Annotated in this window: 42 protein-coding genes and 1 pseudogene (1 of these 43 only partly in view); 27 read left to right on the top strand and 16 right to left on the bottom strand. The window is 71.5% G+C overall.

Annotated elements, in window-relative coordinates; all coding sequences use genetic code 11:
- Nucleotides 1–1,927, top strand: the 3' portion of a protein-coding gene (locus AB0G47_RS37230; protein ID WP_360779340.1) for an NADP-dependent isocitrate dehydrogenase. The gene continues 293 nt to the left of window position 1, outside the view; only the last 1,927 of its 2,220 coding nucleotides appear in the window; the start codon falls outside the window, past its left edge; the stop codon is at nt 1,925–1,927.
- Nucleotides 1,928–2,119: 192 nt separating this feature from the next.
- Nucleotides 2,120–3,319: an acyl-CoA dehydrogenase family protein gene (locus AB0G47_RS37225; protein ID WP_360779337.1), complete on the top strand. Its 1,200-nt coding sequence runs from the start codon at nt 2,120–2,122 to the stop codon at nt 3,317–3,319.
- 27 nt (nt 3,320–3,346) lie between these two features.
- On the opposite strand, the gene AB0G47_RS37220 is transcribed toward AB0G47_RS37225, so the two are convergent.
- The gene (locus tag AB0G47_RS37220; protein ID WP_360779334.1) at nt 3,347–4,132 is read right to left on the bottom strand and encodes a DeoR/GlpR family DNA-binding transcription regulator; all 786 of its coding nucleotides are present in this window, start codon (nt 4,130–4,132) and stop codon (nt 3,347–3,349) included.
- Nucleotides 4,133–4,385: 253 nt separating this feature from the next.
- Here AB0G47_RS37220 and AB0G47_RS37215 point away from each other — a divergent pair, with 253 nt between their 5' ends.
- The 9 genes from AB0G47_RS37215 (at nt 4,386) to AB0G47_RS37175 (ending at nt 15,963) form a co-directional block, all read left to right on the top strand.
- Nucleotides 4,386–5,699 carry an MFS transporter gene (locus tag AB0G47_RS37215; RefSeq protein WP_360779332.1) on the top strand — a complete coding sequence of 438 codons (1,314 nt, stop codon included), beginning with the start codon at nt 4,386–4,388 and terminating at the stop codon, nt 5,697–5,699.
- Between the two features lie 13 nt (nt 5,700–5,712).
- On the top strand, nt 5,713–7,275 hold the full coding sequence (locus AB0G47_RS37210) for an FGGY-family carbohydrate kinase (RefSeq protein ID WP_360779329.1): 1,563 nt from the start codon (nt 5,713–5,715) through the stop codon (nt 7,273–7,275).
- The gene (locus AB0G47_RS37205; RefSeq protein ID WP_360779327.1) at nt 7,268–8,776 is read left to right on the top strand and encodes an FGGY family carbohydrate kinase; all 1,509 of its coding nucleotides are present in this window, start codon (nt 7,268–7,270) and stop codon (nt 8,774–8,776) included. Before AB0G47_RS37210 ends, AB0G47_RS37205 begins: the two co-directional genes overlap by 8 nt.
- Nucleotides 8,773–9,399: a histidine phosphatase family protein gene (locus tag AB0G47_RS37200; protein WP_360779325.1), complete on the top strand. Its 627-nt coding sequence runs from the start codon at nt 8,773–8,775 to the stop codon at nt 9,397–9,399. The genes AB0G47_RS37205 and AB0G47_RS37200 overlap by 4 nt, the downstream gene beginning before the upstream one ends.
- A gap of 49 nt (nt 9,400–9,448) precedes the next feature.
- Nucleotides 9,449–10,489 carry a 2-hydroxyacid dehydrogenase gene (locus AB0G47_RS37195; RefSeq protein ID WP_360779322.1) on the top strand — a complete coding sequence of 347 codons (1,041 nt, stop codon included), beginning with the start codon at nt 9,449–9,451 and terminating at the stop codon, nt 10,487–10,489.
- A 42-nt stretch (nt 10,490–10,531) separates the two neighbouring features.
- Entirely contained in the window at nt 10,532–11,485 is a 954-nt protein-coding gene (locus AB0G47_RS37190) for an oxygenase MpaB family protein (RefSeq protein WP_360779320.1), read from the top strand.
- Complete coding sequence (locus tag AB0G47_RS37185) at nt 11,467–13,704, top strand: serine/threonine-protein kinase (protein WP_360779317.1); 2,238 nt, start codon at nt 11,467–11,469, stop codon at nt 13,702–13,704. The genes AB0G47_RS37190 and AB0G47_RS37185 overlap by 19 nt, the downstream gene beginning before the upstream one ends.
- Nucleotides 13,705–13,836: 132 nt before the next feature.
- Complete coding sequence (locus AB0G47_RS37180; RefSeq protein ID WP_360779314.1) at nt 13,837–15,387, top strand: NAD(P)/FAD-dependent oxidoreductase; 1,551 nt, start codon at nt 13,837–13,839, stop codon at nt 15,385–15,387.
- Between the two features lie 6 nt (nt 15,388–15,393).
- A complete protein-coding gene (locus tag AB0G47_RS37175) occupies nt 15,394–15,963 on the top strand; it encodes a hypothetical protein (RefSeq protein WP_360779311.1) in 570 nt (189 codons plus the stop codon).
- An 82-nt stretch (nt 15,964–16,045) separates the two neighbouring features.
- Here AB0G47_RS37175 and AB0G47_RS37170 read toward each other — a convergent pair whose 3' ends face one another.
- Nucleotides 16,046–17,827, bottom strand: a complete 1,782-nt coding sequence (locus AB0G47_RS37170) for a serine hydrolase (RefSeq protein WP_360779308.1) — start codon at nt 17,825–17,827, stop codon at nt 16,046–16,048.
- A gap of 159 nt (nt 17,828–17,986) precedes the next feature.
- On the opposite strand from AB0G47_RS37170, the gene AB0G47_RS37165 reads away from it, so the two are divergent.
- Together AB0G47_RS37165 and AB0G47_RS37160 are read left to right on the top strand one after the other, a co-directional pair.
- Nucleotides 17,987–19,090, top strand: a complete 1,104-nt coding sequence (locus AB0G47_RS37165; protein WP_360779305.1) for a nitronate monooxygenase family protein — start codon at nt 17,987–17,989, stop codon at nt 19,088–19,090.
- 200 nt (nt 19,091–19,290) lie between these two features.
- On the top strand, nt 19,291–20,844 hold the full coding sequence (locus tag AB0G47_RS37160; protein ID WP_360779302.1) for an acyl-CoA synthetase: 1,554 nt from the start codon (nt 19,291–19,293) through the stop codon (nt 20,842–20,844).
- Nucleotides 20,845–21,023: 179 nt separating this feature from the next.
- Here the strand turns inward: AB0G47_RS37160 and AB0G47_RS37155 are convergent, their stop codons facing one another.
- Nucleotides 21,024–23,474 carry a penicillin acylase family protein gene (locus AB0G47_RS37155; protein WP_360779299.1) on the bottom strand — a complete coding sequence of 817 codons (2,451 nt, stop codon included), beginning with the start codon at nt 23,472–23,474 and terminating at the stop codon, nt 21,024–21,026.
- A gap of 166 nt (nt 23,475–23,640) precedes the next feature.
- Between AB0G47_RS37155 and AB0G47_RS37150 the strand changes: the two genes are divergently transcribed.
- Complete coding sequence (locus AB0G47_RS37150; RefSeq protein WP_360779297.1) at nt 23,641–25,143, top strand: acyl-CoA synthetase; 1,503 nt, start codon at nt 23,641–23,643, stop codon at nt 25,141–25,143.
- A gap of 190 nt (nt 25,144–25,333) precedes the next feature.
- On the opposite strand, the gene paaK is transcribed toward AB0G47_RS37150, so the two are convergent.
- Nucleotides 25,334–26,620, bottom strand: coding sequence for a phenylacetate--CoA ligase PaaK (paaK, locus tag AB0G47_RS37145; RefSeq protein WP_360779294.1), 1,287 nt, complete (start codon nt 26,618–26,620; stop codon nt 25,334–25,336).
- Nucleotides 26,621–26,895: 275 nt separating this feature from the next.
- Here paaK and AB0G47_RS37140 point away from each other — a divergent pair, with 275 nt between their 5' ends.
- Complete coding sequence (locus tag AB0G47_RS37140) at nt 26,896–27,525, top strand: chorismate mutase (RefSeq protein ID WP_360779291.1); 630 nt, start codon at nt 26,896–26,898, stop codon at nt 27,523–27,525.
- Here AB0G47_RS37140 and AB0G47_RS37135 read toward each other — a convergent pair.
- The 5 genes from AB0G47_RS37135 to AB0G47_RS37115 all read right to left on the bottom strand — a co-directional run bounded on the left by AB0G47_RS37135 (nt 27,522) and on the right by AB0G47_RS37115 (nt 33,321).
- Nucleotides 27,522–28,898 carry a cytochrome P450 gene (locus tag AB0G47_RS37135; RefSeq protein ID WP_360779288.1) on the bottom strand — a complete coding sequence of 459 codons (1,377 nt, stop codon included), beginning with the start codon at nt 28,896–28,898 and terminating at the stop codon, nt 27,522–27,524. The two genes, AB0G47_RS37140 and AB0G47_RS37135, sit on opposite strands and share 4 nt — an antisense overlap.
- Before the next feature lie 14 nt (nt 28,899–28,912).
- On the bottom strand, nt 28,913–29,656 hold the full coding sequence (locus AB0G47_RS37130) for a terpene synthase family protein (protein ID WP_360779285.1): 744 nt from the start codon (nt 29,654–29,656) through the stop codon (nt 28,913–28,915).
- A gap of 391 nt (nt 29,657–30,047) precedes the next feature.
- The gene (gene uppS / locus AB0G47_RS37125) at nt 30,048–30,788 is read right to left on the bottom strand and encodes a polyprenyl diphosphate synthase (protein ID WP_360779282.1); all 741 of its coding nucleotides are present in this window, start codon (nt 30,786–30,788) and stop codon (nt 30,048–30,050) included.
- A 316-nt stretch (nt 30,789–31,104) separates the two neighbouring features.
- Complete coding sequence (locus tag AB0G47_RS37120; protein WP_360779280.1) at nt 31,105–31,488, bottom strand: hypothetical protein; 384 nt, start codon at nt 31,486–31,488, stop codon at nt 31,105–31,107.
- Between the two features lie 216 nt (nt 31,489–31,704).
- The gene (locus tag AB0G47_RS37115) at nt 31,705–33,321 is read right to left on the bottom strand and encodes an acyl-CoA synthetase (RefSeq protein WP_360779277.1); all 1,617 of its coding nucleotides are present in this window, start codon (nt 33,319–33,321) and stop codon (nt 31,705–31,707) included.
- 216 nt (nt 33,322–33,537) lie between these two features.
- Here AB0G47_RS37115 and AB0G47_RS37110 point away from each other — a divergent pair, with 216 nt between their 5' ends.
- The 6 genes from AB0G47_RS37110 to AB0G47_RS37085 all read left to right on the top strand — a co-directional run bounded on the left by AB0G47_RS37110 (nt 33,538) and on the right by AB0G47_RS37085 (nt 39,114).
- On the top strand, nt 33,538–34,338 hold the full coding sequence (locus tag AB0G47_RS37110) for a crotonase/enoyl-CoA hydratase family protein (protein ID WP_360779275.1): 801 nt from the start codon (nt 33,538–33,540) through the stop codon (nt 34,336–34,338).
- 154 nt (nt 34,339–34,492) lie between these two features.
- Nucleotides 34,493–35,455 (top strand): OB-fold domain-containing protein, encoded by a 963-nt coding sequence (locus AB0G47_RS37105; protein ID WP_360779272.1) that lies wholly within the window; start codon nt 34,493–34,495, stop codon nt 35,453–35,455.
- The gene (locus AB0G47_RS37100) at nt 35,456–36,523 is read left to right on the top strand and encodes a thiolase domain-containing protein (RefSeq protein WP_360779269.1); all 1,068 of its coding nucleotides are present in this window, start codon (nt 35,456–35,458) and stop codon (nt 36,521–36,523) included.
- A complete protein-coding gene (locus AB0G47_RS37095) occupies nt 36,520–37,686 on the top strand; it encodes a thiolase domain-containing protein (RefSeq protein ID WP_360779267.1) in 1,167 nt (388 codons plus the stop codon). The genes AB0G47_RS37100 and AB0G47_RS37095 overlap by 4 nt, the downstream gene beginning before the upstream one ends.
- A gap of 108 nt (nt 37,687–37,794) precedes the next feature.
- Nucleotides 37,795–38,037, top strand: a complete 243-nt coding sequence (locus AB0G47_RS37090; protein WP_135330564.1) for a DUF397 domain-containing protein — start codon at nt 37,795–37,797, stop codon at nt 38,035–38,037.
- Between the two features lie 168 nt (nt 38,038–38,205).
- On the top strand, nt 38,206–39,114 hold the full coding sequence (locus tag AB0G47_RS37085; RefSeq protein ID WP_360779263.1) for a universal stress protein: 909 nt from the start codon (nt 38,206–38,208) through the stop codon (nt 39,112–39,114).
- 34 nt (nt 39,115–39,148) lie between these two features.
- On the opposite strand, the gene AB0G47_RS37080 is transcribed toward AB0G47_RS37085, so the two are convergent.
- Nucleotides 39,149–39,880: a leucine-rich repeat domain-containing protein gene (locus AB0G47_RS37080; protein ID WP_360779261.1), complete on the bottom strand. Its 732-nt coding sequence runs from the start codon at nt 39,878–39,880 to the stop codon at nt 39,149–39,151.
- A gap of 165 nt (nt 39,881–40,045) precedes the next feature.
- Here AB0G47_RS37080 and AB0G47_RS37075 point away from each other — a divergent pair, with 165 nt between their 5' ends.
- From AB0G47_RS37075 to AB0G47_RS37065, 3 genes are all read left to right on the top strand, one after another.
- Nucleotides 40,046–42,940, top strand: a complete 2,895-nt coding sequence (locus AB0G47_RS37075) for an AAA family ATPase (protein WP_360779258.1) — start codon at nt 40,046–40,048, stop codon at nt 42,938–42,940.
- Nucleotides 42,941–43,066: 126 nt separating this feature from the next.
- The gene (locus AB0G47_RS37070) at nt 43,067–43,567 is read left to right on the top strand and encodes a hypothetical protein (protein ID WP_360779255.1); all 501 of its coding nucleotides are present in this window, start codon (nt 43,067–43,069) and stop codon (nt 43,565–43,567) included.
- Nucleotides 43,568–43,723: 156 nt separating this feature from the next.
- Nucleotides 43,724–46,057, top strand: coding sequence for a glycoside hydrolase family 95 protein (locus tag AB0G47_RS37065; protein WP_360779441.1), 2,334 nt, complete (start codon nt 43,724–43,726; stop codon nt 46,055–46,057).
- Nucleotides 46,058–46,156: 99 nt separating this feature from the next.
- Here AB0G47_RS37065 and AB0G47_RS37060 read toward each other — a convergent pair whose 3' ends face one another.
- The 4 genes from AB0G47_RS37060 to AB0G47_RS37045 form a co-directional block, all read right to left on the bottom strand.
- Nucleotides 46,157–48,196: an N-acetylmuramoyl-L-alanine amidase gene (locus AB0G47_RS37060; RefSeq protein ID WP_360779252.1), complete on the bottom strand. Its 2,040-nt coding sequence runs from the start codon at nt 48,194–48,196 to the stop codon at nt 46,157–46,159.
- Between the two features lie 312 nt (nt 48,197–48,508).
- Complete coding sequence (locus AB0G47_RS37055; RefSeq protein WP_360779250.1) at nt 48,509–48,823, bottom strand: hypothetical protein; 315 nt, start codon at nt 48,821–48,823, stop codon at nt 48,509–48,511.
- A gap of 70 nt (nt 48,824–48,893) precedes the next feature.
- The gene (locus AB0G47_RS37050; protein WP_360779247.1) at nt 48,894–49,157 is read right to left on the bottom strand and encodes a hypothetical protein; all 264 of its coding nucleotides are present in this window, start codon (nt 49,155–49,157) and stop codon (nt 48,894–48,896) included.
- Between the two features lie 71 nt (nt 49,158–49,228).
- Nucleotides 49,229–49,639: a hypothetical protein gene (locus AB0G47_RS37045; RefSeq protein ID WP_360779244.1), complete on the bottom strand. Its 411-nt coding sequence runs from the start codon at nt 49,637–49,639 to the stop codon at nt 49,229–49,231.
- 265 nt (nt 49,640–49,904) lie between these two features.
- Between AB0G47_RS37045 and AB0G47_RS37040 the strand changes: the two genes are divergently transcribed.
- Together AB0G47_RS37040 and AB0G47_RS37035 are read left to right on the top strand one after the other, a co-directional pair.
- Nucleotides 49,905–51,320, top strand: coding sequence for a PepSY domain-containing protein (locus tag AB0G47_RS37040; RefSeq protein ID WP_360779241.1), 1,416 nt, complete (start codon nt 49,905–49,907; stop codon nt 51,318–51,320).
- Nucleotides 51,321–51,401: 81 nt separating this feature from the next.
- Complete coding sequence (locus tag AB0G47_RS37035) at nt 51,402–52,277, top strand: DNA-binding protein (RefSeq protein WP_360779238.1); 876 nt, start codon at nt 51,402–51,404, stop codon at nt 52,275–52,277.
- A 126-nt stretch (nt 52,278–52,403) separates the two neighbouring features.
- Here AB0G47_RS37035 and AB0G47_RS37030 read toward each other — a convergent pair whose 3' ends face one another.
- The gene (locus tag AB0G47_RS37030; protein ID WP_360779235.1) at nt 52,404–54,272 is read right to left on the bottom strand and encodes a cytochrome P450; all 1,869 of its coding nucleotides are present in this window, start codon (nt 54,270–54,272) and stop codon (nt 52,404–52,406) included.
- A 141-nt stretch (nt 54,273–54,413) separates the two neighbouring features.
- On the opposite strand from AB0G47_RS37030, the gene AB0G47_RS37025 reads away from it, so the two are divergent.
- Nucleotides 54,414–55,061, top strand: coding sequence for a TetR/AcrR family transcriptional regulator (locus AB0G47_RS37025; protein WP_360779232.1), 648 nt, complete (start codon nt 54,414–54,416; stop codon nt 55,059–55,061).
- Here AB0G47_RS37025 and AB0G47_RS37020 read toward each other — a convergent pair.
- A pseudogene (locus AB0G47_RS37020) lies at nt 55,045–57,528 on the bottom strand (AfsR/SARP family transcriptional regulator); the annotation flags it as partial. The gene AB0G47_RS37025 and the pseudogene AB0G47_RS37020 overlap by 17 nt on opposite strands.
- Nucleotides 57,529–57,671 lie beyond the last annotated feature (143 nt).

Raw genomic sequence — 57,671 nt, 5'->3', positions numbered from 1 at the left:
CGAGCTGCAGTCGCAGGGCTACGCGCTGCCGAACTACCCGGACGACCCGAAGACCGACGCGGAGAAGGACATCCGCGCCCGGTACGACAAGGTCAAGGGCAGCGCCGTGAACCCGGTCCTGCGCGAGGGCAACTCCGACCGCCGCGCCCCCGCGTCGGTCAAGAACTACGCCAAGGCGCACCCGCACCGCATGGGCGCCTGGACGGCCGACTCGAAGACGAACGTCGCCACCATGGGCGCCGACGACTTCCGCTCCACCGAGAAGTCCGTGACGATCACCGACGCCGGTTCACTGCGCATCGAGTTCGCGGGTGACGACGGTGCGACCACCGTCCTGCGCGAGTCCGTACCGGTCCTCGCGGGCGAGGTCGTCGACGCGTCCGTGCTGCGCGTGGCCGCGCTGCGCGAGTTCCTCACCGCGCAGATCGCCAAGGCCAAGGCCGACGGCGTGCTGTTCTCCGTGCACCTCAAGGCCACGATGATGAAGGTCTCCGACCCGATCATCTTCGGTCACGTCGTGCGCGCCTTCTTCCCGAAGACCTTCGCCGCGTACGGCGAGAAGCTGGCCGCGGCCGGCCTGAGCCCGAACGACGGCCTCGGCGGCATCCTCAACGGCCTGGCCGCGCTGCCCGAGGGCGCGGAGATCAAGGCTTCCTTCGAGGCCGAGATCGCCGAGGGCCCCGAGCTCGCGATGGTCGACTCCGACAAGGGCATCACCAACCTGCACGTGCCGTCCGACGTCATCGTCGACGCCTCGATGCCCGCGATGATCCGTACGTCCGGCCACATGTGGGGCCCGGACGGCGGCGAGGCCGACACCCTGGCCGTGCTGCCGGACAGCAGCTACTCGGGCGTGTACCAGGTCGTCATCGACGACTGCCGCGCCAACGGCGCCTTCGACCCGGCCACCATGGGCTCGGTGCCCAACGTCGGCCTGATGGCGCAGAAGGCCGAGGAGTACGGCAGCCACGACAAGACCTTCGAGATCGCCGCCGCCGGTACGGTGCGCGCGCTCGACGAGGCCGGCAACGTCGTCCTGGAGCAGACCGTCGCCCCCGGTGACATCTTCCGGATGTGCCAGGCCAAGGACGCGCCGATCCGCGACTGGGTCAAGCTCGCCGTCTCCCGCGCCCGCGCGACCGGTGACCCGGCCGTCTTCTGGCTCGACGAGAACCGCGCGCACGACGCGCAGCTCATCGAGAAGGTCAAGGCGTACCTCCCGGAGCACGACACCGAGGGCCTGCAGATCGAGATCATGTCGCCGGTCGATGCGACCAAGTTCTCCCTGGAGCGCATCCGCCGCGGCGAGAACACCATCTCGGTCACCGGCAACGTACTGCGCGACTACCTGACGGACCTGTTCCCGATCCTCGAGCTCGGCACCAGCGCCAAGATGCTCTCGATCGTCCCGCTGATGAACGGCGGCGGCCTCTTCGAGACGGGCGCCGGCGGCTCCGCTCCGAAGCACGTCCAGCAGCTGGTCAAGGAGAACTACCTGCGCTGGGACAGCCTCGGCGAGTTCCTCGCGCTCGCGTCCAGCTTCGAGCACCTGGCGCAGACCACGGACAACGCGCGCGCCCAGATCCTGGCCGACACGCTCGACCGCGCGACCGCCTCGTTCCTGGAGAACGACAAGTCGCCGAGCCGTCGCCTCGGTGGCATCGACAACCGCGGCAGCCACTTCTACCTGGCCCTGTACTGGGCCCAGGAGCTGGCCAAGCAGACCGCCGACGCGCAGCTCGCCGAGGCGTTCGGCCCGCTGGCCAAGACGCTGGCCGAGCAGGAGCAGACGATCGTCGACGAGCTGATCGCGGTCCAGGGCTCGCCGGCCGACATCGGCGGCTACTACCAGCCCGACCCGGCCAAGGCGGCGTCCGTGATGCGCCCGTCCGCCACGCTGAACAAGGCCCTCGCCATCCTCGGCTGAGCGCCTTCCGCCTGAACCGACGCCGCCCCGGCCGCACTTGTGCGCGGCCGGGGCGGCGTCGTGTGTCACGGCTGCGAGTGCGCCCCGAAGCGGTACCGCTGCCATTCCCTATTTCTGAAACGAGTTCTACTGTGTGCGCCGTCAGCCCGAGGCCGTCCGAGGCCACCGGAGCAAGCGAACGCAGGAGGGGCCGTGCACCTCGAATACACGCCTGAACAGCGGCAGTTGCGCACCGAACTGCGCGCCTACTTCGCCGAGCTTGTGCCCGACAACGCTTACGCCAGGTATGCCGACCCCGCGTCGCAGAAGCGGTTCTACCGGGAGACCGTCCGCCGTCTCGGCGCCGACGGCTGGCTCGGCGTCGGCTGGCCCAAGGAGTACGGCGGGCGCGGGCTCTCGCCCATGGAGCAGTTCATCTTCTTCGACGAGGCCGCCCAGGCCGGGGTCCCGCTGCCGCTGATGGCCCTGAACACCGTCGGGCCGACGATCATGCAGTTCGGCACGGAGGAGCAGAAGACGTACTTCCTGCCGAGGATCCTCTCCGGGGAACTGGACTTCGCGATCGGCTACAGCGAGCCCGACGCGGGCACCGACCTGGCAGCCCTGAAGACCAGGGCGGTCAGGGAGGGCGACGAGGCCACCGGCCACTACACGGTGAACGGCCAGAAGATCTGGACCACCAACGGCGACACCGCCGACTGGGTCTGGCTCGCCGTCCGCACTGCCTTCGAGGACCCAGCCGCCCCGCCGCACAAGGGCATCACCATGCTCCTCGTACCGACGTCCGACCCCGGCTACTCCTGCACCATCATCAACACCCTTGCCTCGCACGACACCACGGCCAGCTATTACGAGAACATCCGCGTCCCGGTCTCGCGCCGCGTCGGCGACGAGAACAAGGGCTGGCGGCTCATCACCAACCAGCTCAACCACGAACGCGTCACCCTCGCCGCCCACGGCACCATGGCCATCCGCGCCTTCCACAACGTGCAGCGCTGGGCCGCCGACACCAAGCTCGCCGACGGCCGCCGCGTCATCGATCTGGGCTGGGTCCGCCAGCGCCTGGCCAGGACCCACACCAAGCTGGACGCGATGAAACTCCTCAACTGGCAGATGGTGAACGCCGTCCAGGAAGGCACCCTCACCCCCCAGGACGCCTCCGCCGTCAAGGTGTACGGCTCCGAGGCCCGCCGCGACGCGTACGCCTGGCTCATGGAGATCGTCGGCGCGGCCGGCGCCCTGAAGGAGGGCTCCGCGGGCGCGGTGCTCCACGGCGAACTGGAGCGCGGCTACCGCAGCGCGGTCATCTTCACCTTCGGCGGCGGCAACAACGAGATCCAGCGGGAGATCATCTCCTGGATCGGCCTCGGGATGCCGCGGGTGCGCCGCTGACACTGACGCTGCCCGGGCCCCCACCCTTCACTGATCGCGGCCCGGCACCACCATCACCTCGGTGCCGGCCGCGCGGATCGCGCGCACCTGCTCCGCCGCCAGGCCGTCGTCCACGATCAGCAGATCGAAGTCGGTCAGTGGCGCAAGGGCGTACAGCCCGTCCTTGCAGAACTTGGTGTGGTCCGCGACCAGCACCCGACGCGCGGCGCACTCCAGCATCGCCCGCTTGACCTGCACCGTTTCCGGCGAGGTGTGATAGCAGCGGCCGTTGGTGACGGCCGTCGTGGACATGAACAGGACGTCGGCGCGAAAGGCGCGGACCGCGTCCGCGGTGTGCAGGCCCATGAACGCGTCGTACGCCGGGAAGTACGCGCCGCCCAGCGTGATCAGCGAGATGCCGGGCTCCTTCGCGAGCGTGGTGACGGCGGGCAGCGAGTTGGTGATCACGGTCAGCGGGGTGTGCTCGGTGGCCTGGTGCGCAAGGAGCAGACAGGTCGTGCTGTCGTCGAGCAGTACCGTCTGGCCCGGCACGAGCAGTGTCGCGGCGGCCCGCGCGAGCAGCTGCTTGGTCTGCGCCATGGTGGCCATCCGCTCCGCGACGCTGCCGTGGAACTGCGCCGAAGGCAGCCCGGTCGCACCGCCGCGCACCTTGCGCAGCCAGCCCTGCGCCTGAAGGGCGTCCAGATCGCGGTGCGCGGTCATCAGGCTGATGCCGAACTCCTCGGCGAGGTCCGCGGTCCGCACGAAGCCACGCCCGATGACGGCCTCCCGCATCTGCCGTCGCCGGTCCTCCTGGGCCTCGACCCGGTCCATCGCAGCGCTCCCTCCGGCGTCCGTGCCGTGCGCCCTGCGCGGCACGCGTGTGAACTCGCCGCGTTATGTTCGCACGGATCTAACGTGCCCCGCCTGAGGAGAGCGGCGTCCGCGAGCGGATCCGGTGCGACGCAACATGGCAGGTCGCCGCCCTGATGGGAAGATTCCGGCCGCCATTGACTCGCGTTTCCGGCCAGCTGTTCCATCAGCTCGTCCCTCCCTCCTGCCCCCGCCGCAGAAAGGGGAAGAGTCGATGACGACATCTTCGCCCCCTCCTCCGCGTTCGCTGATCACACGCCTGGGCATTCCACCGACCCTCGCCTGGGGCTACCTCGGGCTGCTCCTCTTCATGATCGGAGACGGGGTCGAGTCCGGCTATCTCTCGCCGTACCTGATCGACGAGGGCATCTCGCAGCCCCGGGTCGCGCTCCTGTTCACCGTCTACGGCGCCGCCGCTGCCATCGCCGCCTGGCTCTCCGGAGTGCTGTCCGACCTGTGGGGCCCGCGCCGCGTCATGTGGACCGGTCTGGGCATCTGGGGCGTCTTCCAGCTCCTCTTCCTCGTCCTCGCCATCCCCATGACCAGCTATCCGCTGATGATGCTCGGGTACGGCCTGCGGGGCCTGGGCTACCCGCTGTTCGCCTACGGATTCCTGGTCTGGATCGCCTCGGTGGCGCCGCGCGCCCGGCTCGGCACGGCCATGGGCTGGTACTGGTTCGCCTTCACCGGCGGTCTGCCCACCCTCGGCTCGCTGGTCGCCAGTGGACTCATCCCGCAGATCGGCGCGTACGCCACGCTGTGGTCCGCGCTGGCTCTGGTGGCCGCGGGCGGTCTCATCGCCCTGCTGCTCGTCCGTGACGACCGGGGCGGGAAGCAGTCGCGCGGCGATGGCGAGGGGCCGCTCGCCACGCTCATCGGCAGCGTCACGGTCCTGTGGCGCAACCCCCGGGTCGGCGCGGGATCGCTCGCCCGGGTCATCAACACGGCCTCGCAGTTCGGCTTCTTCGTGATCATGCCGATCCACTTCACGAAGACGGTCGGCTTCAGCCTCACCGAGTGGCTGCATCTGCTCAGCGCGATGTTCGCGACCAACATCTTCGCCAACCTGCTCTTCGGCGTGGTCGGCGACCGGTTCGGCTGGCGCCGGACCATCGCCTGGTTCGGCGGAGCCGGCTGCGCCGTCAGCACGCTGCTGCTCTTCTACGTCCCGAACGCGGCGGGCGACAACTTCCCGCTGGCGCTGCTGGCCGCCGCCTTCTACGGAGCTACGCTGGCCGGATATGTACCGCTTTCGGCGCTTGTGCCCTCGCTGGAGCCGCGGCACAAGGGGCAGGCGCTCGCCGCGCTCAACCTGGGCGCGGGAGCCAGCACCTTCGTCGGCCCCGCGATCGTCACGGTCTTCGTCGGGCCGCTCGGTGTCACAGGGGTGGTCTGGATATTCGCGGGGATGCATGCGGTGAGCACCGTGCTCGCACACTTCCTGAAGCTGCCGGACGAGGCGGGTGCGGCAAAGACGGCCGGTGCCTCGCCGGACGCCGAGCCCGCCGCCGCACCGACCCCGGCGTGAAAGGTCCCAACTGATGTCCGTACTGACCATTGACGTCGGCACCACGATGATCAAGTCGGTCGTCTTCGACGACCAGGGCAAGGAGATCGCGGTCTCCCGGCTCGCCACCGAAGTGCTTCGGCCCCACCCCGGCTGGGCGGAACAGGACATGGACGCCGTCTGGAACGCCGTCGTCCACACCGTCCGCGGTGTGCTGTCAGGTCTCGCCGACCCCGTCTGGCTGGTGTCCTTCACCGCCCAGGGCGACGGCGCCTGGCTCGTCGACGAGCACGGCCGCCCCACCGGACCCGCCATCCTGTGGTCCGACGGCCGGGCCGGGGACCAGCTCACCGCCTGGCAGCGCGAGGGTGTCCTCGAAGCGGCCTTCCGCCGCAACGGCTCGCTGACCTGCGCCGGCATGCCCAACGCCCTCTTCAGTTGGCTCGCCGCCCACGACCCGGACCGCCTCGCGCGCTCAAGCACCTCGCTCACCGCCGCGGGCTGGCTCTTCCTGCGCCTCACCGGTGTCAGCGCCTGCGACGAATCCGACGCGTCCGCCCCGTTCCTCGACCACGCCACCGGCCAGTACGACCCGCGGATCCTCGACCTGTTCGGCCTTGGCGCGTACCACCGCCTCCTGCCGACCGTCCTCGGGGAGTCGGAGCGGATCGCCGAGATCACCGGCGAGGCGGCAGGTCAACTGGGGCTGCCCGCCGGTCTTCCGGTCGTGATGTCCCCGTACGACATCGCCGCCACCGCCCGCGGCGTCGGCGTGGTCAACCCCGGCCAGGCGTGCAGCATCCTCGGCACCACCCTGTGCACGGAGATCGTCCGCACGGACGTGGACACCAGCGGCGAACCGTCCGGCATCAACATCGCCTACCGCGGCCGCGAGCGGGTACTGCGCGCATTCCCGACCCTCAACGGCGCCGAGGTGCTCGGCTGGGCGGCGCAGATGCTGGGTCTTGCCGGACCGCCGGAACTGGCACGGCTCGCCTTCGCATCGCAGCCCGGCGCCCGCGGACTGCTGTTCCTGCCCTACCTCTCCCCGGCCGGCGAACGCGCGCCGTTCCTCGACCCGCGGGCCCGCGGCTCCTTCTGGGGCCTGTCCCTTGAGCACGCACGCGCCGACATGGCCCGCGCCGTGTTCGACGGGCTCTCGCTGGTCCTGCGCGACTCGCTTGCCGCGGCCCGCACGGACGTGAGCGAGCTGCGGCTGTGCGGCGGCGGCGCCAACAGCGACGCGTGGTGCGCGCTGATCGCCGACGCGACGGGTGTGCCGACCGCCCGCTCCGGCGACACCGAACTGGGCGCCAAGGGCGCCTTCCTCACCGGCCTCGTCCGCACCGGCGCCGAGAGCAGCATGCACACCGCCGCCGCCAAGTACGTCCGGATGCAGAGCAGTTGGGAACCCGACCCGGAACGTGCGCAGTTCTACGCAGCCCTGTACGAAGACTTCCTCGGCCGGCGGACGATCGCCCGCGAGGCCGGCTGGCGTGGCGGTGCGGTATGGCGGGGGAGCGGTGCCGCGGGACCGGGCGGGACCACCCATGACGGCGACAGCATCCCCACCGACCCGGGAGACATCCGTGCCTGACACCCATCGCGCCGACCACGCACCCCTTGATGGGATTTGGCTGGGCCTCGACCTCGGCACCCAGAGTGCCCGCTGTGTGGCCGTCGACGGCACCGGCCGGCTCCTCGCCGCCGCATCGCGGCCGCTGGCCGGCCACCGCGACGGCGTACGCCACGAGCAGGACCCCGAGCAGTGGTGGACCGCACTGTCCGCCGCCTGCCGCGAAGTCCTGGGCGGACTCGACGCCCGACGGATCCGCGGGCTCGCGATCGACGGCACCTCCGGGACGATCCTGCTCGCCGACGCCACGGGCAGCCCGCTCACCCCCGGCCTGATGTACGACGACGGGCGCGCCGCCGACCAGGCGGCGACCGTCAACGAGGCAGGCGCAGCGGTCTGGCGGGAGCTCGGCTACCGCAGCATGCAGCCGTCCTGGGCGCTGCCGAAGCTGCGCTGGCTCCTGGACCATGACGCCGCGGCGTCCGGCGCGGGCGTCCGGCTCCTTCACCAGGTCGATCTGATCACCTGGCGTCTTGCCGGACATCAGGTCGCCTCCGACGCCAGTCATGCCCTCAAGACCGGCTACCAGCTGGTCGAGGAGGGCTGGCCGCACAAGGTCATGGCCGAACTGGGCGTCCCTGACGGCCTGTTGCCCGACGTCGTACGCCCCGGCAGCGTCCTGGGAACCGTGTGCGCCGCGGCCGCGGCAGCCACCGGCATCCCCGAGGGCACCGCACTCGTCGCCGGAATGACCGACGGCTGCGCCGCCCAGATCGGCGCCGGAGCCCTGGAGCCCGGCTCCTGGAACTCGGTCCTCGGCACCACCCTCGTCCTCAAGGGCAGCAGCCCGCACCTGATCCGCGACCCGGCGGGCGTGGTGTACTGCCACCGCGGACCGGGCGAGAACTGGCTTCCGGGCGGCGCGTCCAGCAGCGGCGCCGGTGTCCTCTCCCAGCACTTCCCCGGTGAGGACCTGGAGCGGCTCACCGAGCAGGCCGCCGCGCTCGACCCGGACGCGGTCGCCTACCCCCTGGTCTCCACCGGCGGTGAACGCTTCCCCTTCCGCGCCCCCGAAGCCGGACCCTTCGTCCTCGGGCAAGTCCCCACCCGCGCGGCCGAGTTCCACGCCTATCTGCTCGGAGTGGCCTGCCTGGAACGGCTCTGCCTCGACTACCTCGACCACCTCGGCGCGCCCGTCGACGGACCGCTCACCCTCACCGGCGGCGGCGCCCGCAACCGCTACTGGTGCCGCCTGCGCGCCGAAGTCCTCGGACGTCCCGTGCGCCTGCCGGAACAGGCCGAGGGCGCCATCGGCATGGCGGTGCTCGCCGCCACCTCCTCCGGAGCCGGCCTCCAGGAGGCGGCCGCCGCCATGGTCAGGATCGGCGCGGAGATCCGCCCATCGCCGGACCGCACCGCCCGCTACCTCCCCGTCTACCTCCGCTTCATCGACGAACTCACCCGCCGTGGCTGGCTCGACCGGACCGTGGCCGACCACGCCCGCAGGAGGGCAGCGCAGTGACCGACTTCATCCTCGTACGCCATGGCGAAACCGTCTGGCACGCGGAGAACCGCTACGCGGGACGCACCGATGTGCCCCTCACCCCGCACGGCCGCGAGCAGGCCGCCGCGCTCGCCGAGTGGGCCCCCGCCGCAGGGCTCACGGCCGTCTGGAGCTCCCCGCTCTCCCGCGCCCGGCTCACCGCGGCCCCCGCCGCCGCGGCCTGCGGCCTCACCCCGCGCGTGGACGAGCGTCTCTACGAACTCGACTTCGGCCAAGGCGACGGTCTGACCAGGGAAGAGATGCGACAGCGCTTCCCGGAGCAGCTGGCGGCCTTCCTCGACGACCCGGTCGGCAACCATCTGCCCGGCGGCGAGGACCCGCGCAAGGCCGCCGCACGTGCCGCCGACTGCCTGGCCGGCATCGCCCGCGAACAGCCGAACGGCAGGGTCCTCGTCGTCGCCCACTCCACCCTCGTCCGAGTCATGCTCTGCCACCTCCTCGGCATCCCGCTCGCCGACTACCGCAGGGTCTTCCCCCAATTGCTCAACGGCGCGCTCACGGAGATCCGCGTCGAGGACGGGCAGACCGCACTGCTGTGTCTCAACGCCCCCGCGACGGACCAGACCCCCGACTTCCACTGATCCACGGACCGGCCACCCACCCGCACCGCCCTTCAGGAGACACCCGCCCATGAGCACCACCGTCCTCGCCGCAGGCAACCACTTCATCCGCCCGAGCCTGTTCACCCAGGCCGTGCGGGACGCCGCCGGGGAGCTGCCGCTGGACGTCCGCGAGCTGCAATTCCCCTGGCCGCACACCCCATTCGGCCCGGTCGGTGAGGTCATCGAGGCATCCGGTAGCGAGGACGAGATGATCGAGGCGCTCCAGGGCGTACAGATCTGCGTCACCGAGCACGGCCCGCTCACCGAGCGCATCCTCGCCGACTGCCCCGACCTGAAGCTGTTCTGCACCAGCCGGGGCGGCCCGGTCAACGCCAACCTCGACGCCGCGACCCGGCATGGCGTGGCGGTCTGCTACGCCCCCGGCCGCAACGCCACCGCCACCGCGGAACACACCCTCACCCTGCTGCTCGCCGCGGCCCGCGGTGTCGGCGACACCCACACCGACCTGCGCAAGGGCACCTGGCGCGGCGACTACTACGACTACGACAACTGCGGCATCGAGATCGAGGGCGCCACCGTCGGCCTGATCGGCTACGGCGCCATCGGCAGCCGGGTCGCCAAGGTCCTGCGCGCCATGGGCGCCGAGCTCCTGGTGCACGACCCCTATGTACGGCCCGATGCGCTGGCCGGTGTCGCGGAACAGGTCTCCCTGGACGAGCTGCTCCGCCGCTCGCGCATGGTCTCGCTGCACGCCCGCGTCACCGACGAGACCAAGGGCATGATCGGCCGCGCGCAGATCGCCGCGATGCCCCGCGGGTCGGTCCTGGTCAACTGCGCCCGCGGCGCGCTGCTCGACTACGACGCCGTCTGCGACGCGCTGGACTCGGGCCACCTCGCCGGAGCGGGCTTCGATGTCTTCCCCGAGGAGCCGCTGCCCGCCGACTCCCGTCTCCTCACCGCCCCCGGTGTCGTCCTCACCCCGCACATCGCGGGCGGCAGCCGGCAGGTCGCGCACAAGGCCGCCAACATCGTGGCCGCGGAGGTCGGCCGCTTCCTGCGCGGCGAGCCCTTGGAGCACTGCGCCAACCCCGAGGCGTTCAAGGGTTGAGGCCGGTCCGGGCGGCGTAGCCTGCCGTCAGGAGGTGGTCGTATGCGCGAGGCATCCTCATCGCAGGGCCGGGGTGCGGCGGACCCGGGACTCTTCGGGCCCGCATCGGTGACCTGGCAGATGCACGGCGACCCGATGATGTGGGTCGCCGGGGTGCGCGCCCTGTATCTGCAGGCCCTGCATCCGCGTGCCGTCCGCGGCGTCATGCAGAACTCCGACTTCCGCAGGGACGCCTGGGGCCGCCTCATGCGTACCGCGAACTTCGTCGGCACCATCACGTACGGCACCACCGAGGCGGCCGAGCACGCGGGCGCGCGGGTCCGCAAGATCCACACGATGCTCAAGGCCACCGACCCGGACACGGGGGAGCGGTACCGCGTCGACGAGCCCGAGCTGCTGCTCTGGGTGCACTGCGCCGAGATCGACTCCTATCTCCACGTCGCACGCCGGTCGGGGTTCCGGCTGACCGACGAGCTGGCCGACCGCTATGTCGCCGAGCACCGCGAGAGCGCGCGGCTCGTCGGGCTCGACCCCGCCGACGTCCCCGCGACGACCGCCGAACTCGCCGCGTACTTCGAGCGCGTCAGACCCGAGCTCGCCGCGGGACCCGAGGCGCGCGACGTCGACGACTTCCTCCAACGACCGCCGACCCACCCGCTGTTGGTCCCGGCGCGTGTCCTGCTTTGGCGGCGGGTGGCGAACCTGGCGTACGCCTCGCTGCCTTCGTACGCCCACGAGCTGTACGGCAGAACGGCCCCGCCGCCGGCGACGGTGACCCGGCGGCTCGTCACCACCGGCACCATCCTGCGCACCGTCCCCGCGCGTGTGCGCTGGCAACTTCCGCCGAAGCACATTCTGCGCGCCATGGCCCGACTCGGGCCCGGCAGCCGCCCTGCCCCGTACAAACTCGACAGCCGGGCAGCCATACTGGACGGGCCGGGGAGGGCGCAGCGAGGCAACGGGGGCGACGGCACGAGATGGCGGAAACCAGGCTGATCCAGGGCCGGTACCGGCTGCTCGATCTCATCGGGCGCGGCGGCATGGGCGAGGTGTGGCAGGCGCGCGACGAGTCCTTGGGGCGCAGAGTCGCCGTCAAGTGCCTCAAGCCCCTCGGGCCCCAGCACGACCAGTCCTTCACCCGGGTGCTGCGCGAGCGGTTCCGGCGCGAGGCCCGTGTCGCGGCGGCGCTGCAGCACAGAGGCGTCACCGTCGTCCATGACTTCGGGGAGCACGACGGCGTCCTGTATCTGGTCATGGAACTCCTGGAGGGGCGCAACCTCAGCCAGCTCCTTGAGGACAACAAACAGCATCCGCTGCCCGTCGCGGACGTCGTGGAGATCGCCGACCAGGTCTCCTCCGCGCTCGCGTACACCCATGAACAGGGCATCGTGCACCGCGACCTGAAGCCCGCCAACATCATGCGGCTCACCGACGGCACGGTGAAGATCTGCGACTTCGGGATCGCCAGGCTCGGCGCCGACATCGGCTTCACATCGCGCCTGACCGGCACGGGCATCGCGATGGGCACCCCGCACTACATGTCGCCCGAGCAGATCAGCGGCGCCCAGGTCGACCAGCGCAGCGACCTCTACTCCTTCGGGTGTGTCCTGTACGAGATCGCCACCGGCGCCCCGCCGTTCGACCTGGAGGACGCCTGGGCGGTCCTCGTCGGACACCGCGACACCCGGCCCGAGCCGCCGCGCAGCCACCGCGACGAACTGCCCGAGTACTTCGACAAGATCGTCCTCGACCTGCTCGCCAAGGAGCCCGACGGACGGCCCCGGGACGCACGGGAGCTCGGCCGCCGCATCACCGCGGGCCGCACCGGCCCCACGTACGTACCGACGGTCGTCACCCCGCCCGTGCACCGGCCCGAGCAGCCGCCGTCGCGCGAACCGCGGCTGCCGTCCTGGACGCGCGGCATGACGACGGGCCACAAGGCGAACGGCGCATCCGAGCTGCGCACCACGCCGCCCGACGCGGCGGCAGGCCTGACCGGCGAGTGGATCCCGCGCGCCGACGCGCGCCGGGCCGCCGCGCCCCACAGGCCCGAACGGCCCACGCCGCCCCCGGAGTTGGTGGCCACCCTCACCAGCAGGCACAACGCGGGCCTGAGCCTGGGGCGGCTCGGCCGCTGGGCCGAGGCCGGCGAGGTGCACCGCGCGGTCGCGGCCGAGCGGGAGCACGCCCTTGGCCCCGACCACCCCGACACGCTGGCCAGCCGCTACGAGGTCGGCTTCACGCTCAGCCGCACCGGGCGTGCCGCCGACGCGCTGCGCGAGTACGGACGCGTCGCGCAGGGCAGGGAGCGCACGCTCGGCCCCGACCATCCGGACACGCTCGCCGCCCGGCAGGAAATGGCGTACGTGATGGGGCAGTTGGGGCGGCACTTCGAGGCGCACCAGCTGTACACATCGGTCCTTGCCGTACGGGAGCGGACGGCGGGCCCCGACCATCCCGACACCCTGCGCTGCCGGCACAACCTGGCGTACAACCTCAGCAGACTCGGCCGCCTTGAGGACTCCTACCGGCTTGCCCGGCAGGTCGCGACGGCCCGCGCGCGCGTCCTCGGCGAAACACACCCCGACACACTCGTCACCCGCTACGAAGTCGCTTACGCGCTCGGCCAGTTGGGCCGCTGGCCCGAGGCGCTCCAGACGTACCGCGAGGTCGCCGACGCGCGGGTGCGGGCCCTCGGCGCCGACCACCCCGACACGCTCGCCGCCCGCTACGAGGTGGGGATCAGCCTCGGCCGCCTCGGTCGCAGCGGGGAGGCCCTCGAGCTGTACCGCGACCTGATCGACGACCGGACCCGGGTGAACGGCCCCTCCGACCCGGAGACCCTGCGCGCCCGGCACGGCCTCGGCGTGAACCTGGGCCGGCAGGGCCGCTGGGAGGAGGCCCTGGCCGAGGCGCGCGACGTCTGCGCGATCCGTGAGCGGATCCTCGGCGGCGACCACCCGGACACGCTAGTCAGCCGCCGCGAGGTCGCTGTGGGCCTTGGCTGGCTCGGCCGCTGGGCCGACGCGCTGACCGAGTACCGCAGGGTCGCTGCCGCGCGGGAGCAGGTGCTGGGCGCCGACCATCCCGATGCTCTGGCCAGCCGCAATGATGAGGCGCATTGCCTGGAGCAGTTGGGCCGTGGGACGGAGGCGGTGGAGTTGTACCGGCGGGTTGCTGCCTTGCGGCAGCAGCGTGCTTCTGGGGGGCATTGATTCCTGGGGCGCGTCGAGTGGGTCGTCCGCGGGTTGGTTGTGGCTGGGCGCGCCCACGCGGCGGAGCCGCATATGTCACAGCCCCGCGCCCCTTCGGGGCCCTCCGGAGGCGTTCACGTGCTAACAAGAGCTATGCCTCCTCGCGATCGATACGACGCCGTCATCGTCGGCGGTGGTCACAACGGACTCGTCGCCGCCGCCTATCTCGCCCGCGCCGGACGCACCGTCCTGCTCCTGGAGCGGCTCTCCACGACCGGCGGTGCCGCCGTGTCCAGCAGGCCCTTCGCCGGTGTGGACGCGCGGCTCTCCCGCTACTCGTATCTGGTCAGCCTGCTGCCGCGGAAGATCGTCCGGGAGCTCGACCTGGACTTCCGGGTGCGCACCCGCACCGTCTCCTCGTACACCCCGACCGAGCGCGACGGCGTACCGACGGGGCTGCTCGTCGGCGGCGGCGAGGCGCGGACGAAGGAGGCCTTCGCGCGGCTCACCGGAGGGCCGCGGGAGTACGAGGCGTGGCGGGAGTTCTACGGGATGACGGGGCGGGTGGCCCAGCGGGTCTTCCCCACGCTCACCGAACCGCTGCCCACCCGCGAGGCGCTGCGCGAGCAGGTCGGGGACGAGGAGGCCTGGCGGGTTCTCTTCGAGGAGCCGATCGGTCTCGCCGTCGAGGAGCGCTTCGCCGACGACCTCGTACGCGGTGTCGTCCTCACCGACGCCCTCATCGGGACCTTCGCCGACGCCCACGACCCGTCCCTGCGCCAGAACCGCTGCTTCCTCTACCACGTCATCGGCGGCGGCACCGGCGACTGGAACGTGCCCGTCGGCGGCATGGGCGCCCTCACCGGCGCCCTCGCCGCGGCGGCCCGCGCGGCGGGCGCCGAGCTCGCCACCGACCACGAGGCCACCCGCATCGAAACGGACGGCACGACCGCCGAGGTCACCTACCGGACGGCCAGCCGCGAAGCCACCGTCGCCGCCCGCCACGTCCTGGTCAACGCCTCGCCGCAGGAACTCGCCGCCCTGCTCGGCGACACACCGCCAGCCCCGGCCGAAGGCGCCCAGCTCAAGGTCAACATGCTCCTCGAAAGGCTGCCGCGGCTGCGCGACACCTCCGTCGACCCGTACGAGGCCTTCGCCGGGACCTTCCACATCGCGGAGGGCTATGGGGAGTTGGCGACCGCGTACGCCCAGGCAGCGGCCGGTGAGCTGCCCGCCGCGCCGCCGTCGGAGATCTACTGCCACTCCCTGACGGACCCCAGCATCCTCGCCCCCGACCTCGTGGAGCGCGGCTGCCAGACCCTCACCCTGTTCGGGCTGCACACCCCCGCCCGGCTGTTCGGGCAGGACAACGACGCGGTGCGGGACGAGCTGCTGAAGTCGACCCTGGCCCAGCTGGACGCCCACCTGGCCGAGCCGATCGCCGACTGTCTGGCCACCGACGCCGAAGGGCGCCCGTGCATCGAGGCGAAGACCCCGCTCGACCTGGAACGGGATCTGCGCCTTCCCGGCGGCAACATCTTCCACCGGGACCTCGCCTTCCCCTATGCCCAGGACGGCACCGGCCGCTGGGGCGTGGAGACGCGGCACGCGAACGTCCTGCTGTGCGGCGCGGGCGCGGTGCGCGGCGGCGGGGTCAGCGGCGTCCCCGGGCACAACGCAGCCATGGCCGCGATGGGCGAATAGCCGCTGGTGGACTGGCGTACGGCCCGGCGGCGGGGTCAGCGGCTCCAAGCCGCCGTCCTCTACCACTTCTCGTCCAAGGGCAACCTCACCCGTGCGGCGCTGGAGCACGTCCTCGCAGAGTTCACTGCGTACGTCGATGAGCGCGTGGCCGCCGAGCCCGACCCGCGCGCGGCCGTCGTCGCCCGCGTACGCGCGATGATCGGCTACCAGCAGGCGAACCGCCGCCATGTGCGTGTGATCACCCAGATGCTCCTCGACGACGAGGGCGGCACCCGGCTCAAGACGCCGGGCGGCCACGACACGGGGGGTGCGCCCCGAAGGGGCGCGGGGCTGCGACATGTGCGGCTCCGCCGCGTGGGCGCGGCCAGCCCCGACACGGCCGCAGACGAGCGACGGCATCCTCGCGGCACTTCCCGCGGAGCGCTTGGCGGCGGGCGAACTCCGGCGCGTGCTCGGGACGTACGCCCACACCGCCCAGATATCCCGTCACGGTGCGCAGCGCGGGAACCCTCCGCAGCATCCGCAGCGGCACCGGAAGACGGTCACCCCGGAGCGTGCCGTCCAGGGCGGGCTTGAGCAGCATCTCGTGCTCGCCCAACTGCTGTTTCTGCGTCACCGCCATCGGCAGCCTGCGCCGCTTCTGCACCCGCCGGCCTCCTCAGTCGGCCGATGCCGCCCAGCCCACCGCCTCGATGCGTGCGGCGTCGGCGGGCCGCGTCTCGTCGAAGGCCGTACGGTCGCCGTCCTCGACCCGCAGTCCGTCGGCGTACGCGCCGCGCCCCACGTACAGCTGGTCCGTCGTGTACCGCCAGCGCAGCCGCACCTGCTCGCCCTGCCAGGCGGCGAGGTCCGCGGTCAGGCGGTGCCAGACGCGGCCGGACCAGCCGGTGGCCGTGCCGTCGGGGTGCGGGAGCGGGTCCGCGCCCTCGCGCGTGGTGGTGAAGGGCACCGCCTGCCAGGTCCCGCCGTCGTCGCGCGATGCCTCGAGGCGCAGCAGGTCGGAGCCGGGCTCGGTGTCCCACCACAGCGCGCAGCGCAGCCGCGCCCGGTCGGTGGTGAGCGTGAGCGGCGGCAGGGCGAGCGTGGCCGATGCCGCGTTCGCCATGCCGGAGAACCAGGCGGTGCGGCCGCGCGCGGGGCGTACCGGCACGGCGCGTGCCATGCGGTTCGCGGCGGCCACTCTGGGGGCCGAGCCCGAGCGCCAACTGCGCACCGGGTGAACGGAGTTGCCGAGTACGACGAGGAAGGAGTCGGTCGTCGGGTCGAGGACGAGTGAGGTGCCGGTGAAGCCGGTGTGGCCCGCGGTGCGCGGGGTGGCCATCGCGCCCATGTACCAGTGCTGGTAGAGCTCGAAGCCGAGGCCGTGCTCGTCGCCGGGGAAGGCGGTGTTGAAGTCGGTGAACATCAGCTTCACGGACTCGGCGGTGAGGATGCGGGAGCGGCCGTAGGCCCCGCCGTTGAGCAGCGTACGGCCGAGGATCGCGAGGTCCCAGGCGCAGGAGAAGACGCCCGCGTGTCCGGCGACGCCGCCGAACCCGAAGGCGTTCTCGTCGTGCACCTCGCCCCAGACGAGCCCGCGGTCGAGGCCCGACCAGGGCAGTCGGGCGTCCTCGGTGGCGGCGATCTTCGGCTGCCAGGAGGCGGGCGGGTTGTAGCGAGTGCGGTGCATCCCGAGTGGAGCAGTGATCTCGTCGTGGAGCAGTGCATCCAGCTGACGACCCGTGATCTCTTCAAGGACCAGCTGCAGCGAGATCAGATTCAGGTCCGAGTAGAGGTACTTGGTGCCCGGAGGGTTCAGCGGTGCCTCGTTCCAGATGAGGCGCAGCTGTCCCTCGCGGGTGGGCTCCTTGTAGAGGGGGATCCAGGCGCGGAACCCCGAGGTGTGCGTCAGCAGTTGGCGGACGGTGATGTCCTGCTTGCCCGCGCCCCCGAAGTCGGGGAGGTACGAGGCGACTTCGGCCTCGAGCTCCAGCGTGCCCCGCTCGATCTGCTGCACCGCGAGCAGTGAGGTGAACAGCTTGGAGACGGAGGCGAGATCGAAGACCGTGTCCTTCGCCATGGCGATCTGCCGGTCGGCGGGGAACTCGACGCCGGTGTCGGTCTTCTCGTCGTACGCCGAGTAGCGCACCGCCTTGCCGATGGGCTGGTGCAGGGCGACGGTGCCGCCGCGGCCCGCGAGCAGGACGGCGCCCGCGTACCACGGGTGCTTGGGGGAGGGGTCGAGGAACCGCTCGGCGTCGACGACCAGTTGCCGCAGATGCCCGGCGAGCAGCCCGGCCCGCTCGGGGGTGCCGGGGCGCAGCGTCGGATGCCCGCCGCCGCTGGTTGCCGCCGCCGCGGGCCCCGCCGGGAACGGCACCAGGGCCAACGCCCCGCCCAAGGCCAGGGCCCTCGCGCCCAGTTGGCGCCGGCTCAGCCCGCCACCTGCTCTGTCACTCATACCGAGCTCCTGAACTGAAACTATCTTTCGAGATCGCCAGAGACTGCTGAAACTTTCATGTCAGGGTCGAGCCCTGTCAACCATGGGTGCAGCGCAAGAATCTGACACCGCATCAGAAAATCTCTTCCGTCGTCCGCACCGCTGCGGCATCCTGCGCCCATGCAGACAGAGCTGAGCAGGAAACTGGGAGTCGAGCACGCCATCTTCGGCTTCACGCCCTTCCCGGCGGTGGCGGCCGCCATCAGCAGGGCGGGCGGATTCGGTGTGCTCGGCGCGGTCCGCTACACGGCACCCGACGAGCTGGCCCGCGACCTCGACTGGATGCAGGAGCACGTCGGCGACCGGCCCTACGGCCTCGACGTCGTGATGCCCGCGAAGAAGGTCGAGGGGGTGACGGAGGCCGACGTGGAGGCGATGATCCCCGAAGGCCACCGGCAGTTCGTCAAGGACACCCTGGGCAAGTACGGCGTACCCGAACTCGCGGAGGGCGAGGCGTCCGGCTGGCGCATCACCGGCTGGATGGAGCAGGTCGCCCGGAACCAGCTCGACGTCGCCTTCGACTATCCGATCAAGCTGCTCGCCAACGCGCTCGGCTCACCGCCCGCCGATGTGATCCGGCGCGCCCACGACCACGACGTACTCGTCGCGGCGCTCGCCGGCAGCGCCCGGCACGCGCGCAAGCACGCGGACGCGGGTATCGACATCGTCGTCGCGCAGGGCTACGAGGCGGGTGGCCACACCGGCGAGATCGCCTCGATGGTGCTCACCCCGGAGGCGGTCGATGCCGTGGCGCCGCTGCCGGTGCTCGCCGCGGGCGGCATCGGCAGCGGGGAGCAGATCGCCGCCGCGTTCGCGCTCGGCGCGCAAGGGGTGTGGCTCGGCTCCCTCTGGCTCACCACGACCGAGGCCGACCTGCACTCCGCGGCGCTCACCCAGAAGCTCCTCGCGGCCGGTTCGGGCGACACGGTCCGCTCCCGGGCGCTGACCGGCAAGCCCGCCCGCCAGCTGCGCACCGACTGGACGGACGCCTGGGACGACCCGGACGGGCCAGGGACCCTGCCCATGCCACTGCAGGGCCTCCTTGTCGCCGAGGCCGTCTCGCGCATTCAGAAGTACGAGGTGCAGCCGCTGCTCGGCACACCCGTCGGGCAGATCGTCGGCCGGATGAACAGCGAACGCAGCGTCCAGGCCGTCTTCGACGATCTGACCCGCGGCTTCGAGCAGGCCATCGACCGCGTGAACCGCATCGCCGGACGCGACTAAGCGCTTCGCTGGATCAACCGTGCAGAACCTGCGGGCCGTCCGTGGCTGGTCGCTCCCCCAAGTTCTCGGCTTCGCTCGAACAGGGGGGACCCCCTTCGCGGCGGAGCCGCATATGTGACAGACCCGCGCCCCTTCCGGGGCGCGGTACCGCACCGCACTTCACCGAGTCCGCTTGGACACGAGACGGAGGAGAGGCCCCCATGACCAGCACGCCCCCCAACGGCTTCTGGGCGCAGGCCGCGGCGGACCCGGACCGCGTCATGCTGATCGCACCCGACGGAGCGGAGTGGACGGCCCGCCGCCTGCACGCGGCGGTCAACCGGCTCGTCCACGGACTGCGCGCCGCGGGACTCGAGCGCGGTGACGCGTTCGCCGTCGTCCTTCCCAACGGCGTCGAATTCCTCACCGCGTACCTGGCGGCCTCCCAGGCCGGCCTCTATCTCGTCCCCGTCAACCACCATCTCGTCGGCCCCGAGATCGCCTGGATCGTCGCCGACTCGGGCGCGAAGGTGCTCATCGCCCACGAGCGGTTCGCGGACGCGGCGACCGCGGCCGCCGACGAGGCTAAGCTCCCGGCCACCCATCGCTATGCGGTGGGCGAGGTGCCCGGCTTCCGCCCGTACGCCGAACTCCTCGACGGACAGCCCGAGTCGGCACCGGACGGCCGCACCCTCGGCTGGGTCATGAACTACACATCCGGTACGACGGGACGCCCGCGCGGCATCCGCCGCCCGCTGTCCGGGAAGCTCCCCGAGGAGTCGTACCTCGGCGGCTTCCTCGGCATCTTCGGGGTGAAGCCCTTCGACGGCAATGTGCACCTGGTCTGCTCGCCGCTTTACCACACGGCGGTCCTCCAATTCGCGGGCGCAGCCCTGCACATCGGCCACCCTTTGGTCCTGATGGACAAGTGGACGCCCGAGGAGATGCTCCGCCTCATCGACACGCACAAGTGCACGCACACCCACATGGTGCCGACCCAGTTCCACCGGCTCCTGGCGCTGCCGGACGCCACGAAGGCGGCGTACGACGTGTCGTCGATGCGGCACGCCATCCACGGCGCCGCACCCTGCCCCGACCACGTGAAGCGGGCGATGATCGAGTGGTGGGGCGAGTGCGTCGAGGAGTACTACGCGGCGAGCGAGGGCGGCGGCGCCTTCGCCACCGCCCAGGACTGGCTGAAGCGGCCCGGCACGGTCGGCAAGGCGTGGCCGATCAGCGAACTGGCCGTCTTCGACGACGACGGCAACCGGCTGCCGCCCGGTGAACTCGGCACCGTCTACATGAAGATGAGCACCGGCGGCTTCGCGTACCACAAGGACGAGTCGAAGACGAAGAAGAACCGCATCGGCGACTTCTTCACCGTGGGCGACCTCGGCCTCCTGGACGAGGACGGCTATCTCTACCTCCGCGACCGCAAGATCGACATGATCATCTCGGGCGGCGTCAACATCTACCCCGCCGAGATCGAGTCCGCACTGCTCACCCACCCCGCCGTCGCGGACGCCGCGGCGTTCGGCATTCCGCACGACGAGTGGGGCGAGCAGGTCAAGGCGGTCGTGGAAGTGGCAGAGGGCCACACGGCGGGCGACACACTGGCGGCCGAGATCCTCGCCCACTGCGAACGCCGACTGGCGGGCTACAAGCGCCCGAAGAGCGTCGACTTCATCGAAGCAATGCCACGCGACCCGAACGGCAAGCTGTACAAGCGACGACTGCGGGAGCCGTACTGGGAGGGGCTGGAACGCGCGCTCTAAGCGAGCGCCCCGAAGGGGCGCGGGGAACTGCGCGACCAGCCACAACGCACCCGCAGCCGAGCGACGGGCGCACCTCACATCACTACCCGCGGAGCGGCCGGCCGCTACCGCTGAGCACTACAGAGCCGGGCCGCACCGCGCTGCAGGTGTGGTGTGACCCGGATCCGGCCGGCGCAGCCTCAGCGCCGCTCGCGCACCTTCACCACCTTCAGCTTCGGGTCGCTCAGGATGTCCTTCTCGCAGAACCGCGAGGTGACCCAGCGCTCATCGGTGTACAGCCGCGTCTGATCGCTGTAGTGCGGCGAGTCGGGGTTCGACGACTGCGCGTACGTCAGGAGCGTGCGGGCCTCCGGGCAGCGGCCCTTGCCCCAGCCCACCGCCTGGATGTGGCTCGATCCGTGCGCGACCTCGGTGTAGCCGCCGGACTCCGCGTCCCAGACCGGCTCGACCTTGTTCCATACGCCGATGGACTCCGTGCCGCCGTGGATCGGGATGCGCTGTCCGCCGCGTACGACGAACTGGTTCTGCCCCAGCGGCGCGTCGACCGCGATCCCCGCCTCGTTCAGCTCGGTCACTGCGTCGGCGAGCGCGGTCGCGAAGCCCGGCGCGGCCGTGTTGAGGGTGTTCGGGGTACGCACCGGGTCGGCGGCCGAGAACGGCACCTTCCACAGCTGGGCGTTCGGCACGGCGGCCGTCAGCTTGCGCCAGAAGCGGTCGAAGAGCAGCGCGCCCCTGCTGTCCGTGTTCATGGTGTGGTCCCAGGCCTTGAGGGCGTCGCAGGCCTTGCGTACGTCGACTGCCGTGCCGTCACTGCCCGTTGCCGTGCCTCCGGGCAGGGCCGCGCAGGTGCGGGCCGCGTCGTCGGCCGCCAGATCGCCCGCGGGCGCGCGGTTGGCGAACTGCTGCTCCTGGAGATCCTTGACCGTCAGGCCGCCCTTCGTGGCCATCGCCGAGACATCTTCGATCGCGCCGCGCGTGCGCAGGGAGCGCTGCGTGCCGATCGTCCCGAAGACCCGCTCGTAGCCGGTGATCGGCCGGTCCGCGTTGGTGAGCCAGGCGCTGTCGTTGGAGTTCTCCGCGTACGGGGCGTCCTTGAGGGTCGGCATCTTCGACGGGCCGAAGACACCCGGCTGTACCGCGTCCTTGTCCGAGCCGAGCGCGCAGTCGCCGCGCGAGCCGTCGAGCACGGCCACACCCGATGCCGGATACGTCACCTTGCCCAGATCGGTGGAGCAGCGCTGCGCCAGGTCGTCGGTGATGCGGGGCAGCACCTGCGACTGGGTGAGCAGCGAGTGTCCTGCGCGGTCCGCTGCCACGGTGTTCACCCACGGGAGCCCCTGGGTCTCGCGCAGGGACTTCAGGATGCCGTCGGTGGAGCGGGCCTTGCCGAAGCCGAGGCCGGTGTCGTTGCCGCGCAGGTTCACCGCGTTGGGGTCGTTCAGCGCGTACGCCGTCTTCGCCGACCAGGGCAGCGGGAGCTGCGAGCCGAGCCCGGTGGTGACCGGGCCGTACCGGGTCCACCACTGCGTACGGGTGACCGGTGCGCCGTCCTTGACCGGCACCTCGACCGTCCGCTTCGTCATCTTCTCCGGCTTGCCGTCCACCAGATAGCTGGTCGGGTCGGCCGGATCGAGGGTCAGCTGGTGCAGATTGAGGGTGACGCCGGTGGCCACCGTGTGGCTCCAGGCGACATCGCCGTTGAAGCCGATGTTGACCACGCTCGTGCCGAGCAGCGAGCCGCCCGAGACGTTCAGCTCGCCGGGGATGGTCTGCTGCGACTGCCAGAAGCGGCGGCCGCCCTGCCAGGGGTAGTGCGGATTGCCGAGCAGCAGGCCCTTGCCGTTCGCGGTGGTCTTCCCGCTGAACGCCACGGCGTTGGAGCCCATGTCGGCGTCGTCCGCCGAGAACATCTCGCGTGCGGCCTTCGCCGTGCGCTCCGGGTCGGGCGCGCCCCGGACCGTGGGTTTCGTGGGTTTCGTGGGTTTCGTGGTCTTCACGGTCGGCGGCTGCGCGGCGGTGATGCCGTCGATGCCGCGCCCCTGGCCGCCGAGTACCTGGACGGCGAAGCCGTGCCGGGCCACGTCGAGGGAGGTGATCGGGCGCAGCCACTTGGCGCCCTTGCAGGCCGGGTCGGTGACGCGGTTCTGCCTCAGCCAGGCGTTGTAGCCCGCCGCGAAGCCGCGCATCAGCTTCTTCGACGCGGCGCTCGGCCCGGCGGGGGCGGGCTGCTCGAGGAGCTTCTCGACCGTGCGCGTGTCGCGGACACCGCCGAAGTACAGGTCGCTGGAGAGGTTCGTGGTCGCCGAGGACAGCGAGCCGTCGGGCTTGCCGTCAGGGCCGAAGTGACGTGACCGCTCCCCGCGCACGGTCACGTATCCCTCGGCAAGGGTGCACACCTGGTCGGCGGCCTGCGCCCAGCCGGTGCCGAAGCCGAGGTTCTCGTAGTCCTTGGCGAGGATGTGCGGGATGCCGTACTGGGTGTAGCGGACGGTGGCGGAAAGGCCGCCGCCCGACGGGCGGGTGGAGCGCTCCTCGGCCGCGCCGGCGGTGGCGGCGGACGACGGCAGGAGGGCCGTGGCGGTCAGCAGGCTGATGCCGAGGGCCGTCAGGCGTCTGGTGCGGGTACGCATGGTGCCTCCCAACTGGTGTGGCGGAAGGGGCGGTTGAGCGTACCAACCGGTATGTCACTTGATCGAGTGGCCGAACCGGCCTTGTTCGCGACCCGTCCGGAGCCTTGACGTTCGCGACCCGTACGGAGCCTTGACCGCCGTGACGGGCGGGGCACAGGATCACGCCATGACGGGTGTACGCGGAAACACGGTCGACGGGGTCCTTCGGCGGAGCGCGCGACGCGTGCCGGCACGGGTGGCACTGCGCTACGGCGAGCGCTCCTGGACGTACGCGGAACTGGACGACGCCGTCTCCCGCGCGGCGCAGGTGCTGCGCGACGCGGGACTCGGCCAAGGGGACCGCGTGGGCGCCTACGCCCACAACTCCGACGCCTATCTCATCGGCTTCCTCGCCTGCTCACGGGCGGGCCTGGTCCATGTGCCGGTCAACCAGAACCTCGTCGGCGACGACTTGGCGTACATCGTCGGCCAGTCGGGCAGCTCCCTGGTCCTCGCCGACCCGGACATCGCGCCGCGCCTTCCCGGCGACGTCCGCGTCATCGCCCTGCGCGACGCGGACGACTCCCTGCTTGCACGGCTCGCGTCGTCACCGGCGTACGACGGTGCCGAGCCCGGCACGGACGACTTGGCGCAGCTGCTCTATACGTCCGGCACGACCGCCCTCCCCAAGGGCGCGATGATGACCCACCGCGCCTTGGTGCACGAATACGTCAGCGCCATCACCGCCCTTGACCTCAAGGAGACGGACAAGCCCGTCCACTCGCTGCCGCTGTACCACTCGGCGCAGATGCACGTCTTCCTGCTGCCCTACCTCGCGGTGGGCGCCGAGAACACCATCCTCGACGCGCCCGCCGCCGAGCCGATCTTCGACCTGGTCGAGGCGGGCCGCGCCGACAGCCTCTTCGCGCCGCCCACGGTGTGGATCGGTCTGTCGAACCACCCCGGCTTCGCGACGCGCGACCTCGGCGCCCTGCGCAAGGCCTACTACGGGGCGTCGATCATGCCCGTACCCGTCCTTGAACGGCTGCGCGAACGGCTCCCGTCGCTCGGCTTCTACAACTGCTTCGGGCAGAGCGAGATCGGCCCGCTGGCCACGGTCCTCGGGCCCGACGAGCACGAGGGGCGGATGGACTCCTGCGGGCGGCCCGTCCTGTTCGTCGAGGCGCGCGTCGTGGACGAGCGCGGCCAGGAGGTGCCCGACGGCACACAGGGTGAAGTCGTCTACCGCTCCCCGCAGTTGTGCGAGGGCTACTGGGACAAGCCCGAGGAGACCAAGGAGGCGTTCCGCGACGGATGGTTCCACTCCGGGGACCTGGCCGTGCGGGACGAGGAGGGCTACTTCACGGTCGTCGACCGGGTGAAGGACGTCATCAACTCAGGCGGTGTCCTCGTCGCGTCGCGCCAGGTCGAGGACGCGCTCTACACCCACGAACGGGTCGCCGAGACCGCCGTGATCGGGCTGCCGGACGAGCGCTGGATCGAGGCGGTCACCGCCGTCGTCGTACGCAATGGCGAGGTCACGGAGGACGAACTGATCGCCCACGCACGCGAGAAGCTCGCCCACTTCAAGGCACCCAAGCGGATCCTGTTCGTGGACGAGCTGCCGCGCAACGCGAGCGGCAAGATCCTCAAGCGGGAGCTGCGGGACCGGTTCAGCGACGCGTCCTAGGCGCCAAGCGCTCCGCGGGAAGTGAACGAGGTGCCGTCGCTGGTCTGCGGCTGTGGTGTGGCTGGTCGCTCCCCCAAGTTCTCGGCTTCGCTCGAACAGGGGGGACCCCCTTCGCGGCGGAGCCGCACATGTCGCAGCCCCGCGCCCCTTCGGGGCGCTGCCGATCCGCAGCGGACTTCGACAAGACCGCTTAGTTGTCCCGCAGATCCACGATCCGCTTGAACTTGCCCACCGACCGCTCGATCGTCTCCGGATCGACGATCTCGACCGTCACCGAGACGCCGATGCCGTCCTTCACCGCCGTCGCGATCTCCCGGGCCGCCGCGTCGCGGCGCTCGGGTGTCGTGTCCGCGCGGGACTCGGCGCGGACCGTCAGGGCGTCCATCCGGCCCTCGCGGGTCAGGCGCAGCTGGAAGTGCGGGGCGACGCCCGGTGTGCGCAGGACGATCTCCTCGATCTGGGTGGGGAAGAGGTTCACGCCGCGCAGGATCACCATGTCGTCCGTGCGGCCCGTGACCTTCTCCATACGGCGGAAGTTCCGTGCCGTGCCAGGCAGGAGGCGGGTCAGGTCCCGGGTGCGGTAGCGGATGACGGGCATGGCCTCCTTGGTCAGGGACGTGAAGACCAGCTCGCCGCGCTCGCCGTCCGGGAGGACCTCGCCGGTGATCGGATCCACCACCTCCGGATAGAAGTGGTCCTCCCAGATGTGCAGTCCGTCCTTGGTCTCCACGCACTCCTGGGCGACACCGGGGCCGATGACCTCCGAAAGGCCGTACAGGTCGACCGCGTCGATCGCGAACCGCTCCTCGATCTCGCGGCGCATCTCCTCCGTCCACGGCTCGGCGCCGAAGATGCCGACCTTGAGGGACGTCGTGCGCGGGTCGACGCCCTGGCGCTCGAACTCCTCCAGGAGCGTGAGCATGTACGAGGGGGTCACCATGATGATCTCGGGGCGGAAGTCCTGGATCAGCTGGACCTGACGTGCCGTCATGCCGCCGGAGGCGGGAATCACCGTGCAGCCGAGCCGCTCCGCGCCGTAGTGCGCGCCGAGGCCGCCGGTGAACAGGCCGTAGCCGTACGCCACATGGACCTTGTGCCCGGGGCGGCCGCCCGCCGCGCGGATCGAGCGGGCCACCACGTCCGCCCACATCGACAGGTCCTGCTCGGTGTAGCCGACGACCGTCGGCCGGCCCGTGGTGCCGCTCGACGCGTGCAGGCGGCGCACCTCGGACTGCTCCACCGCGAACATCCCGAACGGGTAGTTGTCGCGCAGGTCGGTCTTGGCAGTGAACGGGAAGCGGGCCAGGTCGGCGAGCGTACGGCAGTCGTCGGGGCGGAGCCCCGCCTTGTCGAACGCCGCCCGGTAGAAGGGCACGTTCTCGTACGCGTGCAGCAAGGTGTCCTGCAGGCGCTCCAGCTGCAGCGCCTCGAGCTCCTCGCGCCCCAGGCGCTCCGCCGCGTCCAGCATGGCCGTCATATGGAGTTTCTCCCGTCCCAAACGGGCGACCGATCATTCGGTCGTGGATCTTCTGTCGAGGTCAGTAATCCAGTCGCGGAGGCGGCCGTCAAGAGATCGCACACGACGGCTTCCCGCGTCGCCCTTCCCGCGGTGTGAGCTGCGTGGACGGGCTTTTGCCGGGGGCAGCTGCACCCGGGCGCCGCGCACCCTCCGTCCGCGGCGCCCACGCCGTCGCGCCGTACCATGGCGGCCACCGAGAACGATCAACACGGCCATTTCCAGGGGGACATCCCGTGCAGCGCAGCACCTCGTCCGCAGTCCGCTTCCTGACCGCCGGCGCTCTCGCGGCCGTACTCCTTGGAGGAGCCGGTGCCGGGCAGGCCGCCGCCGCTCCCGCCGCCGTCCCCGTCCAGCGGACCGCCCTCGCGCACGGCACGCCGTACGACCTGCTCCATCCGCTCGCCGATCTCTCCGCCCAGCGGCTTGCCACCGCCGACCTCGTCGCGGCCGCCAAGTACGGCACGGACAGCCCCATCGACGACCCGGCCCGCGAGAAGCAGGTCCTCGACGACGTCGCACGGCAGGCGCGCGAGGTGGGCGCGGACCCCGAGGTGACGGTGCGGATCTTCCGCGACCAGATCGAGGCGAACAAGGTGGTGCAGCGCGCGCTGCACCACCGGTGGGACGCCGACCCGTCCCAGGCGCCGACCGAGCGGCCGGACCTCGCGGAGGTCCGCAAGGAGATCAACCGCGTGAACGGCGAACTCGTCCGCGCCATCGCCGCCTCGCCGTCCGCGCGCACGGCCCCCTACTGCGGCGGACTGCTGACCGCGGCGGCCGTGCACGTACGGCACGACCGACACCTCGACGCGCTGCACACCGCCGCCTTGGAGCGGGCGCTTCGGTCCGTCTGCAGGGCTTAGACGGCAGTTGGCGCGACACTTGAATGAGTGCCGGTGCGGGGCTCTGCCTGCATGTGCAGCCTGCCGGGCCGCAGTGCCAACCCCAGGGCGGGGCGGACCTGTTGTTGTCCTGGCAGGTGTGCCAGGCGCCATCGGGCGGTGATGGTCGCGAGGGCAAGGACGGCCTCGGTCACCGCGAAGTCGTCGCCGATGCATTTGCGGGCGCCGGCGGCGAAGGGGAGGAGGGCGTGGCGGGGCGGCTGAGGGCGCTTGGGGTCCCAGCGGTCGGGGTCGAAGGTTTCGGAGTTGTCGTAGAGGTCCGGCCGGTGGTGGATGAGGTAGGGGCTGTAGGCGACGCAGCTCCCGGCGGGCAGCAGGTGCCCGCCCAGGCGGGTGTCGGCGGTGACGGTGCGGGTGAAGATCCAGCCCGGCGGTCGGAGCCGGAGGGTTTCGGTGACGATGCGGTGCGTCAGTTCCAGGCGCGGCAGATCGGCGTGGGTGGCCGTGGCTCCGTCCAGGACGGCATCGACCTCGGCGTGCAGCCGCCGCGCCATCTGGGGGTGCCGGGCCAGCAGGTCGAGGGCCCACGCCAGGAGGGCGGCCGTGGTCTCCGTACCGGCGAGGAAGAAAGTGACGATCGTGTCGCTGATCTCCGCGTCGGTCATGCGGGGACTGTCGTCCTTGGGGTCATGGGCCGCGATCAGGGCCGAGAGCAAGTCGTCGTGGTCGACGCCCTCCGCGCGGCGCTGGGCGATGATCAGGTCGAAGGCGTCGCGCAGGCGGGTGCGTGCGCGCACATGGGAGCGGTTGCCCGAGGTGGGCAGCCGGTCCAGCGGGGGGACCATGAACATGCGCTGGTAGAAGCCGTCGAAGAAGGTCTTTACGTCGTCGAGGACCGGGCCGAGTTCGCCGGGGGGCAGCGCACCGGAGAACAGGGTGGCGGCCGTGATCTTGGATGTGATCGTCATCATCTCGGTGGGCACGTCCAGGACCTGTCCGGCATGCCAGGAACCGGTCACCTCCTCGACGCAGGCGCTCATGGCCTTTGTGTAGCCGGGGAACCGTTCCGGGCGGAAGGCCGGCTGGGCCAGCCGGCGCAGCCGCCGGTGCGCGCCGTGCGGACAGCTGGCGAGACCGTCATCACCCACAACTTCCCGTACGCGGTCGAAGACCGGGCCGCCCTTGTCGAAGACGCGGTCGTCGACCAAGGCCTGCCGGGTCAGTTCTGGATCACAGATCACCACCAGGGTGAAGGGGCCGAGCCGGATGCGGACGAGTTCTCCGTGGGTGGGCAGGGAGTTGATGAACTCCAGCGGGTTCCGCAGCAGCGGAATCAGATGGCCGACGAGGGGCAGCGCCTTGGGCGCGATGGGGACCGAACGTAGGCTCGCCATTTCCACTCCGTGGTCTAGTGACCGGCTTCGGTGCTCTGCAGGCCGTAGCGGGGCGTCTCCAATGACCATGTGTAGACGGGGTCGACCCAGTAGAAGATCGCCTGGGCGTGCCTCCTGACTTCCTCCGGCAGGGAGGCGTCCGAGCAGATCGAGGCAGCGGCGTTGGCGTTCTCGTAGCGCATGGCCGCGTTGAGGGTCAGCGAGCAGGAGAAGGCCATGTCCACGGGAATTCCGTATTCCTGGCAGATGACGCCGATGAGGCTGAGCCTTTCTCCCGCTTCGGCCCCCACGTGGCAACTGTGCAGGTCGTTGTCGAGACCGATGAGGAGACTTCCCTGCTTCATGAGGTGAAGCAGTGGTTCGGGAAGCTCCTTCCCCGGCCCGACGAGGCCGGGCTGAAGCCTCTGTACCCACATGCCGAGGACGATCCCCGCCGTGCGCGTCCGGTGCCTCAAGTACCGGTCCAGGCTCGGGAGGGGTTCCCCGTTCTCCCACGCCTGCCGAGCCGTGTACTCGTGCAGGAATCCCAGCAGCAGGTCCGTGAAGCCGGGGATCAGCGCGGCTCCGTCCGCCGCGACGATGTCGTCGCGCAGACTGGCCAGCGGCCTCAGGATGTCCGGCCCGTCGGACGGCACATGCCCCGTCTCCAAGGTTTCCCTCACGGGTTCCATGAGATGACCGACCGGCTGATCACCGCCGAGGTCGACGGTGTTCAGCCAGAACAGGATCATCTGCAGCTTGGCCAGCGGGAGCAGCACATTCCAGGGGGCATGTGGGGCGAAAAGGCCCACCAGGTGCCCGGGGGTTGCCTGGGCCGCTATCCCGACATGGACCTTGCTCAGTCCAAGGTTCGCCGCCCAGGAGAGAATGGCGGACTCCAGTTGCTCGGTCTGCGGGTGGGCGGGGTATGTCTCGCGTCCCTTTCCCAGGTGGGAGAGAATCCAGGGTTTCAGGGGCCGAAAGGAACCGGAGATGTCGTCCGTCGTCCGGGAGTCCGTCGACCGGGAGTCCGTCGACCGGGAGTCAGTCGTCCGGGAGTCAGTCGTCTTGGAACCAGATGTCCTGGAGTCAGTCGTCTTGGGGTCGGTCGTCCTGAGGTCAGGGAACAGAAGGGGCATCTGAGGGGGCATGCTGCAGTTCCTTCCTGCTCTACTTTCCGAAACGCCGCTGACGGGCGCCGTAGAAGGCCAGGGCGCAGTGCAGATCGGACTGGGTGAAGTCGGGCCACAGGACAGGGCAGAAATAGAGTTCGGAGAGGGCTGCCTGCCAGAGCATGAACCCGGAGAGACGTTGTTCGCCGGAAGTGCGGATCACCAAGTCCGGGTCGGGCAGACCGCTGGTGGACAGGGCCTGGGCGAACGACCTCTCGGACACGGTGAAGCCGGCGGACTCGGCCGCCTGGTGGGCCAGCATGCGCGCTGCGGCGAGGATGTCCTCCCGGCCGCTGTAGCCGACCGCGAAGTTGATCTGAGGGCCCTGATTGCGACAGGTGCCGGCCTCCGCCTCGCGCAGCGAGGCTGCCAGAGAGCTGGGGAGCAGCCGGGGATCCCCGAGGTGACGCATTCTCCAGTGCCCGGCCGCCGCCAGCCGGTCGGTCAAGTCGGAGATGATGTCCAGGAGTTCGTGGAGCTCGGCCGCGGCACGGTTGAGGTTGTCCGTCGAGAGCAGCCACCATGTGGTGGTCTCTATGCCTACGGCCTCACACCAGCGAACGGCCCGGCAGACGTTGTCCGCGCCTTCCCGGTGGCCCTGCTCGACGGGGTGGCCATGGGCCTGCGCCCAACGGCGGTTTCCGTCCACTATGAAGGCGACGTGACGCGGCCCGCTGCCCGGGCCGAGGTCGAGGCGGTTGTCCTTCTGCTGTGGGAGGTCGCGCGGAGGAGTACTCATCGGGCACTTCCTTATCGCCTGGGACCGGTGCATACACGGCCGATACGAATCCAGCGGGCTCAACGAGCAAGGAAATGGGCGGAGTAGGTGGATGTGCCGCGAGGGTGGCTGCGGGCGGCGGCCTGCCCTGAAGATCCTGGTCCGCTCCGCCGGGGTTGCCAAGGCGTGATCAGGGGCGCTTGACGGTGCGCACGCCTCAATCGGAGGCCGCAGCGGCTCCCGCCGAGGGCGCTCAAGTCGCCCCTCAAAGCGCGGTGTTCTCTCCGCAAGACCCACGCGCCGGCCCGCGGCCGTCGGGACCGGCCCGGCGGACCGCTCAGTGGTCGAGCGAGCCGATGAAGCGGTGCAACCGTGCGACGACCTGCCGCAGTACGTCGACGGAGCCCACGGTGTCCTCCGCGAGTTCCAGGGCGTGGTCCGCCGAGGGGATCTCCAGGACGTCGTGGTGCAGCGACTCGGCGACCTGGGCGTCCCACAGCGCGTCGGCGCTCCCGCCGACAAGGAGAGCCGGCGCCTTGGCCCGCCGGAGCGAGCGGGCCACCTGGTCGTACGTCAGGAGCGGGGTGAGCCAGGCGGCCGCGAGGTTCCGGTCGGCCGCGACGCCACAGGCGAGTGAGCCGAGGGACTTGCCGACGACCAAGCGCTCCGCGGGAAGTGCGGTACTCGTCTGCGGGTCCGTCGTGGCTGGTCGCTCCCCCAAGTTCTCGGCTTCGCTCGAACAGGGGGGACCCCCCCTCGCGGCGGAGCCGCACATGTCACAGCCCCGCCCCCTTTCGGGGCACTGCCGACCCGCAGCGGACTTCGACAAGACCGCTTAGACGACAGGCCCCCTCCTCGGCGTCGACGGCGAAGGAGGAGGGATCGGGCATGGCCGAAGGCTACTGGGCGGGCGATACCGCGCGGGCGTTCAGGTGGCTCAGCCGCCCGCCGCCACCGCCTTCGCCCACCGGTAGTCCGCCTTGCCGCTGGGGGAGCGCTGGATGTGGTCGGTGAAGACCACGGCCCGGGGGATCTTGTAGCCGGCGAGTCGGGTGCGGCAGTGGGTCTGGACGGCTTCGAGGTCCAACGGGCCCGCGCCGTCGCGGAGTTGGACGACCGCGGCGACACGGTTGCCCCAGCGCTCGTCGGGTACCCCGGCGACCAGCGCGTCGTACACGTCCGGATGGGACTTCAGCGCCTGCTCGACCTCCTCCGGATACACCTTCTCGCCACCGGTGTTGATGCACTGCGAGCCCCGGCCGAGGACGGTCACGATGCCCTCGTCGTCCACGGTCGCCATGTCGCCGAGCAGCACCCACCGCTCGTCGCCCCGCTGGAAGAAGGTCTCGGCGGTTTTCTTGGGGTCGTTGTAGTAGCCGAGCGGCACATGGCCGCGCTGCGCGATGCGCCCCGGCTCGCCGACCGGCACAGGGTCGTACGTCGCCGGATCCACCACCTGCGTACGGGCGTTGACCCGCAGCCGGAACCCCTTGTCGGGGCCCGAGTCGTCCGTCGCCGTGCCGTTGAAGCCGGACTCGGAGGAGCCGAAGTTGTTCAGGAGCATGACGTTCGGGGCCAGGGCGGCGAACTGTGCACGCACCGTCTCCGACATGATCGCGCCGGACGACGACACGCTGAACATGGCCGAGAGGTCCGTCCCCTTGCAGGGCCCGTTCAGCGCGTCTATCAGCGGCCGTAGCATCGCGTCGCCGACCAGCGACATGCTCGTGACCTTCTCCCGCTCGATCGTGCGCAGCACTTCCTCGGGCGCGAACTTGCGGTGGATGACAAGGCGTTGGCCGAAGTTGAAGCAGATGAACGCCGTCAGGGTCGACGTGCCGTGCATCAGCGGGGGAGTGGGGAAGAAGGTGATCCCGTCGCCGCCCGCGGCGACCCGCTCGGCCACCTCTTCGGGGCGCTGGACCGGCTCACCGGTCGGGGCGCCGCCGCCGAGCCCCGAGAAGAACAGGTCCTCCTGACGCCACATCACCCCCTTGGGCATACCGGTCGTGCCGCCGGTGTAGATGATGAACAGGTCGTCGGGTGACCGGTCGCCCGTGAAGCCCCGCTCCGGTGAGCCGGCCGCCTCCGCGTCGGCGTACGACACCGCGTCGAGCGAGGGAGATCCGGCGGGCGGGGTCCCCACCCGCACCAGATGCCGCAGCTTCTCGGTCCTCGGCAGTGCGGCCGCCACGCGCGCGGTGAACTCCCCGTCGAAGACGAGCGCCGCGAGATCCGCGTCGCGGTAGAGGTAGACCAACTCCTCTTCCACATAGCGGTAGTTGACGTTGACCGGGACGACCCGTGCCTTGAGGCAGGCGAGCACCGTCTGCAGGTACTCGATCCCGTTGTAGAGGTGGAGCCCCAGATGTTCGCCCGGCTTGATGCCGCTGTCGATCAGGTGGTGGGCGATGCGGTTGGCGGCGGCGTCGAGCTCGGCGTACGTCAGCCTGCGTTCCGCCCCCGTGCCGGGGTGATCGATGTACACGAGCGCCTCGCGGTCGGGGACCACGTCGACGACCGACTCGAACAGGTCGGCAAGGTTGTACTCCACCGCTCCTCCTGACCCCGGCGCCATCTCTTCTGGCTTCTGGCGGTCATCAGAGCAGAGGCGCCCACAACTGGGAAGGGTCCTCGTACAAGAAATCTGACTGACTGTCAGAAAACTATTGAACTGGCTCCCCGGCTACTGCAACCTGTTCCAGGTCCGAAGCCGATCCGAAGCCGATCCGAAGCCGACAGGTCGGTTGTCACGAGAGGGAGCACGGCCATGGGTGGGACGGAACATCTCGCTGTGCAGCGCGAAGGCGCCACACTGGTACTCACGCTCAACCGGCCCGAGGCGAAGAACGCGCTCTCGCTGCCGATGCTGGTGGGCCTCTACGACGGGTGGGTGGCCGCCGACGAGGACGACACGATCCGCTCGATCGTGCTCACCGGCTCGGGCGGCGCGTTCTGCGCGGGCATGGACCTCAAGGCCCTCGCGGGCAAGGGGATGGAGGGCGAGCAGTACCGGGACCGGCTGAAGGCCGACCCCGATCTGCACTGGAAGGCGATGCTGCGCCACCACCGCCCCCGCAAACCCGTCATCGCCGCCGTCGAGGGCTACTGCGTCGCCGGCGGCACGGAGATCCTCCAGGGCACGGATATTCGCCTCGCGGGCGAGTCCGCCACGTTCGGGCTCTTCGAGGTCAAGCGCGGGCTCTTCCCGATCGGTGGCTCGACGGTCCGTCTGCCGCGGCAGATTCCGCGTACGCATGCGCTGGAGATGCTGCTCACGGGGCGGGCGTACTCGGCGGCCGAGGCCGCGTCGATCGGTCTCATCGGCCGGGTCGTCCCGGACGGGACCGCGCTGGAGAAGGCCCTGGCCGTCGCCGAGCAGATCAACGCGTGCGGGCCGCTTGCCGTCGAGGCGGTCAAGGCTTCGGTGTACGAGACCGCGGAGATGTCCGAGGCGGACGGCCTTGCGGCGGAGTTGAAGCGGGGGTGGCCGATCTTTGACACCGCCGATGCGAAGGAGGGCTCCAGAGCCTTTGCGGAGAAGCGGGACCCTGTGTTTCGGCGGGCCTAGGTCGCCCTTGGTCTGCGGGGTGGTGGTGGGGGCTGGTCGCGCCCACGCGGCGGAGCCGCATATGTCACAGCCCCGCGCCCCTGACGGGGCGCCCCCCGGCGTGCACATTCGGGGCGCCCCACCGTGCTCCCCAGCTGAGAAACGGAGTTTGCTGATGGCTACCCTTCCCTCGCCGGAAGTGCTGAGCGCGCCCCTCGTAGTCGAGTTTCCGTTCACCCGGTCCCTCGGGCCCGTACAGAGTGCCTTCCTCACCGGGCTGCGTGAGCGGACCGTGCTCGGAGTGAAGGCCGGTGACGGGCGGACGCTCGTGCCGCCCGTCGAGTACGACCCCGTCACCGCCGAGGAGATACGCGACCTGGTGGAGGTCGCCCCGACCGGCACCGTCACCACCTGGGCCTGGAACCACGAGCCCCGCCGCGGTCAGCCGCTCGAAACGCCCTTCGCCTGGGTCCTGGTGAAGCTCGACGGCGCCGACACCGCGCTGCTGCACGCCCTGGACGCGCCGGGCCCCGAAGCGGTCAGGACCGGCATGCGGGTGCGGATCCGGTGGGCCGCCGAACGGAGCGGTGCCATCACCGACATCGCCTGCTTCGAGACGTACGAAGGGGAAGCGGGCGGCATCGAAAGTGCCCCGCACGACGGTGTGTTCGGGGATCCCGTCACCGGGATCGTCGCGCCCGCACGCCTCGACTACACCTACTCGCCCGGCCGCGCCCAGAGCGACTACCTGGGCGCCCTCGCCGACCGGAAGGTCGTCGGCGAACGCTGCCCCTCCTGCCACAAGGTCTACGTCCCGCCCCGAGGAGCCTGCCCCACCTGCGGCGTCGCCACGACGGAGGCGGTCGAGGTCGGGCCGCGGGGCACCGTCACCACGTACTGCATCGTCAACATCAAGGCGAAGAATCTCGACATCGAAGTTCCCTATGTCTACGCGCACATCGCGCTCGACGGCGCCGATCTCGCCCTGCACGCGCGCATCGCGGGGATTCCGTACGACCAGGTGCGGATGGGCCTGCGCGTCGAACCCGTGTGGAGCGACGGCGGCCGCTTCCCCGATCACTACCGGCCCACCGGTGAGCCGGACGCCGACTACGACACGTACAAGGAGCTGGTGTAGATGCCGTCCGCCATGCGGCCCGCCCGCGACATCGCCATCGTCGCCTTCGGGCAGACCGACCACCGGCGCTCCTCCGACGAGCTCTCCGAGGTGGAGATGCTCATGCCGGTCCTGCACCAGGTCCTCGACGCCACCGGCCTGAAGACCAGCGACATCGGCTTCACCTGCTCGGGGTCGTCCGACTATCTCGCGGGACGTGCCTTCTCCTTCACGATGGCGCTCGACGGGGTGGGTGCCTGGCCGCCCATCTCTGAATCGCATGTCGAGATGGACGGGGCCTGGGCGCTGTACGAGGCATGGACGAAGCTGCTGACCGGCGAGGCCGACACCGCGCTCGTGTACGCGTACGGCAAGTCGTCCCCCGGCTCGGTGCGCGACGTCCTGACCCGTCAGCTCGACCCCTACTACGTGGCCCCGCTGTGGCCCGACTCGGTCGCGCTCGCCGCCCTCCAGGCGCAGGCCCTGATCGACGCGGGGGACACCGACGAGCCCGCGCTCGCCGGGGTCGCCGCGCGCAGCCGCGGGGACGCGGCCGCCAACTCCCATGCCCAGCTGAAGGGTTCGGTGCCACAGGGCGAGTACGTCGTGCGTCCGCTGCGCACCGGCGACTGCCCGCCCGTCGGCGACGGGGCCGCCGCCGTGATCCTCGCCGCGGGGGACCGGGCCCGCGAGCTGTGCGAGCGGCCCGCCTGGATCCGCGGGATCGACCACCGGATCGAGGCGCACAGCCTCGGCGTGCGCGATCTCACCGACTCGCCGTCCAGCAGGCTCGCCGCCGAGCGGGCCGGAGCCTTTGAACGGCCCGTGGACACGGCCGAGTTGCACGCCCCGTTCACCGCGCAGGAAGTCGTCCTGCGCAAGGCCCTGGAGCTCGGCGACGACGTCGCGGTCAACCCGTCCGGCGGCGCGCTCGCCGCCAACCCGATGATGGCCGCGGGCCTGATCCGGCTCGGCGAGGCGGCCGCCCGCATCCACCGGGGCGCCTCGGACCGCGCGCTCGCCCACGCCACGTCCGGCCCCTGCCTGCAGCAGAACCTGGTCGCCGTCCTCGAAGGAGACGCCCGATGAACAAGGAGCCCGTGGCCGTCGTCGGGATCGGCCAGACCAAGCATGTCGCGGCACGGAGGGATGTCTCCATCGCGGGACTCGTCCGGGAGGCGGCCCAACGTGCCCTCACGGACGCCGAGTTGACCTGGGCGGACATCGACGCCGTCGTCATCGGCAAGGCGCCCGACTTCTTCGAGGGCGTGATGATGCCCGAGCTGTACCTGGCCGACGCCCTCGGCGCGGTCGGCAAGCCGATGCTGCGCGTACACACCGCGGGCTCGGTCGGCGGCTCCACCGCGCTCGTCGCCGCGAACCTGGTCGCGGGCCGCGTCCACGGCACCGTCCTGACCCTCGCCTTCGAGAAGCAGTCCGAATCCAACGCGATGTGGGGGCTCTCCCTGCCCATCCCCTTCCAGCAGCCGCTCCTCGCGGGCGCGGGCGGCTTCTTCGCCCCGCACGTACGCGCGTACATGCGACGCACCGGCGCCCCCGACACGGTCGGCTCGCTGGTGGCCTACAAGGACCGCCGCAACGCGCTCAAGAACCCGTACGCCCACCTCCACGAGCAGGACATCACCCTGGAGAAGGTCCAGGCGTCGCCCATGCTGTGGGACCCGATCCGCTACTCGGAGACCTGCCCCTCGTCCGACGGCGCCTGCGCGATGATCCTCACCGACCGTGCGGGCGCGGCCCGTTCACCCAAACCACCCGCCTGGATGCACGGCGGCGCCATGCGCAGCGAGCCGACGCTCTTCGCCGGCAAGGACTTCGTCTCCCCGCAGGCGGGCAAGGACTGCGCGGCCGACGTCTACCGGCAGGCCGGCATCAGCGACCCGCGGCGCGAGATCGACGCCGTCGAGATGTATGTGCCGTTCTCCTGGTACGAGCCGATGTGGCTGGAGAACCTCGGCTTCGCCGATGAGGGCGAGGGCTGGAAGCTCACCGAGGCGGGCGTCACGGAACTCGACGGGGACCTGCCCGTCAACATGTCGGGCGGTGTCCTGTCCACCAATCCCATCGGCGCATCCGGCATGATCCGCTTCGCCGAAGCGGCACTTCAGGTGCGCGGCCAGGCCGGCGAGCACCAGATCGACGGGGCCCGCAGGGCGCTCGGGCACGCCTACGGCGGCGGCGCGCAGTTCTTCTCCATGTGGCTGGTCGGCGCGGAGCCGCCCACGACGTGACGGGTGGTGTCGTGCCGGGCAGGCGTTCGTCCTCCTTCCGCGGCCTGTCCGGCGCAGGAACCGAAAGCTAGGCTGGCGGGCGGACGACGCATCGGGAGGAGCACGGACGTGGCCGAAGGCACCATTCAGCAGCATCCGCTCGCAGGCTGGGACAAGCCGGAGCTCGACCTCAGCACCGCGGACTGGCGATCGAGCAGTGAGGGGCGGGGAGACGTGGAGATCGCCTTTGTCGAAGGATTCATCGCGATGCGCAACGCGGGCCGCCCCGAGAGTCCGTCCCTGATCTTCACCCCGGCGGAGTGGGGTGCCTTCGTGCACGGCGCACGCGAAGGCGAGTTCGATCTGACGTAGGCCGTACGGGCGTTGTGCGCCCTCGCCTCCGGCTGTCGCGGCCGGCCGCGCCGCCGGCCGTGCTGACCTGGTGACTTTGGACTCTGCCCCCGGGCCCGCCCGCCGCGCGAGGCCGGGCCCGGAAGCAGAGCCGGTCGACCTTGGCCTTGCGCCGGAGACGAGGAAGCCATGAGCGACGCCGTGAACGGCGATGCCACCGTCCAGCCTGTTGTCGTCGCCGTGGACGGATCAGCCGGCAGCGATCACGCCCTGGAGTGGGCGCTGACCGCCGCGCGGCTGCGCCGTGCGCCGCTGCGGATCGCGCATGTACGGCAGTACGCGCTGCCGCTTGCCGACGGGCCGCGCATGCCGACCATCGACCACCGCCACGACGCCGACCCGGTCATCGACCGTACGCGCGGGCTCCTGGAGGGGCGGGCGGAGCTGCCCCCGCTGATGTTGGAGGTCGTGGACGGCTCTCCGGGCAAGGACATTCCACGGCTCGGCGACGGGGCGCAGCTGCTTGTCCTCGGGTCGCGGGGACGCGGCGGGTTCAGGAGCCTGCTGCTCGGCTCGAACGGTCTGGCGTGTGCGCGCGAGGCGGCGTGCCCTGTCGTGGTCGTGCGGCCCGGTGCGGAGCCGGCGGCGGACGAAGAGACGTACGTGGTGCTCGGCCTCGACGCGCTGACCCCGGACGACGGTGTCATCGGCTTCGCCTTCGCCGAAGCGCAGATGCGGGGCGTTGCGCTGCGCATCATCTGCGCCTATGCCTCGCCCACCCTCGTCTACACCGCCACCGGCGACTTCGTGACCTCGGCGAGCGCGGACGCGGCGGCCGCGGCCGATCACACGGAACGCGCGGACGTGCGGCTCGCGCCGTTCAAGGAGCGCCATCCGAAGGTGAGCGTCGAGCTGCTCGTCCTGCCGGGGGACGCGGCCGGGGTCCTGGTGGAGGCGTCGCTGAACGCGGAACTCGTGGTGGTGGGACGGCACCACCGGCGGATGCTGGCCGGCCGCCTTGTCGGCTCGGTGACCAATGCGGTGCTGCTGCACGCGGAGGGCGCGGTGGCCGTGGTGCCGGTCGGCGAGGAGGAGTGAGCGGGGCGGGGTGAGTGTGCCGGCGGGCGGGGGCTCACCCGAGCACGACACAGCCCCGCCCCTCCAGCCTCCGCAGGAGTTCGTCCGGCACATGGACGTCGTTCCAACGCAGGTCCAGCTTCTCCAGCGAGGGCAGTTCCGCGATCCAGTGCGGCAGCTCCCGCAGCCGGTTGGCGCGCACGTCGACTCTGCGCAGCAGGGGCAGATCGCGCAGTACGTCCGGTACGTGAGTGAACTCGTTCTCGCGCAGCTCCAGTTCGCGCAGTTGACGCAGCCGGCGGAATGTGGCGGGGAGCGCGGAGAGGCGGTTGCCGCGCAGCCACAGTTCACGCAGGGCCGTGAGGCCGCCGAGGGACGCGGGCAGCGCGGTCAGGTCGTTGTGCTGGGCGCGCAGTTCCACCAGGGCCGTGAGCGAACCCAGCGCGTCCGGCAGCGCGGCGAGCCGGTTCTCGCCCACGTTCAGATACCTCAGCCGCGTCAGCCCGCCCAGTGACTCCGGCAGCGAGGCGAGGTTGTTGTCGTGGAGGTAGAGGAAGCGGCTGAGGCCCGTCAGGTCGCCCAGCTCGGGCGGGACCGACGTCAGCCGGTTGTGGCCGAGGTCCAGGGTGTGCAGCGCGGTCAGGGTGCCGATCCGCGCGGGCAGCCGCGTGAGCGCGTTGTCGGGCAGGAGCAGGATCTCAAGGGCCGGGTGCCGCCACACCTCGTCGGGGATCTCGCTCAGCCCGCCGTGCCAGTAATTGAGTACGCGCTCGGCGCCGGCCGGCATATGAGTTCCCTTCGTCTGCGTCTGCGGAGAGGCGACGTCAGTCAACCGCATCACTGTCGGCGAATCGGCTCCCGGCGGCCCGTACGGGCGTAATCTGAAGTGCCTGAAGGCCAAGGCGTGCGCTGCGGTAAGCGCCCGGCGCACCACCGTGGCTGGGGGTGTCCCATGGTGCAGCACTTCAGTCACGGCAGGCGGATCCTCTTCGAGCGCGAGAGTGAACTGGCCGCCCTCGACGAGGCGTTGAGCGAGCTGAGCGGGCTGCCGCGCGACGGCGCGGAACCCCCGGACCGGCGCCGTGGCGCGCTGCTCTCCTTCGCGGGGCGCGCGGGCCTCGGCAAGACCTCCCTCCTCGCGGAGGCACGGCGACGTGCGGCGGCCAAGGGCTGCACGGTGGCGTCCGCGCGCGGCAGCGACCAGGAGCAGCGCGTTGCCTTCCACGTGGCACGCCAGCTGGTCCAGCCGCTGCTCGCCCCGGTCCCGGACGCGGAACTGCGCGCGGCGCTTGGCAGTTGGTACGCCATCGTCGGCCCCGCGCTCGGGCTCTGCGCGCCGTCCGACGGCGCGCCGCCCGACCCGCAGGGCCTGCGCGACGGGCTCGACTGGGTGCTCACCCATCTCGCCGTGCAGCGCGCCCCGTTGGTGGTCGTCATCGACGACGCGCACTGGGCCGACGCCGAGTCGCTGAGCTGGCTCGCCGCCTTCGCGCCCCGCGCCGAGGCGCTGCCGCTGCTCCTGATCGTCGCCTACCGGCCCGAGGAACTGCCCGCCCATGCCGAGGAGTTCAGAGGGCTGCCCGGACGGGCGGGGCAGCGGCCCATCGGTCTCGAACCGCTCAGCGCCGGCGCCGTCGCCCGCCTTGTCCGCGACGGGCTCGGCGCCCGCGCCGACGACGCGTTCTGCCGCGAGTGCTGGGCGGTCACCGCGGGCAATCCGTTCGAGGCGGTGGAGCTGACCGCCAAGGTGCGCGACCGCGGCCTCATCCCCGATGAGGCCGCGGCGCATCTGCTGCGCGACCTCGCGGCCGCCGTCAAGGGCAGCGGTCTTGTCGCCCGCCTGGAACGCCTGGGCACCTCCACCGTCCGGTTCGCCTGGGCCTGCGCCGTACTCGGCACCGAGATCTCCCCGGCGCTCGCCGCCGCCGTCGCGGGCATCGGCGAGCGGGAGGGCGCCGACTGCGCCGACCGGCTGCGCCGCGCCCGCGTCCTGACCGGCGCCGACCGGCTCGAGTTCGTGCACCCGCTGATCGCCACCGCCGTCTACCGCGCCATTCCCTGCGGGGTGCGCGTCGCCCTGCACGGCCAGGCCGCCTGGTCCGTGGTCAACGCCGGGTTCGGCGCGTCCGCCGCCGCGCGCCATCTCCTGGAGGTCCACCCCGACGGCGACACCTGGGTCGTACAGCAACTGCGCGCCGCCGCCGGCGAGACCGTCCGGGCGGGGGCGCCCGACGCCGCCCGCCGCTATCTCGCCAGGGCGCTGCGCGAACCACCGCCCTGGGAGGACCGTGCCGCGGTCCTCTACGAACTGGGCTGTGCCTCGCTGCTCACCGAGCCGGCGACGACCGTCAACCATCTGCGGGCCGCCCTCGAAGAACCCATCACGGACCCCGCCCTGCGCCACGGCATCGTCTACCGCCTCTCCCAGGTCCTCGCCCACTCCGACCGCCTCGGCGAGGCCTCCGACACCCTCGCCCGAGAGATCCGCCTGACCACCGACCCACGGGTGCGGATCCGGATGCAGGCCGAGCAGTTCATGTGGGACGCCTTCCGCGCCGACGAACCCGACTCGCCCGCCCGCTCCCGGCGCCTTGCCCGGCTCGCCGACCGGCTGCCGGGCCGCGACCTCACCGAGCGGTACGTCATCGGGCTCCGCGCCTGGGACGCCACGCTGCGCGCCGAACCCGCGGGGACCGCCGTGCGGCACGCCGAGCGGGCCCTGGTCGGCGGGCTCGGCTGGGCGGAGGAGGACCGCGGCTTCGAGGTACCCGTCCTGGTCGCCCTCACCTTCCTGTACGCCGACCGCCCCGGCCGCGCAGAGGAACTGTTCGCCGCCGGGATCGCCGACTTCGAGCGGCAGGGCTGGCGCGGCGCCCATCTGTCCTTCGCGTACACCCTGCTCGCGTACATCCGCTTCCGGCGCGGCCGTCTCGCCGAGGCCGAGGACTTCGTGCGCGCCGGCCTTCGGATCGCCGAGCGGGTGGGTCCCGGCACCCCCGCCCACTGGTACGCGGTCGGCATCCTCATCGAGACCCTGCTGGCCCGCGGCCGGGTCGCCGAGGCGACGCGGACCGCCGAGCAGTACTCCTTCGGAGCGCCGTTCCCCGCGGCCGTCGTCTTCCCCGACGCGCAGGCCGTGCACGGCGAACTGCTCCTCGCGCGCGGGCTCACCAAGGACGCGGCCGCCGAACTCGCCGCGGCAGGCCGCCGCCTCGACCCGCGCGGCATGCGCAACCCCGCCTGGTGCCCCTGGCAGCTGCACCTCGCGCTCGCCGAGGCCGAGGACGCCCCCGAGCGCGCGCTCGCCATTGCACACGAGGCGACCCGGCGGGCCCGCGGATTCGCCACCGCCTCGGCGGTGGGGCAGGCGCTGCGGATCAGCGCCGAGGTCTCGTCGGGCTCGGCGCGCCTCAAGCTCCTGGAGGAGGCGGTCGGTCATCTGGAGCGCTCGCCCGCGGCGTACGAACTGGCCTGCGCGCTGGTGGGCCTCGGCGGTGAACTGCGCCGCGCAGGACGCCCCAAGGAGGCCGCCGAACCGCTCTACCGAGGGCTCGACGCGGCCGTCCAGTGCGGGGCCGACGGCCTGGTCGAGCGGGCCCGCGACGAGCTGGCGGCCGCGGGCCTGCGTCCCCGGCTGCTGCACAGCACCGAGACGGACACGCTCACCGCGCGCGAGCGCACCGCCGCCAACCTCGCCGTCCGGGGCGAGCCGGTCGCCAGGATCGCCGCGGAGCTGCACACCGACGAGGCGGCCGTGGTGCGGATGCTCTCCGCCGTTTACCGGAAGGTGGGGACGGACCATGCGGGTCTCGCCGCCGCGCTGGGCGCTTCTGCGGATGGGCGGTGATGTGCCTGCGGGTCCGGTGGGGGCTGGTCGCGCAGTTCCCCGCGCCCCTTCGGGGCGCCCCCCCGGGTGGGCTGAACCGCGCCGCCCCCGCGCCGACAAACGCCGCGGGCCACGTACCATTGGCGCATGTCCTTCCTCCGCCGCCGCAGCTCCGCCACTCCCGCGGGCCCGGACTTCGATGTCCTGGCCATGGACCCCGGTGACTGGCCCGGCAATCTCGGCGCGGGTCTGCTGCCCGCGCCCGACGGCAGCTGCCAGGGTGTCTTCCTGCGCTACGACCTCTTCGGCGGCCGCGGCCCCGCGATGATCATCGGCAATCTGCCCGAGGGCTCGCCGGCCCGCGAGACGGGCGACGACGAGGTGCCCTTCGAGGTGGCCCAGCTGCTGCTCGCGCTGGAGAACGACGAGGAGATCACCGTCGTCACCACCGAGGACATGCCGGTGATGCAGGGCGACAACCTCCTGATCGTGCGACGCCTCAAGCTCTCCGAAAGCCGCATCTCCTGCGTGCAGTTCGACCGCAGCGACGGCGTCCTCGTCACCATCGCCGCCTGGGACCGGCCGATCACCGACGATCTGTACGCACTGCTCAAGCCGCTGCCCGCGGAGCTTTTCCAGCAGGGCTGAAGGGCCCCGCTCCCGCGCCCCGACCGAATCCATCCGCATCCGTCCAAGTACCCACCCCTTACGTCCAAGGGGTGGGTTTGTTGTGTGTCTTGCCACTGAGTCATCGGACTTTTAACGTGACCGGTCATGACTCCTGGGATCTCCCGAAGAACCACCATGAAGTCCGCCGTCGGCGGTGCGGCCGTACTGGCAACGGGTGGAGGCGTATTGGCCGATACCGCGGGTGCGGCCGAACGCCGACGTGATACGTCCGATGAATCGCTGCTCTGGTACGCGGCGCCCGCCGCCGACTGGGAGCGCGAGGCCCTCCCCATCGGAAACGGCGCGCTCGGCGCCATGGTCTTCGGCACCCTCGCATCCGAGCGGCTCCAGTTCAACGAGAAGACCCTGTGGACCGGCGGCCCCGGCTCCCGCGACGGCTACGACTTCGGCAACTGGCGCGAGGCCAGACCGGGGGCCCTCGACGACGTACGCGAAGAGCTCGACGCGCAGGGCAGCCTCGGCCCCGACGCCGTCGCGGCGAAGCTCGGCCAGGCGCGGCGCGGCTACGGCGCCCACCAGACCTTCGGCGACCTGCACATCGACCTGCCGGGCGCGCCGGACACCCCGGACGCCACTTACCGCCGCGCCCTCGACCTCCGCCGGGGCCTGGCGACCGTCACGTACACCCACCAACAGGTGCGCCACGAGCGGGAGTTCTTCGCCTGTCACCCGGACGGTGTGCTCGTCGGGCGGCTGACCGCGGACCGCCCCGCGAGCGTGACCTGCACCCTGCACCACACCTCGCCGCGCACCGACTTCACCGTCACGGCCGACGGCGACCGCATGACCGTACGCGGTGAACTCGCCGACAACGGGCTGAAGTTCGAGGCGCAGCTCCGGGTCGTGCACCAGGGTGGCAAGCGCACCGCGAACGCCGACGGCAGCATCACCGTCAGCGGCGCCGATCACGTCTGGTTCGCGCTCGCCGCGGGCACCGACTACGCCGACACCTACCCCGACTACCGCGGCGACGACCCGCACGCCACCGTCACCCGCACCGTCGACGAGGCCGTCGCGCAAGGGCACGGCGCGCTGCGCGCACGCCATCTGCGCGACCACGGCGAGCTGTTCGGCCGGGTCGCCCTCGACATCGGCCAGTCCATGCCCGCCGACGTCCCGACCGACCGGCTGCTCAAGGGATATGGGGGAGGGGCGAGTGCGTCCGACCGTGCCCTGGAAGCCCTCTTCTTCCAGTACGGGCGCTACCTCCTCATCGCTTCGTCGCGCGCGGGATCGCTGCCCGCCAACCTCCAGGGCGTATGGAACAACAGCATCACCCCGCCCTGGTCGGCCGACTACCACACCAACATCAACCTCCAGATGAACTACTGGCTCGCCGAGGCCGCGGGCCTCCCCGAGACCACCACGCCGTACGACCGCTTCGTCGAGGCACTGCGCGAGCCGGGCCGGCGTACGGCCAAGGAGATGTTCGGCTCGCGGGGCTGGGTCGTGCACAACGAGACCAACCCCTACGGCTTCACCGGAGTCCACGACTGGTCCACGGCCTTCTGGTTCCCCGAGGCGGCCGCCTGGCTCACCGCGCAGCTCTATGAGCACTACCGCTTCGGCGGTTCCACGGACTATCTGCGCTCCACCGCCTACCCGGCGATGAAGGAGGCCGCCGAGTTCTGGCTCGACAACCTGCGCACCGACCCGCGCGACGGCACCCTCGTCGCCACCCCCAGCTACTCGCCCGAACACGGCGACTTCACCGCGGGCGACTCCATGGCCCAGCAGATCGTCCACGACCTGCTCACCAACACCCTGGAGGCCGCCCGCGTCCTCGGCGACTCGGCCGCCTTCCGTGCCGAACTCGAAAAGACCCTCGGCAAGCTCGACCCCGGCCTGCGCATCGGCTCCTGGGGTCAACTCCAGGAGTGGAAGGCCGACTTGGACGACAGGACCGACGACCACCGGCACGTCTCCCACCTCTACGCCCTGCACCCCGGACGGCAGATCAAGCCCGGCAGCAAGTGGGCGGACGCCGCGAAGGTGTCGCTGACCGCGCGCGGCGACGGCGGCACCGGCTGGTCCAAGGCGTGGAAGGTCAACTTCTGGGCACGCCTGCGCGACGGCGACCACGCGCACAAGATGCTGAGCGAGCAGCTCAAGTCCTCGACGCTGCCCAACCTCTGGGACACCCACCCGCCGTTCCAGATCGACGGCAACTTCGGTGCGACATCGGGTGTCGTGGAGATGCTCCTGCAGAGCCAGCACGACGTCATCGAGGTGCTGCCCGCACTGCCCGCGAGCTGGCCCGACGGTTCGGTGCGGGGGCTGCGGGCGCGCGGCGGGGCGCGGATCGACGTCGAGTGGTCGGGCGGGCGTACAACCCGCATCGTGCTCACCGCCTCGCGGACGCGCGAACTGACTGTCCGCAGCGGGCTGTTGAGCGGCGGCGAGAAGACGTTCAAGGCGCGGGCGGGGGAGCGTTACGTCTTCGACTGACCCGCCGTCAGTTCGGCCCGCGCATACGCCGGGGCCGGGTCTGCCCCCACGCAGACCCGGCCCCGACTGACCTTGGCGGCTCCAGGAGCCCTGGAAGCCCTACGAGCCCGACGACACCATCCGTACGTCGGCCGCCCGCACATACGCCACGCGGTGCCCGAACTGGATCTCGTAGTACGTGTCCTTGCCGCGCACCACCTTGTGCGGCGCCGTGTCGAACGTCGGGGCGTAGAAGTACTCGCCCGGCATCTTGTCGCCGACCGCGTACTTCTGGCCTGCCAGGAGCTTGTACGGCAGCGGGGTGACCGGCTGCGCGGGGACGCCCGCCGGGTACGCCTCCTTCTCCGGGTAGGCGCGGCCGTAGACCGGGACGCTCTCCGCCCCCGCCTTCGGCGTGATCACGGGCCCGGACGCGTCGAGGGCGGTCGGCTGCTTCTTCGGGTTCTTGAACCAGGCCTTCTGGCCCAGGTACCAGACGGCCGTCCAGTCGCCCTTGCGGTCGGCGACCGCGTACTGCTGGCCGGTGGAGAGCCGGGCGCCGATGTCGTTCACGCCGATCGTCGAGTCACCGCCGCCGGGCCGCAGGCCGATGTCCTTGATCAGCGGTGCGTCGTCGCGCGGCTCGGTGTGCACCCGCACCGCCGCGGAGCCGTGCGTCTCGCACTTCTCGCCCGGCTTGACGCAACCCGTGTACTCCGGCCGGTTCTTGGCGTACTCGGGCGCCACCGTCACCAGGCCGCCGTCCGGGCCCGCCGTGCGCACGAACGGCTTGCCCATCAGCGTGAAGTAGTGCTGCCAGTCCCAGTACGGGCCGGGGTCGGTGTGCATGCCCGCGATCGTCGACGGCACCGTGCCCTGGACGTTGTCGTGGCCGATGATGTGCTGGCGGTCCAGCGGGATGTCGTACTTCTTGGCGAGGTACTTCACCAGACGGGCCGACGAGCGGTACATCGCCTCGGTGTACCAACTGTCGGGCTGTGCGAGGAATCCCTCGTGCTCCAGGCCGATCGACTTGGCGTTGACGTACCAGTTGCCCGCGTGCCAGGCGACGTCCTTCGCCTTCACGTGCTGGGCGATGTGCCCGTCGGTGGAGCGCAGGGTGTACTGCCACGACACGTACGTGGGGTCCTGCACCATCTTGAGGACGCCTTCCCAGCGCCCCTCGGTGTCATGGACGACGATCGTGTCGATGCTCTGGCTCTTGGGGCGGTTCGACAGATCGTGGTTACCGTAGTCGTCGTTGCCGTTCGGGTCCTTGAACTCCTCGTACGGCGCGGGGATCCACTCGCACGACACGGTCTTCGGGCACTCGGTCGCGCCCGCGGCCGCCTTCCGCAGCCCCATGCCGAGCACCTGCGCCGCGTCCGGCCGCAGGCCGCTGTCCGGCGCGAGCGCCACGCGCTGCCCGGCGTCCGTGGTGCGCGCCTGGCCGTCGCGGATGACCGCGAACACGTCATTGGCGTACGTCGCCGCAGTGGCCTGGTCGTCCGCGCCGGAGAAGCGGGCGATCGCTCCGTACCAGTCGGCCGGGTCGTCGCTGAGCGGCTTGCCGAGCTTCTTCTGCGCGGCGGCGAGCAGGGCGGCTCCGCCGCGCACGTTGGCCGCGGGGTCGGTGCGCAGGCGCTCGGCGGAGAGGCCACTGAGTTCGGCGGCGCGGGGCAACGTCTTGAGCCGGGCGGGCAGTTGGGAGTTCTCGGGCACCGTGGCCGTCGACTCCTTAGACGCCTTTGACTCCTCCGACTCCATTGGCTTCAGTACGCCCCGTGAGGCGTCGCCGCGGGGGTCCTCCGTGCCCTCGCTGTGGTGCGGTGCGCCGGCCATGGCGATGGCGATGGCGGTGCGCGCGTCGGTGAGGTGCATCGGGCCGTAGCCGCCGGTGACGCTCGGCGCGCCGCCGTGCGCGTCCCAGCGGGACTGCAGATAGGAGACACCGAGCAGCACGCTCCGCGGCACCTGGTACTCGGCGGCGGCGGAGGCGAAGGCGTCCTGCAGCCGGGCCGACGCGGCGGGGTCGTCGGCGCCGGACGACGGTGCGGCACCGAGCAGCGGGAACAGCAGACCGGCGGAGACAAGGGCGCCCGCGGCCCTGACGGATCGTCTGCTGTTGGCAGGGGTGCGGGCGGTGGCGGATCCTCGCAATGCAGCCTCCTGGGACGGTGAAGCGTGATGGGGCGTGCGGGGCCGGGCGTGCGTCAGTGGTACCGGCTCCCCGACGATCCGTCAATCATGCCCAGAGACAAGGATTTCCCATGTCAGCGCCGGTCCGGGCGGGTTTCGCCCGAAGAGGCCGCACGGCCTGCGACGCGTCAGTGGAATGGACCAATGAGCAGCGGGAACACGACGGTGACCCCAGGGCGGACCCCCGGTCCTGTCAGAGGTCCGGTCCACCTGTTCGGGGGAGGGCCCGGCGGCCGAGCCTGGTGGCGTCACACCCAGGATGAGCCGACACGGTCAGCCGCCGGACGGTTCGTGCACGATGTTGATCACGACGAACAGCACGCACACCATGCACACCATGCAGTCCATGACCATTCCCGAGTTCGGCACCGCGGACGTACTGCGCCTCGCCGAAGTCAAGACGCCCGAGCCCGGTCCGGGGCAGGTGGCGATCGAGGTGGCGTACGCGGGCGCCAACTTCGCCGAGGTCTTCTTCCGGCAGGGCGTGGTGGACGTACCGCTGCCGTACGTACCCGGGATCGACACCGGCCCCGAGCCGACCGGCTCGGCGGCCGCCGCCCATGGCTTTCTGGTGCGCCGCCGCCCCATGCCCGCCGGGACCGTCGCTGATCTGCCCGCCCCGCGTCAGGCCCCCGGCTTACGGACGATCAGCGTGGGCTCACTCGGGCTCTGCCCGCCCCGCGTGGCGATCGACCTGTCGCTCCACCTCGCGTGCCTCGTCGGTCAGCATCTGAAGCCTGGCCTCGGCCTGGTCCGCGCGGGCCTGGATGCGGGCCGTGTCGTCGGCGATGACCTGGCAGGCCAGATCCATGGCGGTGTCGACGTCTTCGGGGGAACCGCGCTCCGCCAGCTCCTCCAGGGCGCTCTTGACCGCGGGGATGCCGCCGCGTGCGTGGATGTCGTTCCAGAACTCATAGTCCATCCGGGCATTTTGACGCATCCCAGGGGTGCTCGCGGACCCAGCCCGCGACAAGCACGTACGCGATCGCGGTACTACGCCCGCAAGCCCTGCAGCACCTCCCGGCAGGCGGCCCCCGCACGGCTCGTCGCCCCCGCGCAGAGGCGGCAGTGCTCATGGTGCGGCGCGTGCCGGGCGCACAGTTCATGGCTGCGCTCGCAGGCAATCACGCACGCCTCCAACTGCGCGGTCAGCAGCGCGTGGCCGCCGTCCGAGCCGCGCGTCAGAACCCGCCGCGTGGCGGCCGCCACGTCGGCGCAGTCCAGGTCGCGGCTGATGGCGTCGCGCAGTTCATCGGCCTCTTTCGCGGCGAGCATGCCGGCCGCGCACGCCGCCACGGCCTGCTCGCACGCCGAGAGGGAGTCGGCGGCGTCGGCGAGCATCTGGTTGTCGAGGTGGTCGGCCCGAGAGGCAAGGCTGTCGAACAACTCGCGTGTCTGGAGCATCGCGTCTCCAACGGAGTCGGGGCGGGAGCAAGGAGAGGGTGAACTGGTGAACTCCCGGTCTCTCGACGCTAGTCCTGGCCGCCGCCCGGGTGAAGGGCGCGGGCCGGACCGATCGACGCCGCCCCACCCCCGCACCTCCCATGTGGCGTACGTCACAAAGGAATCGTGGATCGGGGGGAACTCTTCCGTCGCTTCGGCCGACTCATGGACCGGCCCGACGACGGCCGACCGCGTCCGCACGCCCCGTGACCCAGGAGAGCCCCGCATGTCCGCCGAACCCACACTTCTCGCCCCGGACGACGGGCAGGAGACCCCGGGGGATGCTCCCTCCGCAGGCCGGTCAGGATGGGCGTCGCTGCGTCCGCTGGTGCTGCGGCTGCACTTCTACGCCGGGGTGCTCATCGCGCCCTTCCTCCTCGTCGCCGCCACGACGGGACTTCTCTACGCCTGTTCCTTCCAGGCCGAGAAGATCGTGTACGACCATGAAATGCGCGTCCCCGTGAGCGCGAACGGCACCGAACTTCCCGTCTCTCGGCAGGTGGCCGCCGCCCGCAAGGCGTACCCCGAAGGCGAGATCGGCGCGGTGCGCCCCTCGCCGGAGGAGGGCGCCACGACGCGTGTCCTGCTGACCGGAGTGCCCGGCGTGGACGAAGACCGCAAGCTCGCCGTCTTCGTGAACCCGTACAACGGAGAAGTCCGCGGCGCCCTTGAACAGTACGGCTCCACCGGCGCCCTGCCGCTGCGCACCTGGATCTCCGAACTCCACCGCAATCTGCACCTCGGCGAGCCCGGCCGCCTCTACAGCGAACTCGCCGCGAGTTGGCTGTGGGTGATCGCCGGCGGCGGTCTCGTCCTGTGGTTCGGACGGCGAAGGGCCCGCCGCAAGCTGCGCGGCACCACCGGCCGCCGGCGCACGCTGTCGCTGCACGGTTCGGTCGGCGTATGGGCCGCCGGCGGACTGATCTTCCTGTCGGCGACGGGCCTCACCTGGTCGACGTACGGCGGAGAGAGCATCAGCGACCTGCGCGAGGCCATCGGGCAGACGACACCGACGGTGACGGCGGGCGTCGCGGGCGGCGGAGGGGAACACGCCGAGCACGACGCGTCCGGCTCGGCGGGCGCCGCGAAGGGCGACGATGTCGGCCTGGACGCCGTGCTGAAGACGGCCCGCTCCGAGGGGCTCGGCAACCCGGTGGAGATCGTCGCGCCCGCCGACGCGTCATCCGCGTACGTCGTCAGCCAGGTCCAGCGCAGCTGGCCCACGAAGCAGGACTCCGTCGCCATCGATCCGGCGACCGGTGAGGTCACCGACGTACAGCGGTTCGCCGACTATCCCGTGCTCGCCAAGCTCACCCGCTGGGGCATCGACGCGCACACCGGTGTCCTGTTCGGCCTCGCCAACCAGATCGCCCTCGCCGCGCTCGCCCTCTGCCTGATCCTGCTGATCGTGTGGGGCTACCGCATGTGGTGGCAGCGCGGCCGCGGCACCGCCTTCGGCCGCCCACTGCCGCGCGGGGCATGGCAGAACGTCCCCGCATACGTCCTGGTCCCGCTGATGGCGGCCATCGCCGCACTCGGCTACTTCGTCCCGCTGCTCGGCATCCCCCTGGCCGCCTTCCTCGCCGTGGACATCGTCCTGGGGGAGATCGCCTACCGGCGCGGGCGGCGGAGCTACGCCTGAGTGACGCCGCCGCGGAGTGGGGATTCGGAGCGCTGCGGTGCGTCGTACGGTGGGCGGGTGGTTCCCTCGGCCGTGCGTCTCGTGAAGCGACTTGTGGCCCTCGACGCCGAGTGCGGTGCGAGGGCGGCATTGCCCGTCGTGCGCGAGGCGATGCGGCGCCTGCCGGAGTTGTCCGCCGATCCCCGGGCCCTGCGCCACCAGGAGAGCGACCGGCTCGCGGCGCTCGCCGAGCTGTGCGAGGTCGTCGGCTGGATTCTCTTCGACGCGGGCCGCTACCGTGCGGCCCACCGGATGAACGACCGCGCGGTGGCCCTGGCGGAACTCTGCGGCGATCGGTGGATGACCCGCTTCGTGCTGCTGAACCACAGCATGCTGAAGGCGCACACCGGAGAGCCGCGGGCCGCCCTGGACGCCGCCGCCCGCACGGCCGGGGCGCGTGCGCTCCCCGCGCGGGTCGGCAGTCTCGTCCTGGTGCGGCAGGCCCACGCGGTCGCCATGCTGGGCGGCCGCAGCGACTCCGTGAAGCTGATCTCCCGCGCGCACAGCCGGTTCCTGGACGGCGTCTCGCGCCACGATCCGCCCTGGGCCTGGTGGTTCGACGAGACCGAACTCGTCGGCCACGAGGGCTGGGTCCAGGCCAGACTGGGCCGCTGGGACCGGGCCATCCCCTTGCTGCACCGCGCCGCCACCGCCCCCGGGCCGTCCTACCGCAAGCTGTTCACGGCGCAGCTCCTCGCGGCCCTCGTGGGGGCGGGGGCCTGGAGCGAGGCGGAAGATCTCATCGTGGAGATCGCTCCTGATGCCGCCCGCATCGGTTCCGTACGCACGACCGAGACACTCGGCGGGACGGCGACCCGGCTGCTGCGCGGGCGCACGGACGTGCCGACCTCCCTGCGGGACGCGGCGGTCTTCCTCCTGGAGTCGCTGCCGGGTGGTGCCAGCGGCGCGAGGCGGTAGCCCGGTGCGGACCCGCCTCAGTCCGGAGCCGCGAGTCCGCTCATCTGTGCTCACTCCGGTCCGACGCGGACCCGTACGTACCCGTCGGCCACGCGGATTGACCGCCCCGCCCCCTTGGCCCGTTCCTCAGGTCGTGGCCGGTTCCAGGGGAGTCGTGTGGCCCGACTCCAGATGCTGTTTGAGCGCCGTGAGCGTGGCACGCATCCCGCGTTCGTTGTGGTCGGCGCGAGGACCCGTGCGCAGTCCCGCCTCGCCGAGCCGGGTCGCCAGGGCGCCGAAGGGCCCGACGCGCAGATCGCGCCAGCTCTGTTCCACGAGCGTGCCGCTCTCGGTGGGCGTCAGCGTGAAGCTCCAACGGGACAGCGGCACACCCACCTTGACCTCCCACGCCAGGGAGCGACCGGGCTCGGCCCGGGTGATGGCGCAGCGGGTGGTCCAGCGGACGCGGTCCTTGCGGTTGGCGCCGTCGAACCGGGCGCCTGCCTCGGCCCGCGTGGCGCCGCCGATCCAGCGCCCGCCGGTGCACTCGGGGCTCCACTCGCCCATCCTGGTCACATCGGCCAGGGCCGCCCACGCCACGTCCGGGGAGACCGCGATCTCTTCTCGTACGGTGACGGTCCTGCGCTTGCCCACCATGCTGTTTCCTTGGGTGTTCTTGCCCCGCGCCACGACGCGGGTGCCGCGCGCGGGCACCAGGGTGACATGCCGCATCCGCGGCTTCTCCGGCGCCGGGTCCGGCACGGTCAGATCGGACCGCTCCAAGACCTCACGGATGATCACTTTCATTTCCAGCAGGGCGAGTTGGGCGCCGACGCAGTAGCGCCGACCGCCGCCGAAGGGCATCCACGACTGCTGTGCGCGGGCGGCCTCCTCGCCCAAGAAGCGTTCGGGCCGGAACTCGTCCGGCCGCGGAAAGGCGTCCGGGTCCCGGTGGATCAGGGAGATCAGCGGTCCGGCGTACCAGCCCGCCGGAACCTCGTACGCGCCGAGTTTCAGTGGGACGTCGAGGAGGCGCGGAGCGTCGTACACCACAGGGCGGGAGCGCAGCGCTTCCTTGACCACCGCGTCCAAGTACCGCTCGTCCGCGTCGATTTCGAGCTCGGCGCGCAGTTTCGCGAGGACGTCAGGGGTGCGCAGGAGGCGTTCGAAGGCCCAGGCGAGCCCCGTCGCCGTGGTCTCGTGGCCGGCCTCGAGCAAGGTGATCAGCTCGTCGCGCAACTCCTGGTCGCCCAGGGGAGTGCCGTCCTCGTCGCGGGCTTCCAGGAGGCGGGAGAGTACGTCGGTCGCGCCGGGCACCGGCTCGCGGCGCCGCCGCGCGATCTCCTCGTACAGGATCGCGTCCACCGCGTCGCGCACCCGCAGGAACCGCGTGGTCGGCAGGAACGTCATCCGACGCAGCACAGGGGAGGTCTGGGTCCAGGCGCTCACCCGGGGCGGAGTCATGAGGAGTGCAGCCGACCCGCCGACCTCGATCAACTCCGGTATCAGGGCGCGCAGTCGGTCGAGGCGGGTGGCGTCGCGGATGCCGAAGACCAGGCGCAGGATGACTTCGAGGGTGATGTTCTGCAGGGAATCGCGCAGGACGAACGGCCGGTCGTGCGGCCAGCGCGCGATCTCCGCGGCGGCGATCTCGGCTATCTCCTGCCGGTAGCGGGCGATGGACTTGCCGTGCAGCGGCGGGCTGAGCAGGCGCCGGTGCCGCCACCACGGGTCGCCGTCCAGGCTGAGCAGGGAGTGCTTGCCGACCATCGGCTCCAGGAACTGCCGCCGCACCTCGCCGGCGCGCCCGCCGCCCGCGTCGACGGCGTAGATCTCCGCCGCCAACTCGGCGTTCGTGACGAGCACTTCGGGTGGGAAGCCGAGGAAGTGGACCTGGAACGCGGGTCCGTAGCGCCGCTGGGCGGCGCGCGTGAAGCGGCCGGGCGCGGCGAGGAACAGCGCCGTCTGGAGCGGCGCGGGCAGGCGCGGGCCCGGAGGCGGAGAGGCGGGAGTCATCGGCACGCTCCTCGTCGGTGAGGTCGATGCGAAGGTCCGAACAGCCGGCAGAGACCGAAAAGCCAACAGGGGCTGAACAGCCAACAGAGACTGAACACTTGTACTGTACGGATGTGCGGCACGGCTGTATAGATTGAGCTCATGCCGAAGCAGCCCTCATCCGCAGCACCCACGCCCGCACCCACTCCCGTACCGAAGTCGAGAAGCCACCGCGACAAGATCCTGGACGGGGCGCTCCTCTGCCTTCAGGAGAAGGGGTACGCGCGCACGACGGCGCGCGATGTCGCCGAGGCGTCCGGCGCCGGACTCGGCTCGATCGGCTATCACTTCGGCGGTATGGAGGGCCTGCTCGACGAGGCGCTCGGCCGGTGCTTCGAGGTGTGGACGGCCCGCGTGCGCGACGCGGTCTCCGCGAGCGCCGGTCAGGGGCCTCGGGCGCAGTTGGAGTCGGCGCTCGTCGCGCTGATCGACTCGTTCGACGAGCTGCGGCCCATGGTGGTCAGCTACATCGAGGCGTTCCCGCCGGCCGTGCGGTCCGCCGCCCTGCGCGAGCGGCTCGCCGCCGGTTACGCGGAGGCGCGCCGGGCGGGCTTCGCGATGACCGCCGATGTCTGCGCCGAGCTGGGGATAGCGCCGCCTCCCGGTGCCGAGGTCGTCTCCTCGGTGGTCATCGCGCTGTGCGACGGCCTGATGCTGCAGTGGATCGCCGACCCGGAGGCCACGCCGGACGCGCACGAGGTCCTGGACGCGCTGACGCTCCTTGCCCCGTTCCTCACGCCTGCGGACTGAGCCCGGCGGCGGCCGTCCGCGCGACCTCCGCGGGGTCCGTGGCGATGCCGCGCTCGTATGCCTCCGTGAAGGCCGCCCGGCCCAGGGCCGCGAGCGCCGCCCCGGTGACCCGGTCGACGTCGGCCCGCTCGGACTCCGGCAGCGGGGCGTGCACGCTCCGGCGCGCCGCGGTCGCCGCGCCGAGGAGCAGGGCGGCGTGCCGGGCGCCGCCGGTCTCACCGCTCAGCGCCGCCGCACCGGCAAGGCCCTCCAGGGAGAGGGCCAGGGCGCGCGGCTCGCCGAGGGAGAGCGCGAGCCGTAGCCCTCGCAGCTGGTGCGCCGTCGCCCCCGGCCCGTCGCCGCGCAGCTCGGCGACGAGGCCGAGTTCCGTGCACAGCAGGTGGGCCCCGGCCTCCGATGACGGATATCCGTCGCGCAGGCGCGCCAAGTACGCCTGCGCCCCATCGAGGTCGCCGGACCGGCGTGCGCCGAGGGCGAGCCCCATCAGCGCATGCACCTCGCCGTACAGATAGCCCTGCTCGACGGCCAACCGGCGGGCCCGCTCGTGCAGTTCGCGCGCCCGGTCCCAGTCGCGGGCCGGCAGTGCGAGCCTGCCGAGGCCGGAGAGCCGCGCGGAGATCTCGGTCGCAAGGCCCAGCTCCTCCGCGATGCCGAGACCCTCCCGCTGACGGCGCTCGGCCTCCGCGTAGTCGCCCCTGATCTCGGCGAGCGCGGCGAGCGGCGTCACGGTCTGCAACTCGCCCCAGCGGTCGCCGAGTTCACGGAAAAGCTCGGCGCCCCGCGCCCCGTCCCGCTCGATGACGGCCAGGTCGCCCCGGGCCAGCGCGTGCATCGCGGCCAGCGCGAGCGCGGCCGCGGTGCCCCAGCGGTCGCCGGTGGCGGTGAAGTGGTCGAGCACCTGCCGGTTGACCTTCTCACCGGCGACGGTGTCGCCCGAGCTGAACAGCGCGTACGCATAGAGCCATGGCGGCCGGCCGCCGACGTGCTGGATCGAGGCCTCGACCGGCGGCGTCGGCGGCGCGGTGCGCTCCCGCGATTCTCCGGTCAGCAATCCGAACGCCGCGTGCAGCAGGCGCGGTTCGGCCGCCGTCGCGTCCACGGCGCACACCGCGGCCAGGGCGGTGCGGGCCTCGTCGAGGCGGCCGCGCAGCAGCCACCACCAGGAGAGGGCGGTGGCGAGGCGAACCGCCGTGTCGGTCGTGCCGTCGGCCGCCGCGCGCCGGACCGCGTGGTCGAGGGCCTCCCGCAGGTTGGCGGCCTCGGCGTCGAGGCGCGCGAGCCACTCCCGTTGCGCGGCGCCGCGCAAGCGCGGATCGGCGCGCTCGGCCAGCTCCAGATAGTGGCTCGCATGCCGGTCGCGTGCGCCGCTGACGCCAGCCGTCTCGTGCAGGCGTTCCGCCGCGTACGCCGCAACGGATTCGAGCAGCCGGTAACGCGGACCGGTGTCGGCGGTTCCGTCCACCGGGGACACCGGGGACACCGGGGACACCGGGGACACCGGGGACACCGGGGACACCGGGGACACCGCGGACACCAGGAACACCAGGGACCGGTCGACGAGCCGGGCCAGGAGATCAAGGACCTCGACGTGCGCCACGTCGCCGCCCGCGCAGACCGCCTCGGCGGCGTCCAGGGTGCAGCCGTCGCGGTGGACCGCCAGGCGGCACAGCACGGTGCGCTCGGGCGGCGAGAGCAGCTCCCAGCTCCAGTCGATGACGGCCCGCAGGGTCTGCTGCCGGGCGGGCGCGCCGCGCTGCCCGGCGGTGAGCACCCGGAAGCGGTCACCAAGGCGTGCGGCCAGCTCCCTTACGCCCAGGGCGCGGACGCGGGTGGCGGCCAGTTCGAGGGCGAGCGGGATGCCGTCGAGGCGGCGACAGATCTCCGCCACGGCGTCCCGCGTCGCGGGGTCGGCGCCGTCGAGGGTGAATCCGGGCGCCGATGCGGTGGCGCGGGCCACGAACAGCCGTATGGACTCGGGCAGTTGCAGCGGTTCGACGGCGTACACCGACTCGCCCGTCAGCCCAAGCGGCTCCTGGCTCGTGGCCAGGACGCGCAGGCCGGGGGCGGCGCCGAGCAGCAGGCCCGTCAGCTCGGCGACCGGCTCGACGAGGTGCTCGCAGTTGTCGAGGACGAGCAGCAGCCGCCGGTCGCGCAGCGCGGCGGCGAGTCGTTCGGCGGGGGCGCGGCCCGGCAGTCCGGCGGGGGTGTCCTCCCGGATGCCCAGCGCGGCGGAGATCACCGACACAAGGTCATCGACGCCGCCCCCGCGCCGGCCGGCCAGCTCGACGAACCACACCTCGCCGGCGTCACGGCCGCACCGCGCGGCGGCCGCCACGGCGAGCCGCGTCTTCCCGACGCCACCCGGCCCGGTAAGAGTCACCAGCCGTGCGGCGCCCAGGAGTTGACGAACCTCGTCCAGCGCGGGCGCGCGACCGACCAGCTCGGTGAGCGGACTGGGAAGACTGGACCGTGCGGACACGCCCTCGGAAGCACGGTCAACACTGCTCACGCCGCTCACGCCGCTCACGCCGCTCACGCCGCTCACGCCGCTCACGCCGCTCACGCCGCTCACGCCGCTCACGCCGCTCACGCCGCTCACGCCGCTCACGC

Origin of the sequence: Streptomyces sp. NPDC021622, from assembly GCF_040640795.1 — a bacterium.
In the GTDB taxonomy this organism is placed as follows: domain Bacteria; phylum Actinomycetota; class Actinomycetes; order Streptomycetales; family Streptomycetaceae; genus Streptomyces.
The sequence above is the reverse complement of the archived record's forward strand: the minus strand, read 5'-3'. Positions and strand labels throughout refer to the sequence as shown.

Coding starts and splice junctions, on each gene's coding strand:
- AB0G47_RS37220 (WP_360779334.1), bottom strand. CDS start 4,132: ATGGACCGGGTCGAGGCCCAGGAGGACCGGCGACGGCAGATGCGGGAG.
- AB0G47_RS37215 (WP_360779332.1), top strand. CDS start 4,386: ATGACGACATCTTCGCCCCCTCCTCCGCGTTCGCTGATCACACGCCTG.
- AB0G47_RS37210 (WP_360779329.1), top strand. CDS start 5,713: ATGTCCGTACTGACCATTGACGTCGGCACCACGATGATCAAGTCGGTC.
- AB0G47_RS37195 (WP_360779322.1), top strand. CDS start 9,449: ATGAGCACCACCGTCCTCGCCGCAGGCAACCACTTCATCCGCCCGAGC.
- AB0G47_RS37190 (WP_360779320.1), top strand. CDS start 10,532: ATGCGCGAGGCATCCTCATCGCAGGGCCGGGGTGCGGCGGACCCGGGA.
- AB0G47_RS37185 (WP_360779317.1), top strand. CDS start 11,467: ATGGCGGAAACCAGGCTGATCCAGGGCCGGTACCGGCTGCTCGATCTC.
- AB0G47_RS37180 (WP_360779314.1), top strand. CDS start 13,837: ATGCCTCCTCGCGATCGATACGACGCCGTCATCGTCGGCGGTGGTCAC.
- AB0G47_RS37170 (WP_360779308.1), bottom strand. CDS start 17,827: ATGAGTGACAGAGCAGGTGGCGGGCTGAGCCGGCGCCAACTGGGCGCG.
- AB0G47_RS37165 (WP_360779305.1), top strand. CDS start 17,987: ATGCAGACAGAGCTGAGCAGGAAACTGGGAGTCGAGCACGCCATCTTC.
- AB0G47_RS37160 (WP_360779302.1), top strand. CDS start 19,291: ATGACCAGCACGCCCCCCAACGGCTTCTGGGCGCAGGCCGCGGCGGAC.
- AB0G47_RS37155 (WP_360779299.1), bottom strand. CDS start 23,474: ATGCGTACCCGCACCAGACGCCTGACGGCCCTCGGCATCAGCCTGCTG.
- AB0G47_RS37150 (WP_360779297.1), top strand. CDS start 23,641: ATGACGGGTGTACGCGGAAACACGGTCGACGGGGTCCTTCGGCGGAGC.
- paaK (WP_360779294.1), bottom strand. CDS start 26,620: ATGACGGCCATGCTGGACGCGGCGGAGCGCCTGGGGCGCGAGGAGCTC.
- AB0G47_RS37135 (WP_360779288.1), bottom strand. CDS start 28,898: ATGGCGAGCCTACGTTCGGTCCCCATCGCGCCCAAGGCGCTGCCCCTC.
- uppS (WP_360779282.1), bottom strand. CDS start 30,788: ATGAGTACTCCTCCGCGCGACCTCCCACAGCAGAAGGACAACCGCCTC.
- AB0G47_RS37110 (WP_360779275.1), top strand. CDS start 33,538: ATGGGTGGGACGGAACATCTCGCTGTGCAGCGCGAAGGCGCCACACTG.
- AB0G47_RS37105 (WP_360779272.1), top strand. CDS start 34,493: ATGGCTACCCTTCCCTCGCCGGAAGTGCTGAGCGCGCCCCTCGTAGTC.
- AB0G47_RS37100 (WP_360779269.1), top strand. CDS start 35,456: ATGCCGTCCGCCATGCGGCCCGCCCGCGACATCGCCATCGTCGCCTTC.
- AB0G47_RS37095 (WP_360779267.1), top strand. CDS start 36,520: ATGAACAAGGAGCCCGTGGCCGTCGTCGGGATCGGCCAGACCAAGCAT.
- AB0G47_RS37085 (WP_360779263.1), top strand. CDS start 38,206: ATGAGCGACGCCGTGAACGGCGATGCCACCGTCCAGCCTGTTGTCGTC.
- AB0G47_RS37080 (WP_360779261.1), bottom strand. CDS start 39,880: ATGCCGGCCGGCGCCGAGCGCGTACTCAATTACTGGCACGGCGGGCTG.
- AB0G47_RS37075 (WP_360779258.1), top strand. CDS start 40,046: ATGGTGCAGCACTTCAGTCACGGCAGGCGGATCCTCTTCGAGCGCGAG.
- AB0G47_RS37070 (WP_360779255.1), top strand. CDS start 43,067: ATGTCCTTCCTCCGCCGCCGCAGCTCCGCCACTCCCGCGGGCCCGGAC.
- AB0G47_RS37065 (WP_360779441.1), top strand. CDS start 43,724: ATGAAGTCCGCCGTCGGCGGTGCGGCCGTACTGGCAACGGGTGGAGGC.
- AB0G47_RS37055 (WP_360779250.1), bottom strand. CDS start 48,823: ATGGGGCGGCGGCGCACCAGAAAGCCATGGGCGGCGGCCGCCGAGCCG.
- AB0G47_RS37050 (WP_360779247.1), bottom strand. CDS start 49,157: ATGGACTATGAGTTCTGGAACGACATCCACGCACGCGGCGGCATCCCC.
- AB0G47_RS37045 (WP_360779244.1), bottom strand. CDS start 49,639: ATGCTCCAGACACGCGAGTTGTTCGACAGCCTTGCCTCTCGGGCCGAC.
- AB0G47_RS37040 (WP_360779241.1), top strand. CDS start 49,905: ATGTCCGCCGAACCCACACTTCTCGCCCCGGACGACGGGCAGGAGACC.
- AB0G47_RS37030 (WP_360779235.1), bottom strand. CDS start 54,272: ATGACTCCCGCCTCTCCGCCTCCGGGCCCGCGCCTGCCCGCGCCGCTC.
- AB0G47_RS37025 (WP_360779232.1), top strand. CDS start 54,414: ATGCCGAAGCAGCCCTCATCCGCAGCACCCACGCCCGCACCCACTCCC.